This is a genomic window from Klebsiella sp. CB_Kp196, from assembly GCF_040061575.1.
Classification (GTDB): domain Bacteria; phylum Pseudomonadota; class Gammaproteobacteria; order Enterobacterales; family Enterobacteriaceae; genus Klebsiella; species Klebsiella michiganensis.
Window position 1 is genome coordinate 1 of sequence record NZ_JBEAFH010000044.1, and the last position, 57,671, is coordinate 57,671.

The 57,671-nt window shown below is 57.2% G+C and carries 53 protein-coding genes (1 of these 53 running past the window's edge); 18 read left to right on the top strand and 35 right to left on the bottom strand.

Features of this window, described 5'->3' with window-relative positions; genetic code table 11:
* Positions 1 to 217: 217 nt before the first annotated feature.
* The 11 genes from cpoB to cydA all read right to left on the bottom strand — a co-directional run bounded on the left by cpoB (position 218) and on the right by cydA (position 9,247).
* Positions 218 to 1,009, bottom strand: a complete 792-nt coding sequence (gene cpoB, locus ABLU87_RS13120; protein ID WP_004848965.1) for a cell division protein CpoB — start codon at positions 1,007 to 1,009, stop codon at positions 218 to 220.
* A gap of 9 nt (positions 1,010 to 1,018) precedes the next feature.
* The gene (pal, locus tag ABLU87_RS13125; RefSeq protein ID WP_004100337.1) at positions 1,019 to 1,543 is read right to left on the bottom strand and encodes a peptidoglycan-associated lipoprotein Pal; all 525 of its coding nucleotides are present in this window, start codon (positions 1,541 to 1,543) and stop codon (positions 1,019 to 1,021) included.
* 34 nt (positions 1,544 to 1,577) lie between these two features.
* Positions 1,578 to 2,870 carry a Tol-Pal system beta propeller repeat protein TolB gene (gene tolB, locus ABLU87_RS13130; protein ID WP_004133400.1) on the bottom strand — a complete coding sequence of 431 codons (1,293 nt, stop codon included), beginning with the start codon at positions 2,868 to 2,870 and terminating at the stop codon, positions 1,578 to 1,580.
* A 128-nt stretch (positions 2,871 to 2,998) separates the two neighbouring features.
* The gene (gene tolA / locus ABLU87_RS13135; RefSeq protein WP_038424229.1) at positions 2,999 to 4,324 is read right to left on the bottom strand and encodes a cell envelope integrity protein TolA; all 1,326 of its coding nucleotides are present in this window, start codon (positions 4,322 to 4,324) and stop codon (positions 2,999 to 3,001) included.
* A gap of 105 nt (positions 4,325 to 4,429) precedes the next feature.
* Positions 4,430 to 4,858: a colicin uptake protein TolR gene (gene tolR, locus ABLU87_RS13140; protein WP_004130580.1), complete on the bottom strand. Its 429-nt coding sequence runs from the start codon at positions 4,856 to 4,858 to the stop codon at positions 4,430 to 4,432.
* 3 nt (positions 4,859 to 4,861) lie between these two features.
* A complete protein-coding gene (gene tolQ, locus ABLU87_RS13145) occupies positions 4,862 to 5,554 on the bottom strand; it encodes a Tol-Pal system protein TolQ (RefSeq protein ID WP_014228456.1) in 693 nt (230 codons plus the stop codon).
* Positions 5,551 to 5,955, bottom strand: coding sequence for a tol-pal system-associated acyl-CoA thioesterase (gene ybgC / locus ABLU87_RS13150; RefSeq protein ID WP_004100330.1), 405 nt, complete (start codon positions 5,953 to 5,955; stop codon positions 5,551 to 5,553). Before ybgC ends, tolQ begins: the two co-directional genes overlap by 4 nt.
* Before the next feature lie 149 nt (positions 5,956 to 6,104).
* On the bottom strand, positions 6,105 to 6,395 hold the full coding sequence (ybgE, locus tag ABLU87_RS13155; RefSeq protein ID WP_004100327.1) for a cyd operon protein YbgE: 291 nt from the start codon (positions 6,393 to 6,395) through the stop codon (positions 6,105 to 6,107).
* Positions 6,395 to 6,508 carry a cytochrome bd-I oxidase subunit CydX gene (gene cydX, locus ABLU87_RS13160; protein WP_004100325.1) on the bottom strand — a complete coding sequence of 38 codons (114 nt, stop codon included), beginning with the start codon at positions 6,506 to 6,508 and terminating at the stop codon, positions 6,395 to 6,397. Before cydX ends, ybgE begins: the two co-directional genes overlap by 1 nt.
* Before the next feature lie 15 nt (positions 6,509 to 6,523).
* Complete coding sequence (gene cydB, locus ABLU87_RS13165; RefSeq protein ID WP_004848954.1) at positions 6,524 to 7,663, bottom strand: cytochrome d ubiquinol oxidase subunit II; 1,140 nt, start codon at positions 7,661 to 7,663, stop codon at positions 6,524 to 6,526.
* Between the two features lie 15 nt (positions 7,664 to 7,678).
* On the bottom strand, positions 7,679 to 9,247 hold the full coding sequence (cydA, locus tag ABLU87_RS13170) for a cytochrome ubiquinol oxidase subunit I (RefSeq protein ID WP_004130574.1): 1,569 nt from the start codon (positions 9,245 to 9,247) through the stop codon (positions 7,679 to 7,681).
* Positions 9,248 to 10,472: 1,225 nt separating this feature from the next.
* Here cydA and glmS point away from each other — a divergent pair.
* From glmS to cobO, 10 genes are all read left to right on the top strand, one after another.
* Positions 10,473 to 10,922: a methylaspartate mutase subunit S gene (gene glmS / locus ABLU87_RS13175; protein ID WP_004848951.1), complete on the top strand. Its 450-nt coding sequence runs from the start codon at positions 10,473 to 10,475 to the stop codon at positions 10,920 to 10,922.
* A complete protein-coding gene (gene glmL, locus ABLU87_RS13180) occupies positions 10,922 to 12,310 on the top strand; it encodes a methylaspartate mutase accessory protein GlmL (RefSeq protein ID WP_025108134.1) in 1,389 nt (462 codons plus the stop codon). The genes glmS and glmL overlap by 1 nt, the downstream gene beginning before the upstream one ends.
* Before the next feature lie 16 nt (positions 12,311 to 12,326).
* A complete protein-coding gene (locus tag ABLU87_RS13185) occupies positions 12,327 to 13,772 on the top strand; it encodes a methylaspartate mutase subunit E (protein ID WP_004848945.1) in 1,446 nt (481 codons plus the stop codon).
* Positions 13,772 to 15,013 carry a methylaspartate ammonia-lyase gene (locus tag ABLU87_RS13190; RefSeq protein WP_025108135.1) on the top strand — a complete coding sequence of 414 codons (1,242 nt, stop codon included), beginning with the start codon at positions 13,772 to 13,774 and terminating at the stop codon, positions 15,011 to 15,013. The genes ABLU87_RS13185 and ABLU87_RS13190 overlap by 1 nt, the downstream gene beginning before the upstream one ends.
* A 3-nt stretch (positions 15,014 to 15,016) precedes the next feature.
* Entirely contained in the window at positions 15,017 to 16,387 is a 1,371-nt protein-coding gene (locus tag ABLU87_RS13195) for an acyclic terpene utilization AtuA family protein (RefSeq protein ID WP_122117567.1), read from the top strand.
* Positions 16,384 to 16,701 (top strand): DUF4387 domain-containing protein, encoded by a 318-nt coding sequence (locus ABLU87_RS13200; protein WP_004848939.1) that lies wholly within the window; start codon positions 16,384 to 16,386, stop codon positions 16,699 to 16,701. Before ABLU87_RS13195 ends, ABLU87_RS13200 begins: the two co-directional genes overlap by 4 nt.
* 361 nt (positions 16,702 to 17,062) lie before the next feature.
* On the top strand, positions 17,063 to 18,370 hold the full coding sequence (locus ABLU87_RS13205) for a dicarboxylate/amino acid:cation symporter (RefSeq protein WP_014228451.1): 1,308 nt from the start codon (positions 17,063 to 17,065) through the stop codon (positions 18,368 to 18,370).
* Between the two features lie 74 nt (positions 18,371 to 18,444).
* Entirely contained in the window at positions 18,445 to 19,446 is a 1,002-nt protein-coding gene (gene glsA, locus ABLU87_RS13210) for a glutaminase A (protein WP_014228450.1), read from the top strand.
* An 11-nt stretch (positions 19,447 to 19,457) separates the two neighbouring features.
* On the top strand, positions 19,458 to 21,110 hold the full coding sequence (locus tag ABLU87_RS13215; protein WP_057173521.1) for a class I fumarate hydratase: 1,653 nt from the start codon (positions 19,458 to 19,460) through the stop codon (positions 21,108 to 21,110).
* Positions 21,111 to 21,119: 9 nt separating this feature from the next.
* Positions 21,120 to 21,722 (top strand): cob(I)yrinic acid a,c-diamide adenosyltransferase, encoded by a 603-nt coding sequence (cobO, locus tag ABLU87_RS13220; RefSeq protein ID WP_014228448.1) that lies wholly within the window; start codon positions 21,120 to 21,122, stop codon positions 21,720 to 21,722.
* 386 nt (positions 21,723 to 22,108) lie between these two features.
* Here cobO and ABLU87_RS13225 read toward each other — a convergent pair whose 3' ends face one another.
* From ABLU87_RS13225 to sdhC, 10 genes are all read right to left on the bottom strand, one after another.
* The gene (locus ABLU87_RS13225; protein ID WP_004848928.1) at positions 22,109 to 23,011 is read right to left on the bottom strand and encodes a LysR family transcriptional regulator; all 903 of its coding nucleotides are present in this window, start codon (positions 23,009 to 23,011) and stop codon (positions 22,109 to 22,111) included.
* A gap of 395 nt (positions 23,012 to 23,406) precedes the next feature.
* Positions 23,407 to 24,177 (bottom strand): AraC family transcriptional regulator, encoded by a 771-nt coding sequence (locus ABLU87_RS13230; protein WP_064379176.1) that lies wholly within the window; start codon positions 24,175 to 24,177, stop codon positions 23,407 to 23,409.
* A 164-nt stretch (positions 24,178 to 24,341) separates the two neighbouring features.
* Complete coding sequence (gene sucD, locus ABLU87_RS13235) at positions 24,342 to 25,211, bottom strand: succinate--CoA ligase subunit alpha (RefSeq protein ID WP_004100288.1); 870 nt, start codon at positions 25,209 to 25,211, stop codon at positions 24,342 to 24,344.
* Positions 25,211 to 26,377 carry an ADP-forming succinate--CoA ligase subunit beta gene (gene sucC, locus ABLU87_RS13240; RefSeq protein ID WP_004848923.1) on the bottom strand — a complete coding sequence of 389 codons (1,167 nt, stop codon included), beginning with the start codon at positions 26,375 to 26,377 and terminating at the stop codon, positions 25,211 to 25,213. The genes sucD and sucC overlap by 1 nt, the downstream gene beginning before the upstream one ends.
* A 99-nt stretch (positions 26,378 to 26,476) precedes the next feature.
* Complete coding sequence (gene odhB, locus ABLU87_RS13245; RefSeq protein ID WP_004848921.1) at positions 26,477 to 27,700, bottom strand: 2-oxoglutarate dehydrogenase complex dihydrolipoyllysine-residue succinyltransferase; 1,224 nt, start codon at positions 27,698 to 27,700, stop codon at positions 26,477 to 26,479.
* Positions 27,701 to 27,714: 14 nt separating this feature from the next.
* Entirely contained in the window at positions 27,715 to 30,522 is a 2,808-nt protein-coding gene (gene sucA / locus ABLU87_RS13250) for a 2-oxoglutarate dehydrogenase E1 component (protein ID WP_004130528.1), read from the bottom strand.
* 504 nt (positions 30,523 to 31,026) lie between these two features.
* Entirely contained in the window at positions 31,027 to 31,743 is a 717-nt protein-coding gene (sdhB, locus tag ABLU87_RS13255) for a succinate dehydrogenase iron-sulfur subunit SdhB (protein ID WP_004130526.1), read from the bottom strand.
* A 15-nt stretch (positions 31,744 to 31,758) separates the two neighbouring features.
* Complete coding sequence (sdhA, locus tag ABLU87_RS13260) at positions 31,759 to 33,525, bottom strand: succinate dehydrogenase flavoprotein subunit (RefSeq protein ID WP_025106368.1); 1,767 nt, start codon at positions 33,523 to 33,525, stop codon at positions 31,759 to 31,761.
* A complete protein-coding gene (gene sdhD, locus ABLU87_RS13265; protein WP_004100278.1) occupies positions 33,525 to 33,872 on the bottom strand; it encodes a succinate dehydrogenase membrane anchor subunit in 348 nt (115 codons plus the stop codon). The genes sdhA and sdhD overlap by 1 nt, the downstream gene beginning before the upstream one ends.
* Positions 33,866 to 34,270, bottom strand: coding sequence for a succinate dehydrogenase cytochrome b556 subunit (gene sdhC / locus ABLU87_RS13270; RefSeq protein ID WP_014837839.1), 405 nt, complete (start codon positions 34,268 to 34,270; stop codon positions 33,866 to 33,868). Before sdhC ends, sdhD begins: the two co-directional genes overlap by 7 nt.
* A 639-nt stretch (positions 34,271 to 34,909) precedes the next feature.
* On the opposite strand from sdhC, the gene gltA reads away from it, so the two are divergent.
* Complete coding sequence (gene gltA, locus ABLU87_RS13275) at positions 34,910 to 36,193, top strand: citrate synthase (RefSeq protein ID WP_004100276.1); 1,284 nt, start codon at positions 34,910 to 34,912, stop codon at positions 36,191 to 36,193.
* A 45-nt stretch (positions 36,194 to 36,238) separates the two neighbouring features.
* Here the strand turns inward: gltA and nei are convergent, their stop codons facing one another.
* From nei to ABLU87_RS13315, 8 genes are all read right to left on the bottom strand, one after another.
* Positions 36,239 to 37,030 carry an endonuclease VIII gene (gene nei, locus ABLU87_RS13280; protein ID WP_025106369.1) on the bottom strand — a complete coding sequence of 264 codons (792 nt, stop codon included), beginning with the start codon at positions 37,028 to 37,030 and terminating at the stop codon, positions 36,239 to 36,241.
* 15 nt (positions 37,031 to 37,045) lie between these two features.
* On the bottom strand, positions 37,046 to 37,690 hold the full coding sequence (pcp, locus tag ABLU87_RS13285) for a pyroglutamyl-peptidase I (RefSeq protein ID WP_014228439.1): 645 nt from the start codon (positions 37,688 to 37,690) through the stop codon (positions 37,046 to 37,048).
* Positions 37,691 to 37,699: 9 nt separating this feature from the next.
* A complete protein-coding gene (locus ABLU87_RS13290; protein WP_025106370.1) occupies positions 37,700 to 38,695 on the bottom strand; it encodes a DUF979 domain-containing protein in 996 nt (331 codons plus the stop codon).
* On the bottom strand, positions 38,692 to 39,417 hold the full coding sequence (locus tag ABLU87_RS13295; protein WP_004130515.1) for a DUF969 domain-containing protein: 726 nt from the start codon (positions 39,415 to 39,417) through the stop codon (positions 38,692 to 38,694). Before ABLU87_RS13295 ends, ABLU87_RS13290 begins: the two co-directional genes overlap by 4 nt.
* 62 nt (positions 39,418 to 39,479) lie before the next feature.
* A complete protein-coding gene (pxpA, locus tag ABLU87_RS13300) occupies positions 39,480 to 40,226 on the bottom strand; it encodes a 5-oxoprolinase subunit PxpA (RefSeq protein ID WP_004848906.1) in 747 nt (248 codons plus the stop codon).
* Positions 40,216 to 41,148: a 5-oxoprolinase subunit PxpC gene (gene pxpC, locus ABLU87_RS13305; RefSeq protein ID WP_122117763.1), complete on the bottom strand. Its 933-nt coding sequence runs from the start codon at positions 41,146 to 41,148 to the stop codon at positions 40,216 to 40,218. Before pxpC ends, pxpA begins: the two co-directional genes overlap by 11 nt.
* Positions 41,142 to 41,798, bottom strand: a complete 657-nt coding sequence (gene pxpB, locus ABLU87_RS13310; RefSeq protein WP_048261204.1) for a 5-oxoprolinase subunit PxpB — start codon at positions 41,796 to 41,798, stop codon at positions 41,142 to 41,144. The genes pxpC and pxpB overlap by 7 nt, the downstream gene beginning before the upstream one ends.
* Positions 41,799 to 41,813: 15 nt before the next feature.
* Positions 41,814 to 42,557: a type 2 GTP cyclohydrolase I gene (locus ABLU87_RS13315; RefSeq protein WP_014228436.1), complete on the bottom strand. Its 744-nt coding sequence runs from the start codon at positions 42,555 to 42,557 to the stop codon at positions 41,814 to 41,816.
* 270 nt (positions 42,558 to 42,827) lie between these two features.
* On the opposite strand from ABLU87_RS13315, the gene dtpD reads away from it, so the two are divergent.
* Complete coding sequence (gene dtpD / locus ABLU87_RS13320; RefSeq protein WP_348865955.1) at positions 42,828 to 44,309, top strand: dipeptide permease DtpD; 1,482 nt, start codon at positions 42,828 to 42,830, stop codon at positions 44,307 to 44,309.
* Here the strand turns inward: dtpD and phrB are convergent.
* Together phrB and ABLU87_RS13330 are read right to left on the bottom strand one after the other, a co-directional pair.
* Positions 44,272 to 45,720 (bottom strand): deoxyribodipyrimidine photo-lyase, encoded by a 1,449-nt coding sequence (phrB, locus tag ABLU87_RS13325; protein ID WP_122117764.1) that lies wholly within the window; start codon positions 45,718 to 45,720, stop codon positions 44,272 to 44,274. The two genes, dtpD and phrB, sit on opposite strands and share 38 nt — an antisense overlap.
* 244 nt (positions 45,721 to 45,964) lie before the next feature.
* Positions 45,965 to 46,171 carry a DUF2517 family protein gene (locus ABLU87_RS13330; RefSeq protein WP_004848892.1) on the bottom strand — a complete coding sequence of 69 codons (207 nt, stop codon included), beginning with the start codon at positions 46,169 to 46,171 and terminating at the stop codon, positions 45,965 to 45,967.
* 309 nt (positions 46,172 to 46,480) lie between these two features.
* On the opposite strand from ABLU87_RS13330, the gene kdpF reads away from it, so the two are divergent.
* The 6 genes from kdpF to kdpE are packed head-to-tail and all read left to right on the top strand — an operon-like array spanning position 46,481 to position 54,269.
* Positions 46,481 to 46,570: a K(+)-transporting ATPase subunit F gene (kdpF, locus tag ABLU87_RS13335; RefSeq protein WP_009651669.1), complete on the top strand. Its 90-nt coding sequence runs from the start codon at positions 46,481 to 46,483 to the stop codon at positions 46,568 to 46,570.
* Complete coding sequence (gene kdpA / locus ABLU87_RS13340) at positions 46,570 to 48,249, top strand: potassium-transporting ATPase subunit KdpA (protein ID WP_122117048.1); 1,680 nt, start codon at positions 46,570 to 46,572, stop codon at positions 48,247 to 48,249. The genes kdpF and kdpA overlap by 1 nt, the downstream gene beginning before the upstream one ends.
* Positions 48,250 to 48,270: 21 nt before the next feature.
* Complete coding sequence (kdpB, locus tag ABLU87_RS13345) at positions 48,271 to 50,319, top strand: potassium-transporting ATPase subunit KdpB (RefSeq protein WP_088168823.1); 2,049 nt, start codon at positions 48,271 to 48,273, stop codon at positions 50,317 to 50,319.
* A 10-nt stretch (positions 50,320 to 50,329) separates the two neighbouring features.
* Positions 50,330 to 50,905 (top strand): potassium-transporting ATPase subunit KdpC, encoded by a 576-nt coding sequence (gene kdpC, locus ABLU87_RS13350; RefSeq protein WP_004848885.1) that lies wholly within the window; start codon positions 50,330 to 50,332, stop codon positions 50,903 to 50,905.
* A 2-nt stretch (positions 50,906 to 50,907) separates the two neighbouring features.
* A complete protein-coding gene (gene kdpD, locus ABLU87_RS13355) occupies positions 50,908 to 53,595 on the top strand; it encodes a two-component system sensor histidine kinase KdpD (RefSeq protein WP_042944637.1) in 2,688 nt (895 codons plus the stop codon).
* Entirely contained in the window at positions 53,592 to 54,269 is a 678-nt protein-coding gene (kdpE, locus tag ABLU87_RS13360; protein ID WP_014837830.1) for a two-component system response regulator KdpE, read from the top strand. The genes kdpD and kdpE overlap by 4 nt, the downstream gene beginning before the upstream one ends.
* Before the next feature lie 233 nt (positions 54,270 to 54,502).
* Here the strand turns inward: kdpE and araD are convergent, their stop codons facing one another.
* The 4 genes in view from araD to ABLU87_RS13380 are tightly spaced (at most 27 nt apart) and all read right to left on the bottom strand, a layout consistent with a single transcriptional unit that may run on beyond the window.
* Positions 54,503 to 55,198 carry an L-ribulose-5-phosphate 4-epimerase gene (gene araD, locus ABLU87_RS13365; RefSeq protein ID WP_014228429.1) on the bottom strand — a complete coding sequence of 232 codons (696 nt, stop codon included), beginning with the start codon at positions 55,196 to 55,198 and terminating at the stop codon, positions 54,503 to 54,505.
* Positions 55,188 to 56,087, bottom strand: coding sequence for an L-ribulose-5-phosphate 3-epimerase (locus ABLU87_RS13370; protein WP_032694312.1), 900 nt, complete (start codon positions 56,085 to 56,087; stop codon positions 55,188 to 55,190). The genes araD and ABLU87_RS13370 overlap by 11 nt, the downstream gene beginning before the upstream one ends.
* Positions 56,084 to 57,562 (bottom strand): FGGY-family carbohydrate kinase, encoded by a 1,479-nt coding sequence (locus ABLU87_RS13375; RefSeq protein WP_088168821.1) that lies wholly within the window; start codon positions 57,560 to 57,562, stop codon positions 56,084 to 56,086. Before ABLU87_RS13375 ends, ABLU87_RS13370 begins: the two co-directional genes overlap by 4 nt.
* A 27-nt stretch (positions 57,563 to 57,589) precedes the next feature.
* Positions 57,590 to 57,671 carry the 3' portion of an ABC transporter permease gene (locus ABLU87_RS13380; RefSeq protein WP_046878552.1) on the bottom strand. It continues 848 nt past the right edge of the window, so the window shows 82 of its 930 coding nt (coding positions 849-930); its start codon lies off the right edge, out of view — the gene reads right to left on this strand; its stop codon occupies positions 57,590 to 57,592.

The following is a 57,671-nucleotide window of genomic DNA, read 5'->3' on the forward strand; positions in this document are numbered from 1 at the left end:
AACCTGCGACCAATTGATTAAAAGTCAACTGCTCTACCAACTGAGCTAACGACCCACTATTTTCGCCGCTTTGGGCTTGTTCGATATCCCTTGGCAACGGCGGCATATATTACTGATTTCAGAATTCAGCGCAACAACAATTTAGATAAAGATTGCTTAACTGCTTAGGATTCATGCGACAAGACCAGAAATGATGCGATTTCTGGTCATGCCATAATCATCCGAGTGCGTTAAGGCGTTTTTGCGCTTGTTTGGCCCCGTCGGTGCCAGGAAATTTACTGACCACCTGCTGGTAAACCGCCTTCGCTTTTGCGGTATCGCCTTTGTCCTGCATGATCACGCCGACTTTAAACATTGCGTCGGGCGCCTTCGGGGATTTAGGGTAGTTTTTCACCACGGAAGCGAAATAGTACGCCGCATCGTCCTTTTTACCCTTGTTGTAATTCAGCTGACCGAGCCAGTAGTTGGCGTTCGGCTGATACGTTGAATCGGGGTACTTTTTGACGAAGTTCTGGAAAGCCGCCATCGCATCGTCCTGGCGAGAGGGATCCTTCACCAGCGCGATAGCCGCGTTGTAATCGGTATTGGCATCACCGGTCTGCGCTGGGGCGCCTGACGAGGCCGCTGGCGCCGTCCCGCTAGCCGCAGCGCCCTGATCGCCCGCTGACGTCTGGGTTTGCGCTCCCGCTGCGCCGCCACCGCTGCTCAGACCGTCGATCTGCAGCAGGATCTGCTTCTGGCGCTCAACAACCTGATTCAGCTGATACTGGCTTTCCTGAATTTGACCGCGCAGGGAATCAATATCGGACTGATTATCGGAGAGTTGTTGCTGGAGTTGGGTTAAAAGCTGGCTGTGCGCATTGGAAATACGCTCGAGTTGAGTGACGCGGTCTTCGACCGAGCCTGAGCCGACACTACTGATTGGCGCCTGAGCAAAAGCGGCCCAGGGGGCCGCTATGCCAACCAGTAACGACAGACTCAATAGATGATGTCTGAAGTTACTGCTCATGCAATTCTCTTAGTAAACCAGTACGGCGCGACGGTTTTTGGCGTAAGCCGCTTCGTCGTGGCCCAGTACTGCAGGTTTTTCTTTACCGTAAGAAACGATGGAGATCTGGTCAGCAGAAACACCTTTGCCCTGCAGATACATCTTAACGGCGTTAGCACGACGCTCACCCAGAGCGATGTTGTATTCCGGCGTACCACGCTCATCCGCATGACCTTCTACGGTCACTTTGTAGGACGGGTTGCTGCGCAGGAAGTTTGCGTGCGCGTCCAGCATTGCAGCGAAGTCAGAACGGATATCGTATTTGTCCAGATCGAAGTAAACGATATTGTTCTGCTGCAGCTGTTGCATCTGCAGACGAGCCTGCTCTTCGGAAGACATGTTGCCGCCGTTAGCGTTACCGTCCATACCAGTGCCGGCACCCAGCATGCCTTCACCGCTCTGGTCGTTGCTGGCGTTCTTGTTAGAAGAACACGCCGCGATTGCCATAACCGGCAGAGCGATCAACAGCCCTTTCAGCACTTTGTTCAGTTGCATTTCTTTGATTCCTTTAATAATCAATTATTTATTATCACAGATACGGCGACCAGGCAGGTGATTTTACCTGTCCATCAGTTGCCGGAAGACGCGCTTTGAAACGCCCATCTGTAGAAACCAGATTCAGCACGGATCCCATCCCCTGAGAAGAGCTGTAGATTACCATAGTGCCGTTAGGTGCCAGACTTGGCGTTTCATCTAAAAACGTTGATGACAGAACCTGCACACCACCCGCTTCCAGATCTTGTTTGGCAATGTGCTGCTGACCACCGGCCGAGCTTACCATTACCATAGTTTTACCATCAGCGCTCACGTCAGCGTCCTGGTTTTGTGAACCTTCCCAGGTAATACGCTGCGGCGTGCCGCCATTAATATTGACTTTATACACCTGCGGACGACCGGCCTGGTCGGAAGTAAAGGCCAGGTTCTGGCTATCCGGGAACCAGCTTGGTTCGGTGTTATTGCTGCGACCGTTGGTCACCTGACGAATCTGGCCAGATCCCAGGTCCATCACGTACAGGTTCAGGCTACCGGTTTTCGACAGAGCGAAAGCCAGTTTGCTGCCGTCCGGCGAGAACGCCGGCGCGCCGTTATGCTGCGGGAACGAAGCAATCTGACGAACGGAGCCGTTAGCCAGCGTCTGCACAACCAGCGCAGAGCGTCCGCTTTCAAAGGTCACGTAGGCCAGCTTCGCGCCGTCCGGAGACCATGCCGGAGACATCAGCGGCTGAGTTGAACGGTGAACGAGGAACTGATTGTAGCCATCGTAGTCGGAAACGCGCAGCTCGTACGGGAACTGGCCGCCGTTGGTCTGTACCACGTAGGCGATACGGGTACGGAAGGCGCCCTTAATACCGGTCAGCTTCTCAAATACGGCGTCGCTGGCAGCATGCGCGGCATAGCGCAGATACTGTTTCGTGACTTTAAAGGAGTTCTGCGCAAGCACGGTACCCGGCGCGCCGCCGGTATCAACCAGCTGATACGCCACGTTGTAGGAACCGTCAGGGTTTTGCGTCACCTGACCAACCACGACGGCGTCAACGCCCAGCGCAGACCATGCCGCCGGCTGCACTTCCTGAGCGCTACCCGGCTGCTGAGGCAGACGCGAGCGATCGAGCGGATTAAACTTGCCGCTGTTGCGCAGGTCAGCCGCCACGATACCGCCCACATCTTCCGGCGCAGCACCCTGCCCCGCCCACTGGAACGGCACAACGCCGATTGGGCGTGCCGAGTCGACCCCTTGGGTAATCTCGATGCGTACTTCTGCGTGCAGCACTGCCGCCCACAGCATTAAAAAACCAAATGCTACTCGTAATGCCTGCTTCATCATATCTCCCTTATCCAGGCGAAAAGCCCACGATAATTTAGCAGAATGTTAACAAACTCAAATACACAAAACTACCAAAACCCTGGGCCTACCGACGTTTGTTTTCCCCGCATAAACGGGGAAAACTATCACTGAGGTTTGAAGTCCAGTGGCGCATTTTTGAATGTTTCATAAACAGCCTGCGACGGCGGTTTAGGGAACTTCGTCATCCGGCTCGTTGCCGCCAGCATTTGCTGACAGAACGCCGGATCGCCGCCTTCCGATTTCACACTTAACAGCGTTCCATCCTGAGCCAGATTCACACGTAAAGTACAGGTTTTCCCCTTGTAGGTATCCCAATCATAGAGATGACCTTTAATCGCAGCCTGCACCTGTGAAATATAGCTGTTAATCTCAGCCTGGGATGCCCCACCCTGCCCCTGCTTACTTCCTTTAGCAGGAGATGAACCCCCAGCGCTACCGCTGGTATTACCTTTCGGCGCATTCTTACCGGAGCTCAGGTCGCCGAGCAGATCGTCAACGCCGTTGGCCTCTTTGGCCGCAGCGGCTTTCTTGGCGGCTGCTGCCTTAGCGGCGGCGGCTTTCGCCGCTTTGTCTGCGGCGGCCTTCTCTGCTGCTGCAGCTTTGGCTGCCGCGGCTTTCTCGGCGGCGGCTTTTTCCGCTGCGGCGGCTTTCTCGGCTGCCGCTTTCTCAGCAGCGGCTTTCTGCGCGGCGGCTTTTTCTGCCGCTTTTTCGGCGGCAGCTTTTTCAGCAGCGGCCTGTTTCGCCGCTTCCTGCTGCGCTTTTTTCTCTGCCTGCTGCTGCGCTTTCTTCTCAGCTTCCTGCTGAGCTTTCTTCGCCGCATCGGCTTCGGCTTTTTTCTGCGCGTCCGCGGCCGCTTTCGCGGCTTCTGCTTCCGCCTGTTTCTTCGCATCCGCCGCCGCTTTCGCCGCAGCGGCTTCGGCTGCTTTCGCCTGCGCATCGGCCTTCGCTTTCGCGTCAGCGGCGGCTTTGGCGGCAGCTTCCTGCGCCTCTTTCGCCTGTGCGTCCGCTTTGGCTTTGGCCGCTGCGGCGGCTTTCGCCGCGGCTTCTTCCGCCTGTTTCTGCTGTTCTTTCGCCTCTTTAGCCGCTTCCTGCGCCTGTAGACGATCCTGTTCCAGCTGTTTCAGCCGTTCCTGCTCGGCGGCCTGTTTTTCACGTAGCTCTTCCGCCTGCTGCTGAGCCTGCTTTTCACGCTGCTCGGCGGCGCGGCGGGCGCTGGCCTGCTGCTGCTGTTGGCGGTCATAATTCTTCACAACCGCCCCCGGATCGACCATTACCGCATCGATAGAGGAACCTCCGCCACCCCCGGCAGAAGCATCCAGATGCTCGTCAAACGAACTCCAGATCAGCAGCGCTATCAATACGATGTGCAGCGCGACTGATACTATGATCGCTCGTTTAAGCTTGTCGTTTTGTTCGGTTGCCTTTGACACTATCGGTTCCCAAAAACTGTTCGCCTGTTCCCGTTATATGACGTCGGCCACGAGACGCTGTTGTCCCAAAGCCGACGTGCTGGCGGGCGTGCATATTGCGAGCGATTAGATCGGCTTGGTCATCAAGCCAACCGATTTAACCCCTGCGCTGTGCAACAGGTTAAGCGCTTTAATAATCTCATCGTATGGCACCTCTTTAGCACCGCCGATCAGGAACACCGTTTTCTCATTCGCCTCAAGTCGACGCCTGGCTTCCGCAATAACCTGTTCCGGCGGCAGCTGCGATAACGTTTCCGGGCCAACTTTCACGCTGTACTGCCCGACGCCGGAGACTTCAACGATCACCGGCGGCTCATCGTTGCTTTTCACCGCCTGCGACTCCGTTGCGTCCGGTAGGTCGACCTCTACGCTCTGCGTAATGATCGGCGCTGTCGCCATAAAGATCAGCAACAGCACCAACAGGACATCCAGCAGCGGAACGATGTTGATCTCGGACTTCAGTTCGCGACGTCCGCGTCCACGTGCTCTGGCCATGGCTTACCCCTTATTGCTTTCGCTGCTGGTAAACGCCTGACGATGCAGAATGGCGGTGAACTCTTCCATAAAGTTGTCGTAGTTCAGCTCAAGTTTGTTCACGCGCTGGTTCAGACGGTTATAGGCCATAACCGCCGGGATAGCGGCAAAGAGACCAATTGCCGTCGCAATGAGCGCTTCTGCGATACCCGGCGCGACCATTTGCAGCGTCGCCTGTTTTACCGCGCCCAGCGCGATAAAGGCATGCATGATCCCCCATACGGTACCAAACAGACCGATATATGGGCTGATAGAACCCACCGTACCGAGGAACGGGATGTGGGTTTCCAGGGTTTCCAGCTCGCGGTTCATCGAAATACGCATGGCGCGCGACGCCCCTTCGACAATTGCTTCCGGCGCATGGCTGTTCGCACGATGCAGACGCGCAAACTCTTTGAAGCCGCTGTAGAAGATTTGTTCCGAACCGGTCAGATTATCGCGACGACCCTGGCTTTCCTGGTACAAACGAGAAAGCTCGATACCGGACCAGAACTTATCTTCAAACGCTTCGGCCTCACGTGACGCCGAATTGAGGATACGCGTTCTCTGAATAATGATGGCCCAGGAGGCGATGGAAAAACAAACTAAAATCAACATGATAAGTTTAACCAGAAGGCTCGCCTTCAGGAACAAATCAAGGATATTCATCTCAGTCACTGCTTAAACTCCGCGACAATAGACTTGGGAAGCGCACGAGGCTTCATTAAGAGTGGATCAACGCACACGATAAGAACCTCAGCTTCATTCAAAACGACGTTCTCGGCGTTGACGATTCGCTGCGTGAAAACCAGGGTAGCTCCTCGCATTGAGGTTATCTCCGTCTGGATTTCGAGCATGTCGTCGAGTCTGGCGGGCGCAAAATACTCCAGCGTCATTTTGCGAACCACAAAGGCAACTCGTTCAGCCAGCAAAACCTGTTGGCTGAAGTGATGATGGCGCAGCATCTCTGTGCGTGCTCTTTCATAGAAAGCGACGTAGCTGGCGTGGTAAACCACACCACCGGCGTCGGTGTCTTCGTAATAGACCCGAACCGGCCATCGAAACAGCGTTGTATTCACTTTACATCCCGGTAATGCAACAAAAGGTTAGTGCTTTCAAACTTCGCTACTATACGCGCGGGAATCGTGGTTTGGAATGGGGGAAAGTAAACGAGGAGTAAATTTTTATGGGCTTATGCAAGCCCATATGGTTAACAGAGATTTCTTATTCAAAAGAAGAAAAAGAACAGGCCCAAAACGAGCACAATATCAGCGATAAGCGGACAAAAAATTCCCTGCCAGTGAATGGCGCGCGGGCGGAAGCCCACGCCGTGGATAACGCCGGTACAAACCGCCCACATCAGCAGGAAGCCGTGCCAGATTTCCAGCTCGCTGGTTTTGGCCGCAAAGCGCGACGGATCCCAGAAGATGCAGCCCGCTAGCGCCAGCGCCATCAATAAGGAAAGCGCCCTTAACGGGCGCTTGTCCATTATCGCGTAAAGAGTCGCGATAATACTCATCAGTGTTCTTCTTTACCTGCTTTGGTGGCTTCCACGTGCTCAAGCGCCAGCGCGGTAATCACCCCAAAAGCACAGGCAAGAAGCGTTCCCAAAATCCATGCGAAATACCACATATATAGCTCCTTACCTTAGTACAGCGAGTGGGTGTTCTTTTCGATGTCTTCGCGAGTGATGCGACCGAACATTTTCCAGTAACACCAGGCGGTGTAGGCCAGAATAATCGGTACGAAGACAATCGCCACGTAAGTCATCAGGTTCAGCGTCAGCTGGCTGGAGGTCGCATCCCACATGGTCAGGCTCGCGTTCATCGCCGTGCTTGATGGCATAATGAACGGGAACATGGCGATACCGGCAGTCAGAATGATGCACGCCAGCGTCAGCGAGGAGAACAGAAACGCCCATGCGCCTTTATCCGCTTTTGTCGAGATGACGGTCAGCAGCGGCAGCGCCACGCCCAGAGCAGGAATCGCCCACAGCGCCGGCATGTTATTAAAGTTCACCATCCACGCGCCGGCTTCACGCGCGACTTCTTTGGTCAGCGGGTTAGACGGGCCGGTATGATCCATCACCGATTTCACCACATAACCGTCGATACCGTAGTAGACCCAAACGCCCGCCAGCGCGAAGCAGACCAGCGTCACCAGCGCCGCCACCGTAGACACGGAGCGGGTGCGCAGGTGCAGTTCACCCACGGTACGCATCTGCAGATAGGTCGCGCCCTGCGTCAGGATCATCGCCACGCTAACAATACCGGCCAGCAGGCCAAACGGATTCAGCAGCTGGAAGAAGTTACCGGTGTAGTACAGGCGCAGATATTCATCAACGTGGAACGGAACGCCCTGCAGCAGGTTGCCGAACGCCACGCCAATCACCAGCGGCGGCACGAAGCTGCCGACGAAGATGCCCCAGTCCCACATGTTACGCCAGCGGTTATCCTCAATCTTCGAGCGGTAGTCGAAACCCACCGGACGGAAGAATAAAGACGCCAGCACCAGGATCATGGCCACATAGAAGCCGGAAAACGCGGCGGCGTAGACCATCGGCCAGGCGGCAAACAGCGCGCCGCCGGCGGTGATCAGCCACACCTGGTTTCCGTCCCAGTGCGGGGCAATGGCGTTAATCATAATTCGACGCTCGGTGTCGTTACGACCGAGGAAACGGGTGAGCATCCCCACCCCCATGTCGAAGCCATCGGCGACGGCAAAACCAATAAGCAAAATGCCGATCAGCAGCCACCAGATAAAACGCAATACTTCATAATCGATCATTTGACGACTCCTGTCTTAGCGTGCCGACTGAATAGCCGCAGAGGACTGTTCAAAGTGATAGCGACCGGTTTTCAGGCTGCTTGGTCCTTTACGGGCAAACTTGAACATGAGGAACAGTTCAGCCACCAGGAACAGCGTGTACAGGCCACAAATCAGCACCATAGAGAAGATCAGGTCGCCCGCGGTCAGCGACGAGTTCGCGACGGCCGTCGGCAGCACCTCACCAATAGCCCACGGCTGACGGCCATATTCGGCGACAAACCAGCCCGATTCAACGGCAATCCACGGCAGCGGCAGGCCATAGAACGCGGCGCGCAGCAGCCATTTTTTCTCACCGATGCGGTTGCGAATCACGCTCCAGAAGGAGGCGCCGATAATCAACAGCATCAGCACGCCGCACGCTACCATGATACGGAAGGCGAAGTAGAGCGGCGCCACGGCAGGAATAGAGTCCTTGGTCGCCAGAGCAATCTGCTCTTCCGTCGCGTCAGAGACGTTGTCGGTATAGCGTTTCAGCAGCAGACCGTAGCCCAGATCTTTCTTCACGTCGTTAAAGCGATCGCGCACGGCCTGGTCGGTTGAACCGGCACGCAGCTGTTCCAGCAGCGCGTAAGCTTTCATCCCGTTACGGATACGCTCTTCGTGCTGAACCATGAGGTCTTTCAGGCCGGTAACCTGTTTATCCACGGATCGAGTCGCAATGATGCCCAGCGCGTAAGGAATTTGAATCGCGAAGCGGTTCTCCTGCGCCTTCTGATCGGGAATACCAAACAGGGTAAAGGCCGCCGGAGCAGGCTGAGTTTCCCATTCAGCTTCGATAGCCGCCAGTTTGGTTTTCTGCACGTCGCCCATTTCGTAGCCGGATTCATCACCGAGAACGATAACGGAGAGAATCGCCGCCATACCAAAGCTGGCTGCGATAGCGAAGGAGCGCTTGGCAAAAGCGAAGTCGCGGCCTTTGAGCATATACCAGGAGCTGATGGCAAGAATGAACATCGCGCCGGTCACGTAGCCTGACGCCACGGTATGAACGAACTTAACCTGAGCAACCGGGTTCAGGACCAGCTCAGAGAAGCTGACCATCTCCATACGCATGGTTTCAAAGTTGAAGTCCGACGCAATCGGGTTCTGCATCCAGCCGTTAGCGACGAGGATCCACAGCGCCGACAGGTTGGAGCCCAGCGCCACCAGCCAGGTCACGGCCATGTGCTGAACTTTGCCCAGACGATCCCAACCGAAGAAGAACAGACCGACAAAGGTAGATTCGAGGAAGAAGGCCATCAAACCTTCAATGGCCAGCGGCGCACCGAAGATATCGCCCACATAGTGAGAGTAGTAAGACCAGTTAGTCCCGAACTGGAACTCCATGGTCAGACCGGTTGCCACACCCAGCGCGAAGTTGATACCAAACAACTTGCCCCAGAACTTGGTCATATCTTTATAAATCTGTTTGCCGGAAAGGACGTAGACCGTTTCCATGATGGCCAGCAGGAACGCCATACCTAGCGTCAGCGGCACAAACAGGAAGTGGTACATCGCGGTCAAGGCAAACTGTAAGCGCGACAGTTCGACTATATCTAACATCATGACTCCTTGCTCATCGCATGAAGACTCCGAGAGTGAACCCCGTTAGAAAGGGTCACACGCATGCCCCAATACAAATTTATTTGCTTCTTCTCGTCACGCCCGTTTTCTCATGCAAGAAAACGATAGTAATGAGAAGTTACAAACATGTTAACAAAACACCCAAATTGATCCCGTGATTATATTACGCTGCAAAACCCTTACAATAAATAGGTTTTTATTGTGATAAATTTGCAGTTTTCGACAGCGATCAATTTATAGCGAAAATACCAGATTTCGGTCAATTTGATCCGCGACAATTTAACTCCATTTCGCGACCTTTTCCAAGTTTTAAACATTGATTTAAATCAATTTTCATTTTAAATGTTAATTATGTATACCGTGTACCGTACAGGTAAACACTAGGTTAACAATATGTTTTTCAAGAGTATCAACGGTTACTGAAAATGATAGTCCATTTATTTCGCCGCGGAGGGGAATTTAATGGGATGAGCGCTGGGCGCATTAATCCGGGCATCAGCTGACAATGTCGTGTAGCTCACAGATTTTTTTATCAAGTTAATGCCCTAAATTTTTTTGCTTATTACATTTATCATTGCGTTTACTTTCAATTAACACAGATGCGTAACTATCTCATTATCAAGTAAATGCGGCGTACATTCTCTTTCTCGTCGTTTTGTGACGCAACGCACCCTGCTCTTTATGCAGCAGACTTTCCCCCTGCGCTTTTATCCCCCCCGGACAGCAGCTCTCCTGCCCCACTCCGCCATTCAACAAAAATGAAATATTAAATAAACAAATCACCATTTTATATCTTTAATCTAACAAATTCGCCGTGACGCATATAAAAAACAGCACATAAATTCCGTTACTATGCTCACAGAAAAATTTAAAGAATTGTATTTACCGCTTATTATCAAGGCAAAATAAACGCAAAATATAAAATAAGACCTTGCTCACAAACATCGCAATCTATTTATTAAAAAGATCTGAACAGAAATAACCCCAGACAATAAAAAAACTAACAACATCATGATACAAAAGGATTTTTTAAAGAAAAATCAAAAACAAGACTTTTTTGAAAGATATTCTGAAAATAGATCAATTGCTTCCCCCCTTCGAACCACAGACACTCCAGCCCTATTAACAGGCGGCCATCATCAACGCTGCAAATATTAGAAAGTCGTTTTTATTTTTATACCATCAGCCTTACAGAGGATTACCCATGAAGAAATCAACACTTGTTATTGGCGTCATTGGTGCTGACTGCCATGCAGTAGGCAACAAAGTCCTGGACCGCGTTTTTACTGCCCATGATTTTCGCGTAATCAATCTGGGGGTGATGGTCAGTCAGGATGAATATATCGATGCCGCTATCGAAACCGGCGCGGACGCCATCGTTGTCTCGTCTATTTACGGCCACGGCGATATCGACTGCCTGGGACTGCGCGAACGCTGCATCGAACGGGGTATCGGCGATATTCTTCTTTACGTTGGCGGCAACCTGGTGGTCGGTAAGCATGATTTTGCCGACGTCGAGGCCAAATTCAAAGAGATGGGCTTCAATCGCGTCTTTGCCCCAAGCCACGATCTGGAAGACGTCTGCAGGCTGATGGCGAACGATATCAACCAGCGCCACGGCGTTGAACAGCAGTGTCTGGAAGAGGCTATCTGATGCAAACCGTCTCTGTCGATATCGGCTCGACGTGGACCAAAGCGGCCCTCTTCGCACAGGAGGGGGATGAGCTGACGCTGGTAAACCACGTTCTGACCCCGACCACTACCCATCACCTGGCGGAAGGCTTTTTTGCCAGCCTGAACCGGGTGCTTAACGTTGCCGATGCGCGCCCGTTGCTGCACCGCGGTGACGTCACGCTGAAATACTCTTCATCGGCAAAAGGCGGTCTTGCCGTTGCCGCGATGGGTCTGGTGCCGTCCATCACCCTGGAATCAGCAAAAGTCACCGCCCACTCGGCGGGGGCCAAAATCGCCCAATACTACGCCTACAAACTCAACCGCCACGATATCCAGGCGCTGGAAGCCACGCCGCCGGATATCCTGCTGTTTACCGGCGGAACCGACGGCGGCGAGGAGAGCTACGGCCTGGCCAACGCCCATGCGCTGGCGGAGTCAACGCTCGACTGCGCCATTATCTATGCCGGAAACCGGGATATTCAGGACGAGGTTCAGGCCATCCTTGGCCACAAAGATTTGACCACGGTAGACAACATTCTGCCCGATCTCGATCACCCTAATCCCTACGCTGCCCGCAAGGCGATTTGCGATGTCTTCTTATCCCGAATCGTCAAAGGTAAAGGACTGGACGTTATCGTCGCAGAAACCGGCGAAGAGCCGATGCCAACGCCGTGGACCGTCTACGAGCTGGTGAAAACCATCAGTCATTACGACAGCGCGTGGAAAGAGTTCATGCTGATCGATATGGGCGGCGCCACCACCGACGTCTACTCCGCCAGCGCCAACACGCTCTCGCCGGATACCGTTCTGCACGGCGTTCCGGAGCCATATGTAAAACGCACGGTGGAAGGCGATCTCGGCATGCGCGTTTCAGCTGTCGTGGTCGGTGAAAGTACTCAGGAGCTGGTGAACGTGGTGTTTGCCCACCAGCCGCAGCGTCAGGAGGCCTTTTACCGCTACCTGCGCCATCTGGTCGCTCAGCCGGATTATCTGCCGCTCAACGCGGAAGAAAAATATTTCGACACCGTGCTGGCCGGGCTGTGCGTCGGCTACGCCAGCGAACGCCACGCGGGCACCAAAAAGCAGGTCTGCACCTGCGTGGGCAACGTCGATTTACAGATGGGCCGCGATCTGACCCCCGTGCGTAAAGTCGTCGGTTCCGGTGGATGGCTCTCCCGCGCCAGCGGCTTCGACATCCACCGCTGGCTGAAATACCGCGAACTGGATGACGACGGCAGACGCATTCTTCTGCCAACCCGGTTTGATTATTACCGCGATGCAAAAGGCCTGCTTCCGCTGCTGGCAAACGTTGCCAGGCTCTACCCCGAGCTCGCCGCTCGCACCAGCATTCACTGTTTAACCCTATAAATGAAGGCAGCTACGAATGGAACTTCGAAATAAAAAATTAACCCACGACGAATTCATGACCGAGCGGCATCAGGTATTGCAGACCTGGCATACCGGCAAGGACGTTGAGCACTTCGAAGATGGCGTGAAGTACCAGCAAACCATTCCTGAGAAAAAACGCTTTTCTCACGCTCTGCTTAAGGCCGACCAGGAGGGTAAAACCCTGAGCCAGCCGCGCGCGGGCGTGGCGCTGATGGATGAACATATTGCGCTGCTCAAAACCCTGCAGGAAGAGTGCGATCTGCTGCCCAGCACCATCGATGCCTATACCCGCCTCAACCGTTACGAAGAAGCGGCGGTCGGCATACAGAAATCCATCGAGGCGGGAACCTCCAAACTGAATGGTTTGCCGGTGGTTAACCACGGCGTCGCCGCCTGCCGCCGGATGACCGAAGCGCTGGAAAAACCGGTCCAGGTACGTCACGGTACGCCAGACGCGCGCCTGCTGGCGGAAATCTCCATGGCCAGCGGCTTTACCAGCTACGAAGGCGGCGGTATCTCCTACAACATTCCCTACGCCAAGCGCGTCACCCTGGAGAAGTCGATTCGCGACTGGCAATACTGCGACCGCCTGATGGGCCTGTATGAAGAACACGGCATTCGTATTAACCGCGAACCGTTCGGCCCTCTGACCGGCACCCTGATCCCACCGTTTATGTCCCACGCGGTGGCCATTATCGAAGGTCTGCTGGCGCTGGAACAGGGCGTCAAGTCAATCACCGTCGGCTACGGCCAGGTCGGCAGCCTCACCCAGGACATCGCGGCGATTAAATCTCTTCGCGAACTCTCCCACGAATACTTTGGCAATTACGGATTCGACGATTATGAGCTGAGTACCGTCTTCCACCAGTGGATGGGCGGCTTTCCGGAAGATGAATCAAAAGCCTTTGCCATTATCTCCTGGGGCGCGGCGGTAGCCGGGATGTCCGGCGCCACCAAAGTGATCACCAAGAGCCCGCATGAAGCGTTCGGTATTCCCACCGCGGCGGCCAACGCGCAGGGGCTGAGGGCATCCCGCCAGATGCTCAATATGGTCAGCGATCAGAAGTTCCCGCCCTGCGCCGCGGTTGAGCAGGAAGTGGAGCTGATAAAAAGCGAGGTTCGCGCAGTGCTGAAGAAAGTGTTCGAGCTGGGCAACGGCGACATCGCCCGCGGTACGGTGCTGGCCTTTGAAGCGGGCGTCCTGGACGTGCCTTTTGCCCCCGCATCCTGCAACGCGGGCAAAATTTTGCCGGTCCGCGACAATGCCGGCGCCATTCGCGTGCTTGAAGCCGGCGCGGTTCCGCTGCCGAAGGACATCCTCGCCCTGCACCACGATTACGTCGCTGAACGTGCGCATTTTGAAGGACGCAAACCCTCATTCCAGATGGTTGTTGATGACATCAACGCGGTATCCCACAGTAAATTAATAGGAAGACCATAATGAAAATTAAACAGGCCCTTTTCACCGCTGGCTACTCTTCATTCTATTTTGACGATCAGCAGGCGATTAAAAACGGCGCGGGTCATGATGGGTTCATTTATACCGGTGCTCCGGTAACGCCAGGCTTCACCTCGGTACGCCAGGCGGGTGAATGCGTATCCGTCCAGCTGATTCTGGAAAACGGCGCGGTGGCGGTCGGTGACTGTGCCGCCGTACAGTACTCCGGCGCGGGCGGCCGCGACCCGCTGTTCCTGGCGGAGAACTTTATCCCGTTCCTCAACGATCATATCAAACCGCTGCTGGAGGGCCGCGATGTCGATACCTTCCTGCCGAACGCCCGCTTCTTCGACAAGCTGCGCATCGACGGTCATCTGCTGCATACCGCCGTCCGCTACGGTCTTTCCCAGGCGCTGCTCGACGCCACCGCGCTGGCCAGCGGCCGCCTGAAGGCGGAGGTAGTTTGCGACGAATGGCAGTTGCCCTGCATACCGGAAGCGATTCCGTTATTTGGTCAGAGCGGCGACGACCGCTACATCGCCGTGGACAAAATGATCCTCAAAGGCGTTGACGTCCTGCCGCATGCGCTCATTAACAACGTCGAAGAGAAGCTGGGTCTGAAAGGGGAAAAACTGCGTGAGTATGTCCGCTGGCTGTCCGACCGCATCTTAAGCCTGCGCACCAGCCCCCGCTATCGCCCCACGCTGCATATCGACGTGTACGGCACCATCGGCCTGATTTTCGATATGGATCCGGTTCGCTGCGCCGACTATATCGCCAGCCTGGAGCAAGAGGCGCAGGGCCTGCCGCTCTACATAGAAGGCCCGGTGGATGCGGGTAATAAACCGGACCAGATCCGTATGCTCACGGCCATTACCAAAGAGCTGACCCGCCTCGGTTCCGGCGTAAAAATTGTCGCTGACGAGTGGTGTAACACCTACCAGGACATCGTTGACTTTACCGATGCCGGCAGCTGCCACATGGTGCAGATCAAAACCCCGGATCTCGGCGGCATTCATAACATCGTGGACGCAGTGCTGTACTGCAACAAACACGCGATGGAAGCCTATCAGGGCGGTACCTGTAACGAAACCGAGATCAGCGCCCGCACCTGCGTTCACGTCGCGCTGGCCGCGCGTCCGATGCGCATGTTGATCAAGCCGGGCATGGGCTTCGACGAAGGTCTTAACATCGTGTTTAACGAAATGAACCGCACCATCGCGCTGTTGCAGACTAAGGATTAAGAGATGGCTCGTACCTTTAAGATCTTATCGCCGACGGCAATCCTCGGCTATGGCTTCCCGGAAGAGAGCTTTCTTAAAGCCATGTCGGAGTCCCCGGATCTGATTGCCGTTGACGCCGGTTCATCCGATCCCGGCCCCCACTATCTGGGGGCAGGCAAACCTTTTACCGACCGGGCCGGGGTGAAACGCGATCTGCGCTATATGATCGTCGCCGGCGTGAAGAACAACATACCGGTGGTGATCGGCACCGCTGGAGGATCCGGCGCCGCGCCGCATCTGGAGTGGTGTCGGCAGATTATCCATGAGATTGCGCAGGAAGAAAAACTGTCGTTCTCCATGGCGCTGATCCCGTCTGATGTTGATAAAGCCATCATTCATCAGGCGCTGGATAACGGCAAAATCACCGCCCTGGACTTTGTGCCTGAACTGACCCACGAGGCCATTGAAGAGAGTACCTATATCGTCGCCCAGATGGGGATCGAACCCTTTCAGCGGGCGCTCGCCGCCGGCGCCCAGGTGGTGCTTGGCGGCCGGGCGTACGATCCGGCCTGCTTCGCGGCGCTGCCGATTATGCAGGGCTTTGATGAGGGGCTCGCCCTGCACTGCGGCAAGATCCTCGAATGCGCGGCCATTGCCGCCACGCCGGGCTCCGGTTCCGACTGCGCCATGGGGATTATCGACGACAGCGGCTTTACGCTGAAAGCGTTTAATCCAAAGCGTAAGTTTACCGAAACCTCTGCGGCGGCGCATACGCTGTACGAGAAGTCCGATCCGTATTTCCTGCCCGGTCCGGGCGGCGTGCTTAACCTGAAAGGATGCACCTTCAAAGCCGTCAACGAAGGCGAGGTTTACGTCAGCGGTTCTCGTCATGAAGCGACGCCGTACGCGCTGAAGCTGGAAGGCGCGCGGCGGGTCGGCTTCCGCTGCCTGACCATTGCCGGAACGCGCGATCCGATCATGATTGCCGGAATCGATAATATTCTTGAAGAGGTACAGACCAGCGTCGCACGCAACCTCTCCCTGAACGATGACAGCATCCGCATGACCTTCCATCTGTATGGAAAGAACGGCGTGATGGGCAATCACGAACCGATGAAAATCGCCGGGCACGAACTGGGCATCCTGCTTGATGTCGTTGCGCCAACCCAGGATATCGCCAACAGCGTCTGTTCGCTGGTGCGCTCTACCCTGCTGCACTACGGCTATGAAAACCGCATTGCCACCGCGGGCAACCTCGCCTTCCCGTTTTCGCCTTCCGATATTCAGAGCGGCCCGGTGTATGAGTTCTCAATCTATCACCTGATCGAAGCCAGCGACGCGCTGCGCTTTGACTTCCATATCGAACAGGTGACGCCAGAAGGAGTTCAGGCATGAAACAATCCCTATGCTCACTGGCGCAGGTGATCCGCTCCAAAAACGCCGGACCGTATGAACTGGTTTTAGATATTTTATTTAAAACCCGGGAAGATTATCAGCGGGTCAAACGTTCTGAGCAATTAACCCCGCAGCTTATTGCCGGCTTATATAACGTAAAGCCTGATTTTATTCATCGCATTATCTGGTTCGATCCGGCCAACGCGGTAAAAATCGTCATGCCGCGGGATATTATTTCCGGCAACGTCGGGGACAATGATGTTTATGGCGCTCAGCAGCATGCGCCGTTATTAAGTATTGAGTTCGATTTCTAATTCTATATCCAATGGATTTCGAGTTGCATTGAGGCGGCAACTGAGAGACAAATTCGTCAGGAACGAATTTGAACAGCCGGAGGCTGCCTTCGGTGAGGGACATGGATGTCCCTCATTCATCCCCAGGAGCGTACATCCGTACGTGACTGGTGAGCAAAGGCAGCCAACAAAAATGCAGCTTGAAAGGCGACGGATATAAAAATACAACAACATCCATTGGTATACAGGATTTCGCTGTATCACTGTATTCCAGACAATTTATGCGGTTGGTCACCACAGGCGTACGTCTGCGCTTCTGCCTGGCGCAGGCGTACGCCGCCCTACACCACTTCACGACTAACCCTGTTCCGATGGAGTAAATATGAAAAAAATAAGTTTAACCAAAATGATCATATTAGGCCTGATACTCGGCATGATTGCCGGGGTGATCATTAATAATATGGCATCAGCAGATACAGCAAAATCCTATGCGCAGGATATCTCCATTTTTACCACTATATTTTTACGCCTGGTAAAAATGATTATCGCCCCGCTGGTAATATCAACGCTGGTGGTCGGCATTGCCAAAATGGGCGATGCGAAAACGCTCGGGCGTATATTCTCTAAAACCTTTTTCCTGTTTATTTGCGCCTCGCTGCTGTCGATTGCGCTGGGTCTGGTGATCGTCAATCTGTTCCAGCCAGGCGCGGGCATCAACTTTGTCCCCCACGATGCCGGAGCCGTGGCCGCCGTTCAGTCCGAGCCCTTCACCCTGAAAGTGTTTATCTCGCACGCGGTACCCACCAGCATCGTTGATGCGATGGCGCGCAACGAAATTCTGCAGATCGTGGTGTTCTCTATTTTCCTCGGCTGCAGCCTGGCGGCGATCGGCGAAAAAGCCGAGCCCATTGTGAAGGTACTCGATTCGCTGGTGCACGTGATGCTGAAGCTCACAGGGTACGTCATGCTGTTCGCGCCGCTGACCGTTTTCGCCGCCATCTCCGGGCTGATTGCCGAGCGCGGTCTGGGCGTGATGGTCAGCGCCGGGATCTTTATGGGTGAGTTCTACCTGACGCTGGGCATGCTGTGGGCAATCCTGATTGGCCTGTCGACGGTGATTGTCGGCCCATGTATCAGCCGCCTGACCAAAGCGATCTTCGAGCCCGCGCTGCTGGCCTTCACCACATCCAGCTCAGAAGCCGCCTTCCCAGGAACCCTCGATAAGCTGGAAAAATTCGGCGTCTCTTCCAAAATCGCCAGCTTCGTCCTGCCCATCGGTTACTCCTTTAACCTGGTCGGCTCCATGGCCTACTGCTCGTTCGCCACGGTGTTTATCGCCCAGGCCTGTAACGTCCACCTCAGCATGGGCGAGCAGATCACCATGCTGCTGATCCTGATGCTGACCTCCAAAGGGATGGCGGGCGTGCCGCGCGCCTCAATGGTGGTTATCGCCGCGACGCTGAACCAGTTCAACATTCCGGAAGCGGGCCTGATCCTGCTGATGGGCGTCGACCCGTTCCTCGATATGGGTCGCTCCGCCACCAACGTGATGAGTAACGCCATGGGCGCCGCCATCGTTGGCCGTTGGGAAGGCGAGCATTACGGAGAAGGCTGCCGCGGCACCGCCCCGGTCAAAAAACCGGAGCAGGAACGCCCTGCCAGCGAAACGTCCGAAGTGGCGATGTCCTGACAGCAAAATGGCTATGAGCCCCAGGCCGGATACGTCCGGCCCGGTTCCCTCCAATCATCCCAACAGGACACCCCATGAACGTGAAATTTCTTGGCACCTGCATCTTAACCGCCAGCTTACTGTTTAGCGCCGCCGCGCAGGCGCAAAGCGCGCCGGACTACGCCAGCATCATCGAGCAGGCGCATCAGAAATATAAGAGTAATCACGACGGTAAAGTCGCTGACTATATCCCTGCCCTGGCGAGCTATAGCCCGAATAATTTCGCCATTACGCTCGCGACGGTCGAAGGCAAAATTTACCAGACCGGCGACGTGACAAAAGCCTTTCCGATGGAATCCTTAAGTAAAGTTTTCACCCTAGCGCTGGCGATGGAGCAGCGCGGGCCGCAGGAGGTGCTGGATAAACTCGGCGCGAACGCGACCGGCCTGCCCTTCAATTCCGGCTTAGCCGTGGAGCTTACGCAAGGCGCGCCGGAGAATCCGTTAGTCAACGCCGGCGCCATGAGCACCGTGAGCCTGATTGCGGCGAAAGACAAAACCGACCGCTGGAACAACATTCTCAACAACCTCAACGCCTGGGCCGACAGCTCCCTGAGCGTTAACGAGCCGGTATTTCAATCCGAAATGGAGACCAATCAGCATAACCAGGCGCTGGCGATGCTGATGAACTCATACCGCAGCTTCTATGGCGACCCTCAGGAAGCCGTCGAAATCTACACCCGTCAGTGTTCGGTGGATATCACCGTTGAACAGCTCGCCAAAATGGGGGCCGTACTCGCCAACAATGGCAAATCACCGTTCAACGGCAAGCAGCTGCTCACCGCCAGCTACGTCCCGCAGGTGCTGGCGGAAATGGCGATCGCCGGGCTGTACGACGGCAGCGGCAAATGGCTGTACACCGTCGGTATCCCGGCAAAATCCGGCGTTGGCGGCGGAATGGTCGCCGTCGTACCCGGGCAATACGCTATCGCCGTCTACTCCCCTCCGCTGGATGCAGCCGGTAACAGCGTCCGCGCCCAGCAGACCATCGAGTACGTCGCGAATGCGACGCGGGCCAATCTCTTTTTAGCGAAATAGTGAGAAGTAAAATGTCGAAACCCTTTGTCTGGCAGGAACTTTTTGTTCAGAGCAACGATAATACCGAATATGAACTGCTAACGAATCAACATGTTAAGGTGACAGAGTTAGATGGAGAAGAGGTCATCAAGGTTGCACCGGAAGCGTTAACATTGCTGGCTCAGCAGGCATTTTATGAGGCGTCGTTTTTCCTGCGCGCCGGGCACTTAAAGCAGATCGCCAGCATCCTGCACGACCCGCAGGCCAGCGGCAACGATAAATACGTGGCGCTACAGCTGCTGCGCAACGCCGAAGTCTCGGCAAAAGGCGTGCTGCCAAACTGCCAGGATACCGGGACCGCCACCATCGTCGCGAGCAAAGGCCAGAACGTCTGGACCGGCGGTAACGACGCGGAAGCTCTGAGTCAGGGCATCTACACCACCTTTCAGGACAACAATTTACGCTATTCGCAAAATGCTCCCCTTGATATGTATACCGAGGTCAACACCGAGACCAACCTGCCCGCGCAGATTGATATCAGCGCGGTGCCGGGCAGCGAGTACCGCTTCCTCTTCGTCAATAAAGGCGGCGGTTCGGCGAACAAAGCCGCGCTATTTCAGGAAACAAAATCTATTCTGCAGCCGGAAAAACTCACCGCCTTCCTGATTGAAAAAATGAAGGCGCTGGGCACCGCCGCCTGCCCGCCGTACCACATCGCCTTTGTCGTGGGGGGCCTGTCGGCGGACCAGGCGTTGAAGGTGGCGAAGCTGGCTTCGACAAAATATTACGACAATCTGCCCACCAGCGGAAACGAACTGGGCCAGGCGTTTCGCGATACGTCGCTGGAAGCGGCGCTGCTCAAAGCCAGCCGCGAGTTCGGCATCGGCGCACAGTTTGGCGGCAAATACTTCGCCCACGACATTCGCGTGATTCGCCTGCCGCGGCACGGCGGCTCCTGCCCTATCGCAATGGCGCTTTCCTGCTCCGCCGACCGAAACATCAAAGCCAAAATCAACAAACACGGCATCTGGCTGGAGAAGCTGGAACATAACCCGGGCAAGTTTATCCCTGATTCTCAGCGCATAGAAAACGGGGCGCAGACCGTCCAGCTCGATCTGAACCGGCCGCTGCGCGACATCCTCCACGACCTGTCAGCCCTGCCCGTGGGCACCCGACTGTCGCTGAGCGGTCCGATTGTCGTCGCCCGCGACATCGCCCATGCCCAAATCAAAGCGCGTCTGGATAACGGCGAACCGATGCCGGAGTATATGCGCAAGCATATTGTCTACTACGCCGGCCCGGCGAAAACGCCGAATAATCTGGCCTGCGGCTCGCTGGGCCCCACCACCGGCGGACGCATGGATGGGTATGTTGACGCTTTCCAGGCGGCGGGCGGCAGTTTGATCATGCTTTCCAAAGGCAACCGCAGCCAGCAGGTGACCGAGGCCTGCCATAAACACGGCGGCTTTAATCTCGGCAGCATCGGCGGCGCGGCGGCCCTGCTGGCGCAGCAGTATGTGAAAAGTTTGCGCTGCCTGGAGTATCCGGAGCTGGGCATGGAAGCGGTATGGATGATGGAAGTCGAAAATCTGCCCGCGTTTGTGCTGGTTGACGACAAAGGCAACAACTTCTTTAGCCAGTTCGAGCAGCAGCACCGCTGCGCCACCTGTCCGGCAGGACACTAAGGAGCATTTATGCACGCGCGAGGCAATCCCGACCGCCATCGTCAGCGCCAGCAGAAGCTGAAAACGCAGGTTGCTACCCGCGTGGCGGCGGCAACGGAGCAAAAAGGCATTCTGATCGTCTTCACCGGCAACGGCAAAGGTAAATCCACCGCCGCCTTCGGTACGGCAACGCGCGCCGTCGGCCACGGTAAGCGCGTCGGTGTTGCCCAGTTCATTAAAGGTCAGTGGGATAATGGAGAGTACAACACGCTGCATCCGCTGGGCGTTGAGTTTCACATTATGGGCACCGGCTTTACCTGGGAAACGCAAAACCGGGAGGCAGATATCGAGGCGGCGTCGGCCGTATGGCAGGAGAGCAAGCGCATGCTGGCCGACCCGAGCTACGATCTGGTGGTGCTGGATGAACTTACCTATATGCTGGCGTATCACTATCTGGATACTCAGGAAGTGATCGCGGCGATAGAGAATCGTCCGCCGCGGCAGAACGTGATTGTCACCGGCCGCGGCTGCCACGCCCGGCTGCTGGAGCTTGCCGATACGGTTAGTGAGCTGCGTCCGGTGAAGCACGCCTTTGACAGCGGTATTCAGGCGCAGGTGGGAATCGACTGGTAGTTTTACCCGGCTCGCGCTGCGCTTAGCCGGGCTACGGGTTCACAGCGTTCTGCGGGCCAGTAGCCGGACAGATGCGCAGCATCGCCTCCGGGAAACTCAGCCACTCTGCGCTATGCTCCCGGGGGCGGCGCTCGACGCGCCTTGCCCGGGCTACAGGTTCACTGCCGTCTGCGGGCCGGTAGCCCGGACAGATGCGCAGCATCGCCTCCGGGAAACTCAGCCACTCTGCGCTATGCTCCCGGGGGCGGCGCTCGACGCGCCTTGCCCGGGCTACAGGTTCACTGCCGTCTGCGGGCCGGTAGCCCGGACAGATGCGCAGCATCGCCTCCGGGAAATGATGCCGCTCTGCGCCCGGCACCGCCGTCTGCGGTCCGGATAACGCGCCGTCAGGCTGCCGAGACCACCGATTTTTGCAGCAGCCACTCGCGGAATACCTGTAAATGCCGGGATTCCGCTTTATCCTCCTGCCACGTCATAATGAAGCGGTTGCCGGTGCGAATCGGCACATCGCAGGGGATCACCATCTCACCGCTATCCAGGTCATGCTGAATGGCAAAACGCGGCAGCAGCGCCACCCCCAGGTTCGAACGCACCGCCGCAATCAGCATTGAGAGCAGGTCAAAACGCGGACCGATGTTGATCTGCGGGCTGGTGATATTCGACAGCGCAAACCACTCCTGCCAGCCGTGAATTCGCGTGCTTTGATGCAGCAGCGGAAACTCGCCCAGCAGCTCCTCGACCGCCAGCTTCTGCCCGGGTTCGGACAGCAGCCCGCAGCCGCACACCGGCAGAATTTCCTCTTCGAACAGATACTCAACCTCCGCCCACGGCGAGCAAAAATCCTCGCGCATAATGGCGGCATCGTACTCGCGGCTAAGAAAATCGCCAATATTAGCCAGCGAATGAATATTAACGATAATGCCCGGATGTAATTTATTAAACTCGCGCAGGTTGGGGATCAGCCAGTGGGTGCTAAAGGTAGGATTGACGGCCAGCTCAAGCACCTGCACCGTCGGTTGCCATGTCATAATGGAGTTGGTATCACGTTCCAGTTTGTTAAGCGTTTCCTTAACGATAGTCAAATAATGCTTGCCAGCCGCATTTAAAAAAATCCTTTTTTTAGCATGATTAAATAATGACGTATGGAGGAAATCCTCCAGCGCCGTGACCTGTCGGAACACGGCGCTTTGTGTTAAAGCCAACTCTTCCGCTGCTCGAGTATAACTTTCGTGGCGAGCCACAACCTCAAAGGTCACCAGTAATTCAGTTTTGGGGATTTTTCCTCTCATAACGTCTTCCATTTACGGCGTGCAAAAAATTGTTTAATAGATAAAAAAAGCGCGCAAGGACATCAGATTAGCCCCGGGTGTTATATTTTATTTTACCTTCAGATGTCATTGATCTATTCCATGATTAATGCACACTGTTATTGATCAAATAATAACCAATAATACCCAGGCACTACAATAAACACAATTTAAACAATGTGATTGCCATGCAAATAACAACAATAAGTTGTCAATATTTTTTCACATTAACTTGTTTATTTGCGAAGTCAGTCGATGAGACGGTGAAATTTAATTGCCCGCTGGTGAGCATAAATGAAAATTTTTCCGCGATCGGCCACACATTATGAGCGCTCCAGGAAAAATCTGTATTAACGATAAAACGGCGGCTAATCGACTTACCGTGAAGCGGCTGCCAGACGCCGATCGCGGAACGACTGCGGGCTGGTGCGATGAGCGGCGCGAAACACCCGACAAAAGTAGCTGGTTTGCGCAAACTGAAGCTTACGCGCTACGCTGTCTACCGAATATGACGGATCGCCAAGCAGTTCTCCGGCACGCTGCATTTTGCGCTGATTAACCCAGACTTTAAAATTCACCCCCTGGCGTTTTTTAAAAAAACGACTAAAATAATTTGCGCTTAAACAAACGTGAGCGGCGACGGTCTCTAAAGACAGCTCACCATATAAATTTTCATCAATATAGCGTAATGCCGACAGCAGTTTTATTTCATGCGACGATTTTTGTGAATAATAAAACTCTCTCTTATGCCGCAACGGTTTCTCGTCCACTTGCCTGTTTTCTGCAATCGCAGACATATTATTAACGATAAAATGCAGTAATCTTATCGCCGCCGCCCGATGCTGGTTGTCGGTAGCGTTATGATGGTCGCAAATAATATAACCGGATAATGTATTGTCCTGAATCAGCGGTAAGGCAAAGAAATTTAACCCACCATAGCCAGCAGGTAATCGATTGTCATTCGCCTCAATCACCGTGGTCTCCAGCCCGGTAGCCCGCGAAAAAAGCGCTGCCAGCGAGCTAAAGCCCTCCCATTGTTCATGCCTTTTCTTTCGCACCACATTATTCCCCACCGCCTTTTGCAAGCACTTAATATGCAAAATAGCGCGGATAAAAAGGATGATGCCGGACGCAAAAAATAATCTCATTTGCGCAGATGAATATGATTAAACGGCATGAAATCGCGGGCGAAAACGGCGTAACGCCTGATGGCGCAGTGGCAGGCAAAAAAAGGCCATCATCAGATGGCCAACCATGTCGAAATTGGACCAGCCCTTAACCATGCAGAACGTCAGGGCTGTTTTTTTACTTATTACTTAATTACGGTTTTCAGCGCTTCGCCGATATCGGCCAGGCTGCGAACGGTCTTCACGCCAGCGGCTTCCAGCGCGGCGAATTTCTCATCCGCCGTCCCTTTACCACCGGCAATGATGGCGCCCGCGTGACCCATACGTTTGCCTTTCGGCGCGGTCACGCCGGCGATGTAGCCGACAACCGGTTTGGTTACGTGATCTTTGATGTAAGCGGCCGCTTCTTCTTCCGCGCTACCGCCGATCTCACCGATCATGACGATCGCTTCGGTCTGCGGATCTTCCTGGAACAGCTTCAGGATATCGATGAAGTTAGAGCCCGGGATCGGGTCGCCGCCGATGCCCACGCAGGTGGACTGGCCGAAGCCGTAATCAGTGGTCTGCTTAACCGCTTCATAGGTCAGGGTACCGGAACGGGAAACGATGCCCACTTTACCCGGCTGGTGAATGTGGCCCGGCATGATGCCGATTTTGCATTCGCCTGGGGTGATCACGCCCGGGCAGTTTGGCCCGATCATGCGCACGCCCGCTTCATCCAGCTTCACCTTCACGGTCAGCATATCCAGCGTCGGGATGCCTTCGGTGATGGTGATAATCAGCTTAATGCCTGCATCGATAGCTTCCAGGATGGAGTCTTTGCAGAACGGCGCCGGAACGTAGATAACGGATGCGGTTGCGCCGGTCGCTTCTACCGCTTCGCGCACGGTGTTGAACACCGGCAGGCCCAGATGGGTGGTGCCGCCTTTGCCCGGCGTTACGCCGCCAACCATTTGCGTACCGTAAGCGATGGCTTGTTCAGAGTGGAATGTACCCTGGCTACCGGTGAAGCCCTGGCAGATAACCTTGGTATCTTTATTAATTAAAACGGACATTATTTCCCCTCCACTGCGGCAACAACCTGCTGAGCTGCATCCGTCAGACTTTTCGCTGCAATAATATTCAGGCCGCTGTCAGCCAGTTTCTTCGCGCCCAGTTCGGCGTTGTTACCTTCCAGACGAACCACTACCGGGACGTTAACGCCCACTTCGGCTACCGCGCCGATGATGCCGTCGGCAATCAGGTCGCAGCGTACGATACCGCCGAAGATGTTAACCAGAACCGCTTTTACGTTGTCGTCAGAGAGGATGATTTTAAACGCTTCGGTGACGCGCTCTTTGGTTGCGCCGCCGCCAACGTCGAGGAAGTTAGCCGGTTCGCCGCCGTGCAGCTTAACGATGTCCATGGTACCCATGGCCAGGCCCGCGCCGTTCACCATGCAGCCGATGTTGCCGTCCAGCGCGACGTAGTTCAGTTCCCACTGCGCCGCCTGAGCTTCGCGCGGATCTTCCTGCGACTGGTCGCGCATTTCGCGCAGATCCGGCTGGCGGAACAGCGCGTTGCCGTCAGCGCCCAGTTTACCGTCGAGACAGATCAGGTCGCCCTGCTTAGTGATCACCAGCGGGTTGATTTCGATCAGCGCCAGGTCGCGCTCAAGGAAAATCGTCGCCAGGCCCATAAAGATTTTGGTGAACTGCTGAACCTGTTTACCTTCCAGACCCAGTTTGAACGCCAGTTCGCGGCCCTGGTAAGGCATCGGACCCGCCAGCGGATCGATGGCGATTTTGTGGATCAGGTGCGGAGTCTCTTCCGCCACTTTTTCGATTTCCACGCCGCCTTCGGTAGAGGCCATAAAGACCACGCGACGGGAGCTACGGTCAACAACCGCGCCCAGGTACAGCTCTTTATCAATATCGGTCGCCGCTTCAACCAGAATCTGGTTAACCGGCTGGCCGTTCGCATCTGTTTGATAGGTGACGAGGCGTTTGCCCAGCCAGTGTTCAGCAAATGCGCGAATGTCTTCTTTGCTCTTCACTACTTTCACACCGCCCGCTTTGCCGCGGCCACCAGCGTGAACCTGACATTTCACTACCCACGGACCCGCGCCGATTTTTGAAGCGGCTTCTTCTGCTTCACGCGGAGTAGTACAGGCATAACCCACCGGCGCCGGTAAGCCATAGCGGGCAAAGAGTTGTTTTGCCTGATATTCATGTAAGTTCATGTGTTCAGTCCATCCTTCAGGGAATAATTATAAACCTGTAGGCCTGATAACGGCGCTCGCGCGCTTTACCCGGCCTACGGTAGGTCATACTCTTGCTGACTACACGTCCAGCAGCAGACGAGTCGGGTCTTCCAGCAGCTCTTTAATCGCAACCAGGTAGCCAACCGACTCACGTCCGTCGATCAGACGATGGTCATAGGAGAGCGCCAGGTACATCATCGGCAGAATTTCCACCTTACCATTCACCGCCATCGGACGATCTTTAATGGCATGCATGCCCAGAATCGCGCTCTGCGGCGGGTTGATGATCGGCGTGGACATCAGAGAACCGAATACGCCGCCGTTGGTAATGGTGAAGTTACCGCCGGTCAGGTCGTCTACGGTCAGCTTGCCGTCGCGGCCTTTTACTGCCAGCTCTTTAATTTTCTTCTCGATATCCGCCATGCCCAGCAGATCGACGTCGCGCAGAACCGGGGTGACCAGGCCGCGAGGCGTGGAGACCGCCATGCTGACGTCGAAATAGTTGTGGTACACCACGTCGTCGCCATCGATAGAGGCGTTCACTTCCGGATAACGTTTCAGCGCTTCCACGACCGCCTTCACGTAGAAGGACATGAAGCCCAGGCGGATACCGTGACGTTTTTCAAACGCGTCACCGTACTGCTTACGCAGATCCATAATCGGCTTCATGTTGACTTCGTTGAAGGTCGTCAGCATGGCGGTGGAGTTTTTCGCTTCCAGCAGACGCTCGGCAACGCGTTTGCGCAGACGGGTCATCGGCACGCGTTTTTCCGAGCGGTTGCCCAGCTGCGCCGCCGGAGCAGCAGCAGCGGGAGCAGCCGCCGGCGCTTCAGCTTTAGCCGGAGCGCTCGCCAGATGCTTCTCCACGTCTTCACGGGTCAGGCGGCCGCCAACGCCGGTGCCTTTAATGGCCGCCGCGTCGAGGCTGTGTTCCGCCAGAAGACGGCGAATCGCCGGGCTCAGCGCATCGTTGTTTTGTTCTTCCAGAGAAGCCTGCTGGCGCTGGGCCGGCGTCGACTCTTTGGCATCGGCTTTCGCACCGGACTCTTTGCCCGCGCTGTTGCCTTCACGCAGGCGGCCCAGGATCTGACGAGAGAGCACGGTAGCGCCTTCGTCTTCAATCACCGCGTCCAGAATGCCATCCGCTGAAGCCGGTACTTCCAGTACCACTTTGTCAGTTTCGATTTCTACCAGCACTTCGTCACGAACAACCGCATCGCCCGGTTTTTTATGCCAGGTGGCAACCGTTGCGTCAGCTACGGACTCAGGCAGGTCGGGAACCAGAATATCTACGCTACTCATTATGTATCCTTTAATTAATCGACGTTCAGCGCGTCATTGACCAGATCTTGTTGCTGTTTCTGGTGAACGGACAGGTATCCTACCGCCGGAGAGGCGGAGGCCGGGCGGCCTGCATAACGCAGAGAGGCCCCAAACGGAATCACTTCACGGAAGTGATGCTGGCTGCAGTACCACGCGCCCTGGTTGAGCGGTTCTTCCTGACACCAGACAAAATCATGCACGTGCGCATACGGTTTCAGCGCTTCCTGTACCGCCTGGTGCGGGAACGGGTAGAGCTGCTCTATGCGAACGATAGCGACATCTTTTTGCTCTTTCTTGCGGCGCTGTTCCAGCAGGTCGTAATAAACCTTACCAGAGCACAGCACAACACGCTTCACGGCTTTCGGGTCGAGATCGTCGATTTCACCAATTGCCGGCTGGAAGGTGCCGTTAGCCAGTTCGTCCATGCTCGATACCGCCAGCGGGTGACGCAGCAGCGATTTCGGCGACATCACAATTAGCGGGCGACGCATACCGCGCAGCGCCTGACGACGCAGCATATGGTAAACCTGCGCCGGCGTGGACGGTACGCAAACCTGCATGTTCTGCTCGGCGCAGAGCTGCAGATAGCGTTCCAGACGCGCGGAGGAGTGCTCCGGCCCCTGGCCTTCGTAGCCGTGCGGCAGCAGCATCACCAGACCGCACATACGGCCCCACTTCTGCTCGCCGGAGCTGATGAACTGGTCGATAACCACCTGCGCGCCGTTGGCGAAGTCGCCGAACTGCGCTTCCCAGATGGTCAGAGTACGCGGCTCTGCGGTGGCATAGCCGTATTCAAACGCCAGGACCGCTTCTTCCGACAGCACGGAGTCCCAGACTTTAAAATGGCCCTGACCGTTGTGGACGTGCTGCAGCGGCGTATAGGTTGAACCATTTTTCTGGTTATGGATCACCGCGTGGCGGTGGAAGAAGGTCCCGCGCCCGGAGTCTTCGCCGGACAGACGCACCGAAATACCTTCATCGACCAGCGTGGCGTAGGCGAGGTTTTCCGCGCCGCCCCAGTCGAACAGCTTCTCGCCGGCGGCCATTGCCTGACGATCGCCATAGATTTTCGCGACGCGCGACTGCATCTCAACGGCTTCCGGCACCGTACTGATGCGTTTCGCCAGCTCCTGCAGACGCTTAGGTTCAACTTTGTCCGGATAGCTCTCATCCCACTCGTGGTTGAGGTATGGGGACCAGGTAAAGGAGTGCATGTTCATCGGACGCCACTCCTGCACCACGCATTCGCCGGCATCCAGCGCGTCGCGGTAGAGGTTAACCTGCTCGGTAGCGTCTTCCAGCGTCGCGACCTTATCGGCTTCCAGCTTGTCAGCGTAGATTTTGCGCGGGGTCGGATGCTTTTTGATTTTCTGATACATCAGCGGCTGGGTTGCGCTCGGCTCGTCGGCTTCGTTGTGGCCGTGACGGCGGTAGCAAACCAGGTCGATGAAGACATCGCGTTTGAAGGTATTACGGAAATCCAGCGCCAGGCGGGTCACGAAAGCGACCGCTTCCGGGTCATCGGCGTTGACGTGGAAAATCGGCGACTGCACCATCTTACCGATGTCGGTGCAGTACGGGGTAGAACGCGCATCCAGCGGGTTAGACGTGGTGAATCCCACCTGGTTGTTAATCACGATGCGTACGGTACCGCCCACTTCGTAACCGCGCGCTTTGGACATGTTCAGGGTTTCCTGAACCACGCCCTGGCCGGTGACCGCGGCGTCGCCGTGAATGGTGATCGGCAGAACTTTGTTGCTGCTCGGTTCGTCGAGACGATCGAGGCGAGCGCGTACGGAGCCGATAACCACCGGGCTGACGATTTCCAGGTGCGACGGGTTAAACGCCAGCGCCAGGTGCACCAGGCCGCCTTCGGTTTCCATGTCGGACGAGAAGCCCATGTGGTACTTCACGTCACCGGTACCGAGGTGTTCTTTATGTTTACCGGCAAATTCGTCGAACAGGTCCTGCGGTTTTTTACCCAGCACGTTGACCAGTACGTTCAGACGACCGCGGTGCGCCATGCCCAGCACCACTTCGCGGGTGCCGCTCTTACCCGCGTGGCGGATAATCTCTTTGAGCATCGGGATCAGCGCATCGCCGCCTTCCAGCGAGAAGCGTTTTGCGCCCGGGAATTTCGCCCCGAGGTAGCGTTCGAGGCCTTCCGCCGCGGTCAGCTCGCTCAGGAAGCGTTTTTTCTCTTCGGCGCTAAAGCTCGCTTTGCCTGCTACCGACTCGATACGCTGCTGGATCCAGCGTTTTTCTTCGGTAGAAGTAATGTGCATATATTCCGCGCCGATGGAGCCGCAATAGGTTTGCTTCAGGGCAGAGATCAGATCGCCCAGCTTCATCGTGTCTTTACCGATGGCAAAAGAACCTACGTTATAGATCTCCTGGAAATCGGCCTCGGTCAGATCGTGGTATGCCGGATCGAGATCCGCCACTCTCTCTTGCTGCCACAGTCCCAGCGGATCGAGATTCGCATGCTGGTGACCGCGGAAGCGGTATGCGTTGATGAGCTGCAGGACTTTAACCTGCTTCACATTGGTGTCAGGGTCGGAAATCGAAGAAGTGTAACGCGAGGCATCCTTCGCCAGGCGGCGGAAATAATCACGCGTTTTGGAATGAAATTGATCCGGTTTGACTCCGGTGCCAGGTAACTGCTGGAACATAGAACGCCAGTTGGCGTCAACAGAGTCAGGATCGGTTAAGAAGTCTTCATAGAGCTGTTCTATCCAGCTCTGGTTCGAACCAGAGAGGTAAGAAGAGTCCAGCCAGGCTTTCATTGCGCCGTTCTGCATCGTGATCCCTTAAGCATTTATATGCTTATTTCGCCGTAGAAACTACCACGCACAGAAGTTGTACGTGCCGGGGTTCACTTGTTGCGGATGAGTTGTGGTTTCGTCCGCTAAGGAACCTTTAAAAACTGCCATTAATCTTCGGCGTTCAGGCTGCGGTTGCGTTAGCTGCCTTCACTTACCCCGGTCACATAGTTCACTATGCTCCCGGAGATGCGTTCAGTTGCCGCCTTACCTCGCTCTGAACGCCTTGATTACTGGTACATATTTGGCGGTTTTTAAAGATTTCCTGCTATCCCCTTCATACTTCAAGTTACATGTGCGTTGGCTTTCCTCACTCACCCCAGTCACTTACTTGAGTAAGCTCCTGAGGATTCGCTGCGTCGCCGCCGTCCTGTAACTCGAATTATTTAGGGTATTCATTTCCCGGCGGCACGAACGCTGCCGGGGCTACTGCTTTTGGTAGCCCGGATAAGCGCTAGCGCCATCCGGGGCAGACCGGGTTACTTACGCACTGCGCTGCAGCAGCATCGACTTAATATGGCCGATGGCGCGCGTCGGGTTCAGCCCCTTAGGACACACACTGACGCAGTTCATAATGCTGTGACAGCGGAATACGCTGAAAGCATCGCTCAGCCCTTCGAGGCGCTCGCTGGTTTCGGTATCGCGACTGTCGATCAGGAAGCGATACGCGGCCAGCAGGCCGGCCGGGCCGATAAACTTGTCCGGGTTCCACCAGAACGACGGGCAAGACGTTGAACAACATGCGCAGAGAATACACTCGTACAAACCATCGAGTTTCTCACGCTGCTCTGGCGACTGCAGATGCTCGCGAGCCGGAGGATTTTGCCCATTATTCAACAAGTAAGGCTTAATCTTCTCATATTGTGCATAGAATTGCCCCATGTCTACCACCAAATCACGGATAACCGGTAATCCTGGCAGCGGACGGATAACAATTTTCTTACCCGGCTGATTCAGCGCGGAGATCGGCGTGATGCACGCCAGACCATTTTTCCCGTTCATGTTCAGACCGTCGGAGCCACAAACCCCTTCACGGCAGGAGCGGCGGAACGACAGCGACGGGTCTTTCTCTTTCAGCTGGATTAACGCGTCCAGCAGCATCATGTCGCGACCCTCTTCCGCTTCCAGGGTGTAATCCTGCATGCGCGGAGCATCGTCTACGTCCGGGTTATAACGATAAACTGAAAACTCGAGTTTCATATTCCTGTCTCCGCATTAATAAGTACGAATCTTCGGCGGGAATGCCGGACGCAGCTTCGGTTCCATATTGACGCTACGACGCGTCATGGATTCCGACTCTGGCAGATACAGGGAATGGCACAGCCAGTTTTCATCATCACGATCCGGGAAGTCGAAGCGGCTATGCGCGCCGCGGCTTTCGGTACGGTAGTTCGCAGACATCGCGGTGGCGTAAGCGGTTTCCATCAGGTTATCCAGCTCCAGGCACTCAACGCGCTGGGTGTTGAACTCGCTGGAAGTATCATCCAGGCGGGCGTTTTTCAGACGCTCGCGGATGGCTTTCAGCTGCTCAAGGCCCTTCGCCATTGCATCCCCTTCGCGGAAGACCGAGAAGTTATGCTGCATACACTCTTGCAGCGCTTTGCGGATTTCGACCGGGTCTTCACCATTCCGGTTGCCGTTCCAGCGGTTCAAACGTTCCAGAGAAGCGTCGATCTCTTCATCCGTCGCGTCGCGCAGTACGCCCTGCTCGGCGATAGACTCTTGCAGGTGCAGACCCACCGCGCGGCCAAAGACCACCAGGTCAAGCAGCGAGTTGCCGCCCAGACGGTTCGCGCCGTGTACCGATACGCAGGCGATTTCGCCTACCGCGAACAGTCCCGGAATAACCACATCTTCACCCTGCTCGTTGACGGTCAGCGCCTGTCCGCTCACTTTGGTCGGAATACCGCCCATCATATAGTGGCAGGTTGGGATAACCGGAATCGGCTCTTTTACCGGGTCGACGTGGGCAAAGGTGCGGGAGAGCTCCAGGATACCCGGCAGGCGGGATTCCAGCACTTCTTTACCGAGGTGATCGAGCTTCAGCTTGGCGTGCGGGCCCCACGGACCATCGCAGCCGCGACCTTCACGGATTTCGATCATGATGGAACGCGCCACCACGTCGCGACCCGCCAGGTCTTTCGCATTCGGGGCATAACGTTCCATGAAACGTTCGCCGTGTTTGTTCAGCAGGTAGCCGCCTTCACCGCGGCAGCCTTCTGTCACCAGAACGCCCGCCCCGGCGATACCGGTCGGGTGGAACTGCCACATTTCCATATCCTGCACCGGCACGCCGGCGCGGATCGCCATACCAACGCCGTCGCCGGTATTGATATGGGCATTGGTGGTGGACTGGTAGATACGACCGGCGCCGCCGGTAGCCAGCACGGTGGCGCGAGCCTTGAAGTAAACCACTTCACCGGTTTCGATACACAGGGCGGTACAACCGACCACCGCGCCATCGGCGTTTTTCACCAGATCCAGCGCGTACCACTCGGAGAAAATAGTGGTGTGATTTTTCAGGTTCTGTTGATAGAGAGTGTGCAGCAGCGCGTGACCGGTACGGTCAGCCGCCGCAGCGGTACGTGCCGCCTGCTCGCCGCCGAAGTTTTTCGACTGGCCGCCGAACGGACGCTGATAAATCGTGCCATTTTCGAGACGCGAGAACGGCAGACCCATATGATCCAGCTCCAGAATCGCTTCCGGGCCGGTTTTACACATGTATTCGATGGCGTCCTGATCGCCAATGTAGTCCGACCCCTTAACGGTGTCGTACATATGCCATTCCCAGTTATCTTCATGAGTATTACCGAGCGCGACGGTGATACCACCCTGCGCAGAAACGGTATGGGAACGGGTCGGAAAAACTTTAGAGAGCAGCGCACAGGTCTGGCCGCTCTGGGAAATCTGCAGCGCCGCGCGCATACCTGCGCCGCCGGCACCAATGACAACAGCATCAAATTCTCTGACAGGCAATTTCATTACACACCCCACACCACAACAAATCCATAAAGAACGTAAGCCACCAGCGCAACAACGATCAGCAGTTGCAGAATTAAGCGCACGGCCAGTGGTTTAACGTAGTCCGTTAATACCTGCCACATCCCGATCCAGGCGTGGATCAGAATGGAAACGAGAGCCAGCAGGGTGAAGACTTTAGTGAACGCGGAGGAGAAAAAGCCCGTCCAGACTTCCCATGAAATTTCACCGGTGGTGGCAAAGAAGCCAACCATATAGATGATGTAGAGGGTCAGAACGATAGCGGTAGCACGGACCAGAATAAAGTCATGTACGCCGTTGCGTCCTAGTGCTGAGGCGTTGCTTACCATACGAGGACTCCTGCGAGAAGTGAAAGCACGACAGTAATAACAAAAGAAATTTTGGCGGAGCGTGTCCCTACTTCGAGGGTTTCTTCAAGGTAGCCAAAATCCATCAGCAGGTGGCGAATACCGACCACCGCGTGATACGCCAGCGCGGTCAGGATGCCCCACATGATGAACTTCACAAAGAAGCTATCCATAATGGATGCCGCAGTGAGAAAACCTTCGGGAGAGGAAAGGCTGGTGCCCAGCAGCCAAAGCAGAATCCCGATCGCCACGAAGGTGATCACTCCGGATACGCGATGGAGAATGGACGCTATCGCCGTGATTGGGAACCGGATCGTTTGCAGATCCAGATTGACAGGTCTTTGTTTTTTCACATTTCTTACCATGAATAACGCCCACATGCTGTTCTTATTGTTTCCTTCCTCCGGTCTGCTTGCGGGTCAGACAGCGTCCTTATCTATAACTAAAAGTCATGTTAAAACGCCTTTCCAGGAGTTAAAGCGTGACAAAATAACGCTGGGTGGCTCGGGATTGCAGGGTGTTCCGGAGACCTGGCGGCAGTATAGGCCGTTCACAAAATCATTACAATTAACCTACATATAGTTTGTCGGGTTTTCTCCCGAACAGTGATCCATGTCACGATAACAACATATTTTTAATTTTTAATCATCTTATTTGACAAATATTAAACATTATTGTTACAACCATTACCAGATAAATGCAATAATACGCAAAAGTTATGGGGTCACTCTTTTACCTGAGAATAAGTTATGCAACAGTGAGAGAGTATTGACCGATGTAATCAGGACAGTTATTAGTGGTATATAGTTTTATAATATTCGGGCTGCTAAAACGCTGATTTGCTGTTGTTTCGTCGTAGGCTGAAGACGTACCATCAAGCGCCCTTGCTCTGTACCCTGCCCTTTTCGCGACGCAGAGCGATGTGCAACATAACAAACTGGTAATGTCATCTGCTACGGGCTGAATGCAAATCCACCACCCGGCAGCCTTAAGCAATAAAGGCGCTAAGGAGACCATAAATGTCTGATGCTAAAGCAAAAATCACCCTGGGTGGTGATACTGCTATCGAACTGGATGTGCTAAAGGGCACGCTCGGTCAGGATGTTATTGATATTCGTAGTCTTGGTTCAAAAGGCGTGTTTACTTTTGACCCTGGTTTTACCTCCACCGCATCCTGCGAATCTAAAATCACCTTTATCGACGGTGATGAAGGTATCCTGCTGCACCGCGGTTTCCCGATCGATCAGTTAGCAACCGACTCCAACTATCTGGAAGTATGCTACATCCTGCTGAACGGTGAGAAGCCGACCCAGGCCCAGTACGACGAATTCAAAACCATCGTTACCCGCCACACCATGATTCACGAACAGATTACCCGTCTGTTCCACGCGTTCCGCCGCGATTCTCACCCGATGGCCGTCATGTGCGGTATCACCGGTGCGCTGGCCGCGTTCTATCACGATTCGCTGGATGTGAATAACCCACGCCACCGCGATATCGCCGCATTCCGCCTGCTCTCCAAAATGCCGACGATGGCGGCAATGTGTTACAAGTACTCTATCGGCCAGCCTTTCGTTTATCCGCGCAACGACCTCTCCTACGCGGGTAACTTCCTGAATATGATGTTCTCCACGCCGTGTGAAAAATATGAAGTGAATCCGATTCTGGAACGCGCCATGGACCGTATCCTGATCCTGCACGCCGACCACGAACAGAACGCTTCAACGTCCACCGTACGTACCGCCGGCTCTTCCGGCGCGAACCCGTTTGCCTGCATCGCTGCGGGTATTGCCTCCCTGTGGGGACCGGCACACGGCGGCGCCAACGAAGCGGCGCTGAAGATGCTCGAAGAGATCAGCTCCGTTGAACACATTCCGGAATTCGTCCGTCGCGCGAAAGACAAAAACGACTCTTTCCGCCTGATGGGCTTTGGCCACCGCGTGTACAAAAATTACGACCCGCGCGCCACCGTTATGCGTGAGACCTGCCACGAAGTGCTGAAAGAGCTCGGTACCAAAGACGATCTGCTGGAAGTGGCCATGGAGCTTGAGCACATCGCGCTCAACGACCCGTACTTCATCGAGAAGAAACTCTACCCGAACGTCGATTTCTACTCCGGTATCATCCTCAAAGCGATGGGCATTCCGTCTTCTATGTTTACCGTTATCTTCGCGATGGCGCGTACCGTGGGCTGGATTGCGCACTGGAACGAAATGCACAGCGACGGCATGAAAATCGCCCGTCCGCGCCAGCTGTATACCGGCTACGAAAAGCGCGATTTCAAAAACGATATCGCCCGTTAAGAAGGCTATCGCAGCGACAAAAAACGCGCCTGAAGGCGCGTTTTTTTATTGCTGACATCCCGGGCACCAGTAAAACGGCCGCGACGATAGCATCGTTCTCTCGATTATTCCGCCGCAGCGCTCGCAGGCCTCCCCTTCGCGATGAAAAACCTTAAAGCGAAACAGCGCGCCGTGGTGCTTATTCTCGTCCACCAGACCGCGGGTGTTGTAGGACAAGCGCGGGATCTCCAGCAGCGCATGCGCCAGCGCATCAAGCTGTTTTTCATCCAGTTCAGAGGCTTTATGCCGCCCGGTCAGCCCCACCTGCCAGAGGATCTCCACGCGCAGATAGTTGCCTAATCCGGCAAGAAACGCCTGATCCAGCAGCAGACCGGAGAACTGGCGGTTGCGGAATTTCGCCGACAGCAGCCGCGCTTTGACCTGTTCAACGCTAAGGCGCATATCGAGCACATCCGGCCCGACCCGCAGCAAAAACGGATGGCGGGCGAGCTGCTCGGGCGTCAGCATCTCAATATCAGAGGCGCTGTAGAGCAAAATCGCCCTGCGCGCGGTCTGCAGCCGAACGCGCAGAACGCGCGTCGTTTCAGGCTGCTCCCCCGCGTCCACCACTCGCCAGACGCCGTACAGCTGATTGTGGCTATACAGCGTTAGCCCGCCGGAGAAGTGGGTCAGCAGCGCCTTACCGCGAGTTTCAATGTGCGTCACTCGCTGGCCGACCAGCTGAGATTGGTAATGTTGTAACTGCGGGAAGGCGAACCACGCCCCGGTCAGGGGTTCGCCTTTAATCGCCGCTTCCAGGCTATCCGCCGCGCGGCGAATTTCCGGACCTTCCGGCATAATCTTGTCCTTGTGTTAATGCGTTGCCCCACCGCCGACTTTCACATCGCCATCCTGCTGCAGGGCAACGGCGATGGCCGTCTCCAGCGCGGCCTGCACCGTCTCTACCGCCATACTGGCTTCGCCGGGGTGAGCCGCGGCCTGCTCCGGCAAATACGGAATATGGATAAACCCGCCCTTCGCGCCGCTGCGATGACGCAGGCTGTGCAGCAGGCCGTACATCACGTGATTACAGACAAACGTCCCCGCCGTCTGCGACACCGACGCCGGGATCCCCCGGCTGCGCAGGGCGGTTACGATCGCTTTGATCGGCAGCGTGCTGAAGTACGCCGCCGGCCCGCCGGCAGCGATCGGTACGTCGATCGGCTGCAGGCCTTTATTATCAGGGATCCGCGCATCATCGACGTTGATCGCCACCCGTTCAACGGTGATGTCGACGCGACCGCCCGCCTGGCCAATCGCCAGGGTCAGGACGGGATCCAGCTCATCCAGCGCGGCGTTCAGCGCCGTCAGGGCGTCGCCAAAGACGCACGGCAGCTGCCGCGCCGCCACCGGCTGTCCGCCGATAATAGCGCCATCCAGCCGCTTTACCACTTCCCACGAAGGGTTAACCGCTTCGCCGCCGAACGGCTCAAAACCGGTAATTAACACGCCAGCCATGATCCCTCCTTACAGGAACATCAGGAAATAGAGCAAAAATACGTTCACGATAAGCAGCATAACGCCGGTCGGCACCTGGGCTTTTATGACCGCGTTTTTATCCGGCAGCTCCAGCAGCGCGGCAGGCACGATATTGAAGTTCGCCGCCATGGGCGTCATCAGGGTACCGCAGTAGCCGGAGAACATGCCAATGGCCGCCATCACCGCCGGGTTCCCCCCGTGCTGCAGCACCAGAATCGGGATCCCGACTCCCGCCGTCACGATAGGAAACGCGGCGAAAGCGTTGCCCATCACCATCGTCAGCAGCGCCATTCCCAGGGTATAGACGGCAACGGCGATAAACCGGCTGTCTACCGCCAGGTAGTGCTGCGTCAGCAGGGAGATGCTGTTGCCAACGCCGGCGGCGGTAAACAGCAGCCCGAGCACCGCGAGGATCTGCGGCAAAATAAACGCCCAGCCCACCGAATCCAGCAGGCGGCGGGCTTCCTGTAACGGCTGCGCCGCCGTTTCATGGGTCATGCGGATAGCCATCACCAGACCGAGCAGCGTGCCCGCGGTCATCGAAAACAGCGTGATCAGCGTGGCGTGATTGCCCGGGCCAAAGATAGCGACCTGCAGCGAGGGGAGATTATTAAACAGCAGCACGCCGATCACCGTCACCACCGGGATCGCCAGCGCCGGGAAAAACAGCCGGTTGCCAAGACGCGCGGCGCTGGCGGTACGTTCTTCCTGCGAGCGCTGATGATAGCGACCGAGGCGCACGCCGCCAAAACCGGCGATCAGCGCCAGCACCACCACCACCACGCCAACGCCGATATTAACGGCCCGCTTGTCGCCGACCAGCTCATAGGTCCAGTCGCCAAACAGAAACACCAGGCCATAGAGCCCCCAGAACAGGCCGGTTGTCAGCCTGCGCGGGTTGGCCTTATCGCGCCATGACATCACCGCCACCACCAGCAGAACCGCGCCCGCCAGCCAGTACAGCCAGGTTTGCTGAAAATTCATGCGGCACCGCCTTTCGCCTGCCCGGCGTTAACCTTGTCCAGCTCGCGCTGGAGATGGCGGTCGAGGCGCCACAGGCGGGCGGAGTGGATCAGGAAGGCGCAGACCGCCGTTGGGATCCCCCACAGGGCGATATGCAGCGGCTCGGTCTGAATGCCGCCCGACTCCAGCATAAAGTTATGCATAAAGATAATCGCCCCGAAGGCGACGAAAATATCTTCCCCGAAGAACAGGCCCACGTTGTCGGTCGCCGCCGACATCGCGCGCAGACGATAGCGCACCTCGCCGGGCAAGGCGCCGAAGTTTTTCTCCGCCGCCCCTTCCGCCATCGGCGCCAGCAGCGGGCGCACCATCTGCGGATGACCACCCAGGCTAGTGAGGCCCATCGCCGCGGTCACTTCACGAACGAACAGATAGACGATAAGCAGACGACCGGCGGTGGCGCTGCGGATCTTCGCGATCCACGTCTGCGCGCGCTCTTTCAGACCGTGCCGCTCCAGCAGGCCAATCACCGCCAGCGGCAGCAGCAGAATAAACGGCAGGTTGCGGGTATTAAGAAATCCTTCTCCAAGCTTTTCCAGAATGGTCGCGATCGGCATATGCGCCGTCAGACCCGTGATGATCCCGGACACAATAACCACCAGTACCGGGTTAAAACGCAGAACAAATCCGACCACGATCGCAGCAATGCCGATCAGTGGCCAGAGAGATAATGACTCTCCCATAGTTACATCCTGTATGTTGTTGTGAATTGTTGTCTAATGTTAATTGCTTGATAATATTGTTTTTATTCTTCTACTTCCGCACTGACCTGTATATTGCGCCCGGCAAACGCCGCGCGCAAGCGGCGCGCAAAATCCAGCGCGTGCTCGCCGTCGCCGTGCAGGCAGACGGTTTCCGCCACCACGTGCGCCCATTCGCCGGTGATGCTGCGTACCCGGCTGTGCTGCACCATTTCCAGGGTTTGCGCCAGCGACTGCTCTTCGCTCTCGATCAGCGCGCCGGGCTGGGTGCGCGGCACCAGGCTGCCGTCCGCCAGATAGCCGCGGTCGGCGAAGACCTCCTGGCGGGTGGTCAGCTGATAACGCTGCCCGGCGCGAATCAGCTCGCTGCCCGCCAGGCCTACCAGCACCAGACCCGCGTCAACGTCATATACCGCTTTGGCGATAGCGTCAGCAAGCTGCGGATCTTTTGCCGCCTGGTTATAAAGCATGCCGTGCGGCTTGACGTGCTGCAGCTCGCCGCCCTGCGCGCGCACCAGCGCCGCCAGCGCGCCGACCTGATACAGCGTTTGCGCATAAACCGTTTCCGGCGGCAGCTGCATCGCCGTACGGCCAAAATTTTCCCGGTCAGGGAAGCTGGGATGCGCGCCCACCGCGACGCCATATTTTAGCGCTTCGCGGACGCACTGCAGCATCATCACCGCATCGCCCGCATGGAAACCGCAGGCGATATTGGCAGAAGAGACCAGCTGCAGCAGCGCGCTATCGTTGGCGCAGCCTTCGCCCAGGTCGGCGTTTAAATCAATCTTCATCGTTCAGTCTCCATGCCAGCTGTTCAAAATAACGTTGTCTGTCGGCGCGCGCCTTCAGCGCCTCCTCCAGGGAGCAGGGAACAAAGTGGATCGGCTGTCCCAGCGGGATCTGCGCCAGCTGGTACATATCAGCCTCGATAATGGTCGCAATCCGCGGATAGCCGCCGGTGGTCTGCGCGTCGTTCATCAGTACGATGGGCTGGCCATTATGCGGAACCTGTACCACGCCGGGCAGCAGGCCGTGCGAAAGCATCTCGCGGTCGGTCGTCCGCTTCAGCGGTTGCCCCTGCAGACGATAGCCCATACGATTGCTCTGCGGGCTAAGCTGCCACGGCGAGCGCCAGAACGTGTCCTGCGACACGCTATCAAACTCCTGGTACTCGGGCCCGGGCAGCGCGCGGATGCGGTTGCCGATGGGGAGCTGCTTCACGCCGCGTGGCCCGCGGAACTGCTTATCCGATTTCCCCAGCTTCAGCCGGTCTCCGTCCCGCAAACGTCGACCTTCCAGACCGCCAATCCCCACTTTCAGATCGGTGCTGCGCGAACCCAGCACCTTCGGCACCGCAATCCCCCCCGCCACCGCCAGGTAGCTGCGCACGCCGTGCTGCGGGTTCTTGAGCACCAGATGCTGCCCGGCCTTGACCGCCGTTCGCCAGCCCACCCATACCGGCTCGCCATCGAGCTTCGCCTCGCAGGCGGCGCCGGTCAGCGCAAACCAGCCGCTGCGTTCAAACTGAATATCTACCTGGCCCAGCGTTATCTCCAGCGCCGCGGCGTTAGCGCCGTTACCCACCAGCAGATTAGCGGTGACCAGCGCCGGCTTATCCATAGCGCCACAGCGGCTGATGCCCAGCTGACGCAGCCCTTCACGCCCGCCGTCCTGCACCGAGGTATACATTCCGGCGCGGATAATTTTTAACATACGCCCTCCTTTTGCGGCACGAAACGCACTCTGTCGCCGGAACGCAGCAGCACCGGCTCCTTGCGCTTCGGATCAAACAGCGCCAGCGGCGTACGCCCCAGCAGCTGCCATCCCCCCGGCGTCGCCAGCGGATAGATCCCGGTTTGCGCCCCGCCAATACCGACGGACCCGGCGGGAACCAGCAGGCGCGGCTCCGCCCGTCGCGGCATCGCCAGCTGATCCGGCAGGCCGCCGAAGTACGGGAACCCCGGCTGGAAGCCGAGGAACCACACCACGTACTCCACCGACGAATGCAGCTCAACCACCTGCTTTTCGCTCAGGCCGCTGTGGCGGGCAATTTCTCCCAGATCCGGTCCGTATTCGCCGCCATAAACTACCGGGACCGAGACCTCCCGCGATTCCGGTTCGAGCGTATCGCACTCCTCCCACCAGAGCTGCAGGCGCTCAATCGCGTCCCACGCCGTCTGCTGCGGGTTGCGCAATATCACGGTAATGTTGTTCATGCCCGGGATGGCTTCCACCACCTCGGTATGGCCTACCAGCCGCTGGGTTAACCGCCAGATCCGCTTCTGGCTTTCCAGCGTCACCGGAGGCTCAAGCTCCAGTACGACTGCCGTTTCACCTAATAAATAACAACGCGCTCGCTGCACTTTTGCCTCCGTTCATCAGGCCGGGTTCGGGATATCAATAAACGTGACGTCCAGTTCGGTATTTTCCGTCAGCCATTCGCTTAACGCGCGAATGCCGCCGCGCTCGGTGGCATGGTGCCCGGCGGCGTAGAAATGCAGCCCCTGCTCGCGCGCCGAGTGTATGGTTTGCTCTGAAACTTCACCGGTAATAAACGCATCGACGCCAAAGCGGGCCGCGCTGTCGATAAAGCTTTGCCCACCGCCGGTGCACCAGGCCACGCGGGCGACTTTATCCGGCCCGGTGTCGCCGCACCACAGCGGTTTGCGACCCAGCCGCGCTTCAATCCATGAAGCCAGCTCCAGGCCCGATACCGCCATCGACAGTTCGCCCCACGGTACCAGCGGTTCAATTTCCCCCATCACATTGATGCCGAGCAGCGACGCCAGCTGAGCGTTATTGCCCAGTTCCGGGTGAGCGTCGAGCGGCAGGTGCCAGCCATAGAGGTTAATGTCGTTAGCCAGCAGCGTTTTGAGGCGATTGCGCTTCATGCCGCGGATGACCGGCGATTCGCCTTTCCAGAAGTAGCCGTGATGGACGATCACCGCATCGGCCTCCAGGCGGACGGCTTCATCCAGCAGCGCCTGGCTGGCGGTCACGCCGGTGACGACTTTTTGTATCGTTTCGCGCCCTTCCACCTGGAGTCCGTTGGGGGCGTAATCACTGATGGCCGCGCTATTGAGTTTTTCATTAATCAGTTGTTCCAGTTCACTATTTTTCATTGCCGTTCCACCAGGTCATCGTTCTATGCAGAGGAATAACATAACGGTATCCGTCCGGTCAGTCGATAGTTCTGCCGCTTCGCCGTCCATTTTGACTTTTCACGAAATCCCGCAATTTGTCTACTCCCTCGTTCGCGCATTCGTGTATATTTATGCACTATTACAGCATATTAAATAACCAGAAAGCCCATAAGGCCATGAATATCGCTAGTTAATGGCTATTCATGCAGAAAGATCGACTTTCTTTTTTACGGCAGGACAAGGCATTACATGAACACACAATCCTCACAGCCGCGGGCGATTTATTACGTCGTCGCGCTGCAAATCTGCGAATATTTCAGTTTTTACGGCATGCGCGCGCTGCTGATTCTTTATCTCACCAACCAGCTCAAGTATGACGATAATCATGCTTATGCGCTGTTCAGCGCCTACTGTTCTTTAGTCTACGTCACGCCGATTCTCGGCGGCTTCCTGGCCGATAAGCTGCTGGGCAACCGCATGGCGGTGATGCTCGGCGCGCTGCTGATGGCCATCGGCCATCTGGTGCTCGGCGCCAGCGAAATCGCCCCCACCTTCCTCTATCTGTCGCTGGCGATTATTGTCTGCGGCTACGGGCTGTTTAAATCCAACGTCAGCTGCCTGCTCGGCGAGCTGTATGAACCCACCGACCCGCGCCGCGACGGCGGTTTTTCGCTGATGTACGCGGCGGGTAACGTCGGGTCTATCGTTGCGCCAATCGCCTGCGGCTACGTGCAGGAAGAGTACAGCTGGGCGATGGGCTTCGCGCTGGCGGCCGTCGGCATGATCGCCGGGCTGGTGATTTTCCTCAGCGGCAATCACCATTTCCGCCACACCCGGGGCGTCAATCGCGAAGCGCTGCGGGCGCGGACTTTCGTCTTACCAAACTGGGGCTGGCTGCTGGTGCTGCTGATCGCCGCGCCGCTGCTGATCACCGTGCTGTTCTGGCAGGAGTGGTCGGTTTACGCGCTGATTGTGGCGACGGTTATCGGCCTGGCGGTACTGACGCGGATCTACCTGCGGGCGGAGACCGCCAGGCAGCGTAAAGAGCTGCGGCTGATTATGGTGCTCACCTGCTTCAGCCTGCTGTTCTGGGCCTTTGCGCAGCAGGGCGGCAGCTCCATCAGCCTCTATATCGACCGTTTTGTTAATCGCCATTTTATGGGCTATGAGATACCGACCGCGATGTTCCAGTCGGTGAACGCCTTTGCGGTGATGCTCTGTGGGGTGGTGCTGGCGTGGCTGGTGAAGGAGAATATTAACGGCAACCGTACCGTGCGCATCTGGGGCAAATTCGCGCTGGGCCTCGGCCTGATGAGCGCCGGTTTCTGTATCCTGACCCTCAGCGCACGCTGGTCGGCGGCTTACGGACAATCTTCAATGCCGCTGATGGTGCTGGGCCTGGCGGTGATGGGCTTCGCCGAGCTGTTTATCGACCCGGTGGCGATGTCGCAGATTACCCGTATTGAGATCCCCGGCGTGACCGGGGTGCTGACTGGTATTTATATGCTGCTCTCCGGCGCTATCGCTAACTATCTGGCAGGCGTGATTGCCGATCAAACCTCGCAGGGGTCGTTCGACGCCGCCGGGGCCGTCAACTACTCGATCAACGCCTACATTGAGGTGTTCAGCCAGATAACCTGGGGCGCGCTGGCCTGCGTCGGCCTGGTGCTGGCTATCTGGCTGTATCACGCCGTTAAGATCCGGACTCGTCGCCTGGCGATGGAGTCTTAAGCTCTCTGGCGGCTTCCCAGGCCGCCAGCGTCGCCAGCCGCGCCTGCTTGTGGTCAACAATCGGGCGCGGATAATCCAGCGTTACGCCCTGTTTCTCCGCCCACAGCCACGGTTGATGCACCGCTTTTTCAGGTACCCCGGCCAGCTCCGGCAGCCATTGACGAATAAACTGCCCCGCTTTGTCGAAGCGCTCTCCCTGGGTCGTCGGGTTAAAAATACGAAAATAGGGCGCGGCATCGGTACCCGTGGATGCCGCCCACTGCCAGCCGCCGTTATTCGCCGCCAGATCGCCATCAATAAGCTGTTCGATAAAGTAGCGCTCGCCCAGCCGCCAGTCGATGCGCAGGTCTTTCACCAGGAAACTGGCGACAATCATCCGCAGGCGGTTATGCATCCAGCCGGTCGCATTAAGCTGACGCATCGCGGCGTCGACAATCGGGAAGCCGGTTTGCCCGCGCTGCCAGGCCTGAAGCGCGGATTTATCGTCCAGCCACGCCACGTTATCGGTCCAGTCGATAAAAGGCCGCCCCTTACACAAGTTTGGGTAGTAAACCATCAGGTGACGATAAAACTCGCGCCAGATAAGCTCGTTGAGCCATACCGATCCGGCTTCGCCATCCAGCGCCCGCGGCTGCTCAACCCGCAAACGGTGCAGGCACTGGCGCGGTGAGAGCGCGCCCACCGCCAGGCACGGCGACAGTCGGCTGGTCCCCTCGATGGCGGGAAGATCGCGCTGCTGCTCATAGTCGGCGGCCTTTTGCTGGCAGAAGCCGCGAAGCCGGGCGATGGCGCTTTTTTCATCCGCGGCGAACAGCTCGCTATCAAATGGCGTCTGCGGATAATCTATTTTCACTTCAGTCGCCGCAGCGATGGGCCCGCCCGCGCGGACTTGCGGCGCGGCGACGCACTCCGGCAGCGCTTCCTGCAAACGGCGAATAAAGGCATTTTTAAACGGCGTGAAGACCTTATACATTTCACGACTGCCGGTCAGTACGCTGCCCGGCGGCAGCAGAACGCTGTCATCAAAGCCCTGACAGGTCACCTCCGCTAAGGTTTTCTCCACCGCCGCATCGCGCTGGCGTTCATTGATTTCGTACTGGTAGTTATAAAACAGATGGGTCACCTGCCGCTGCCGGCAAATGCTGGCGAGCAGCGCCACGCTGGCGGTGAAATCTGCGGCATGTTCAATCTGCAGCGGGATCCCCTTTTCGGCCAGCGCCGCTTGCAGGCTATGAAGGTGGCTGACCATAAACGCCGCCTGGCGCGGCGCCATACCGTGCTGGCGCCATTGCCCAGGCGTGGCGATAAATAATCCCAGCACCTCGGCATGGGGATCGCGGCAGGCGGCGGCGAGCGCCAGGTTATCGTGGATGCGCAAATCCGCGCGAAACCAGACCAGATGGGTGGCCATAGCATTCCTTTCATCATGAAAATTGATAAGTTCGACTTATATTTAACCCTCCCGCAGGCTTAACCTTCGGGGAGTGAATAAGTGTAAGCCACTCATGGCAAAAAAAAACCGCCGGGTAAACCGGCGGCATGATGATAAGGCAATCTGTTGGCACGCTGTGCCGGGGAAAACAGGGTAAATAAGCCAGGATATCAATCCATTAGCCCGTTTCCGCAGCGCGCGCCCGCTGAGCCATAAACCGTTATTAATAAAAATCTGCGGAGACTTTTTCAGCCTGCGCCAGCCATACCGGCTGTTCGCTGGTTTTCGCCCACACGCGGTGCAGCCAGCTGTAAAAACGGGCGCGATCTTTCCAGAACAGCATTACCGGCAGCGCCAGCACGCCAGCCGCCACGGCGAAAGCGCGACGCGCAAAGATGATATGAGCAGGATAAGTTTTGTACAACGCCATAATTTCTCTCCCCTTTGTCAGGCCGGCAAGCAAAGCCGGTAAAGTTAATCTGTTTCTCTGCTTAAAATAGTACCGCTTTGGCTGTAATTTTACTACTCATCCGACCACTAAAAAGCACGTATTTAGCCTTTATTTACATTCACCCGGTAACTTAGTTACAAAAAAGTTAAATTAATACTAACCATTAGTTAAATTGTGGTCTTGGCGATTTTTATATTTTTTTTACACCCCCGCCGCTGATTTTTGCGAAATCTTTGCGCCCGACTGCCTATTCTCCTCGTAAATCAAAAAGACACCCGGAGGTGGATTGTGAGTGCAGGCGTAATCGCTGGCGTAGCGCTGGTGTTCCTGTTGCTGGTTTATCTGGTTTATGCCCTGATACACGCGGAGGCATTCTGATGGCCGCTCAAGGATTTTTACTCATCGCGAGCTTTATTCTGCTGCTGATGATCCTGGCTCGTCCGCTGGGCACGGCGCTGGCGACGATGATCAATGATGCCCCGCTACCGGGCCTGGCCGGCATCGAACGCGGTTTATGGCGGGCGGCGGGCATTCGTTCGCAGGAGATGAACTGGTATCAATATTTATTCGCTATTCTGCTGTTTAACGCGCTGGGTCTGCTGGTCCTGTTCACGCTGCTGATGTTCCAGGGCTCGCTGCCGCTCAATCCGCAGCACCTGCCCGGCCTGTCGTGGGATCTGGCGCTGAATACGGCGGTGAGCTTTGTCAGCAACACCAACTGGCAGGCCTATGCCGGTGAAACCACCATGAGTAGCCTTAGCCAGATGGCCGGGCTGGCGGTGCAAAACTTCCTCTCCGCCGCCACCGGCATCGCGGTGATCTTTGCCCTTACCCGCGCCTATGCCCGGCAGAAAGTCAGCACCCTTGGCAACGCCTGGGTCGATCTGACCCGCATCACCCTCTGGCTGCTGCTGCCCATTTCGCTGCTCATCGCGCTGTTCTTTATTCAGCAGGGCGTGCCGCAGAGTTTTTCCCCGAATCAGGGCGTTACCTCGCTTGAAGGGGTGCGCCAGATGCTGCCGATGGGGCCGGTGGCTTCACAGGAAGCGATCAAAATGCTGGGTACTAACGGCGGCGGCTTCTTTAACGCCAACTCAGCGCATCCGTTTGAAAACCCAACCGCGCTGACCAACCTGGTGCAGATGCTGGCGATCTTTCTCATCCCGGCGGCGCTGTGCTTCGCTTTCGGCGAGGTGGTGGGCGATCGCCGTCAGGGACGGGCCATTCTATGGGCGATGACGCTCATCTTCATCGTCTGCGTGGCGGTAGTGATGTGGGCGGAAACCCGCGGTAACCCGCATCTGCTGAGCCTTGGCGCCGACAGCAGTATCAATATGGAAGGCAAAGAGAGCCGGTTCGGTATTCTCGCCAGCAGCCTGTTTGCCGTGGTCACCACCGCCGCGTCCTGCGGGGCGGTCAACGCCATGCACGACTCCTTTACCGCGCTGGGCGGAATGGTTCCCATGTGGCTGATGCAGATAGGCGAAGTGGTCTTCGGCGGCGTCGGCTCGGGTCTGTACGGCATGCTGCTGTTCGTGATGCTGGCGGTATTTATCGCCGGGCTGATGATTGGCCGCACCCCGGAGTACCTCGGGAAGAAAATTGACGTCCGCGAAATGAAAATGATTGCGCTGGCGATCCTCGTGACCCCGACGCTGGTGCTCCTCGGCACGGCGCTGGCGATGATGACCGAAGCCGGTCGCGCGGGCATGTTCAACCCCGGGCCGCACGGCTTCAGCGAAGTGCTGTACGCCGTCACCTCGGCGGCCAACAACAACGGCAGCGCCTTTGGCGGCCTCAGCGCGGCGACGCCGTTCTGGAACCTGCTGCTGGCGTTCTGCATGCTGGTTGGCCGCTTCGCGGTCATTATCCCGGTGATGGCGATTGCCGGTTCGCTGGTAACGAAGAAAATTCAGCCCGCCGGCAGCGGCACGCTCGCCACCCATGACGCGCTGTTTATCGGCCTGCTGATCGGCACCGTGCTGTTGGTTGGCGCCCTGACCTTTATTCCCGCGCTGGCGCTCGGCCCGCTGGCGGAACACTTTTCCTTACTTTAAGCGATTGCGGAGCAACCTGTTATGAGTCGCAAATCATTAGCCCTGCTGGAGCCGACGCTGGTGCGTCAGGCCCTGCTGGACGCCGTGAAAAAACTGAGCCCTGCCGTACAGTGGCGTAACCCGGTGATGTTTATCGTCTGGATTGGCAGTCTGCTCACCACCCTGCTGGCTCTTGCCATGGCAAGCGGGCAGATCGCCGGCAGCGCCGGATTTACCGCTGCCGTGAGTCTCTGGCTGTGGTTCACCGTCCTGTTCGCCAACTTCGCCGAAGCGATGGCGGAAGGCCGCAGTAAAGCGCAGGCTAACAGCCTCAAAGGGGTCAAAAAGACCGCCTTTGCCCGTAAGCTGCGCGCGCCGCAGCACGATGCGCAAATTGACCACGTCCCCGCCGAAGAGCTGCGTAAAGGCGACGTGGTGCTGGTCGAGGCGGGGGATATTATTCCCTGCGATGGCGAAGTTATCGAAGGCGGCGCGTCGGTGGATGAGAGCGCCATTACGGGTGAATCCGCGCCGGTTATCCGCGAGTCCGGCGGCGACTTCGCCTCGGTGACCGGCGGGACGCGTATTCTCTCCGACTGGCTGGTGATCCGCTGCAGCGTCAACCCCGGCGAAACCTTCCTTGACCGGATGATCGCCATGGTTGAAGGCGCCCAGCGCCGCAAGACGCCGAACGAAATCGCGCTGACTATCCTGCTTATCGCCCTGACCCTGGTATTCCTGCTGGCCACCGCCACCATCTGGCCCTTCTCCGCCTGGAGCGGTAACGCGGTCAGCGTCACGGTGCTGGTGGCGCTGCTGGTGTGCCTGATCCCCACCACTATCGGCGGCCTGCTGTCGGCCATCGGCGTCGCCGGGATGAGCCGCATGCTCGGCGCGAACGTGATCGCCACCAGCGGCCGCGCGGTTGAAGCGGCGGGCGACGTCGACGTCCTGCTGCTGGACAAAACCGGCACCATTACCCTTGGCAACCGCCAGGCTTCGGCATTCCTGCCTGCGCAGGGCGTGGAAGAGAAAACCCTTGCCGATGCCGCCCAGCTGTCGTCGCTGGCCGACGAAACGCCGGAAGGCCGCAGCATCGTGGTGCTGGCAAAACAGCGCTTTAATCTGCGCGAGCGCGATCTGCAATCGCTGCATGCCACCTTCGTGCCGTTTACCGCCCAGACCCGGATGAGCGGCATCAACATCGACCAGCGGATGATCCGCAAAGGTTCCGTGGATGCCATTCGCCGCCACGTTGAGGCCAACGGCGGCCACTTCCCGGCCGACATTGATAAACAGGTTGAAGACGTGGCGCGTCTTGGCGCCACGCCGCTGGTGGTCGCCGAAGGCGAACGCGTGTTGGGGATTATCTCGCTGAAAGATATCGTCAAAGGCGGCATCAAAGAGCGTTTTGCCCAGCTGCGTAAAATGGGGATTAAGACGGTGATGATCACCGGCGATAACCGCCTGACCGCCGCCGCTATCGCCGCGGAAGCGGGCGTGGACGACTTTCTCGCCGAAGCGACGCCGGAGGCCAAGCTGGCGTTGATCCGCCAGTATCAAGCGGAAGGACGGCTGGTGGCGATGACCGGCGACGGTACCAACGACGCCCCGGCGCTGGCGCAGGCCGACGTGGCGGTCGCGATGAACTCCGGTACCCAGGCGGCGAAAGAGGCGGGCAATATGGTGGATCTCGACTCTAACCCCACCAAACTGATCGAGGTCGTACATATCGGTAAACAGATGCTGATGACCCGCGGTTCGTTAACCACTTTCAGTATTGCCAACGACGTGGCGAAGTACTTTGCCATCATTCCGGCCGCCTTTGCCGCCGTCTATCCGCCGCTGGCGATGCTTAACGTGATGCATCTGCACTCGCCTTCTTCAGCGATCCTGAGCGCGGTGATTTTTAATGCGCTGATTATCATCTTCCTGATCCCGCTAGCGCTGAAGGGCGTGAGCTATAAGCCGCTGACGGCCTCGGCGATGCTGCGCCGCAACCTGTGGGTCTACGGCCTGGGCGGACTGCTGGTGCCCTTTATCGGTATCAAAGCGATCGACCTGTTATTGACCCTGACCGGGCTGCTGTGAGGAAAAAACCATGTCATTCATTCGTCCTGCTGTTGTGCTGTTTATTCTGTTAACGCTGCTCACCGGCGGCGTCTATCCGCTGTTAACCACCGCGCTGGGACAGTGGTGGTTCCCGCAGCAGGCCAACGGCTCGCTGGTGCGAATTGACGGGGAAGTGCGCGGTTCCCGCCTTATCGGGCAGAACTTTACCGCGCCGGGCTATTTCCAGGGCCGCCCTTCCGCGACGGCGGAGATGCCGGATAACCCGCTGGCGTCCGGCGGCAGCAACCTCGCCGCCAGCAATCCGGCGCTGGACAAAGCCATCAGCGAACGGGTGCAGGCCCTGCGCGCCGCCAATCCGGACGCCAGCGCAACGGTTCCGGTGGAGCTGGTGACCGCCTCGGCGAGCGGACTGGATTACAGTCTGACGCCTGCCGCCGCTCTGTGGCAGGCGCCGCGCGTCGCCAAAGCGCGCCAGCTTAGCGTGGAGCAGGTCACGCAGCTTGTGAACGAGGCAACGCAAAAACCGTTGCTCAGTTTTCTCGGCCAACCTGTGGTAAATATACTGCAGCTGAATATGTCGCTGGATGCCCTGAAGGATAAGTAAAAATGAGTGACGAGCCGCTGCGTCCGGACCCTGACCGCCTGCTGCAACACGCCGCCGCCCCGCATCGCGGTAGGCTAAAGATATTTTTTGGCGCCTGCGCCGGGGTCGGTAAAACCTGGGCGATGCTGGCGGAAGCGCAGCGGCTGCGCGCCCAGGGGCTGGATATTCTGATTGGCGTGGCGGAAACCCACGGACGCAAAGAGACGGCGGCAATGCTTGAGGGGCTCAGTACCCTGCCCCAGCGCCGCCTTTCCCACCGCGGGCGCTACGTAAAGGAGTTTGACCTTGACGGCGCGCTGGCCCGTCGCCCGGCGCTGATTCTGGTCGATGAGCTGGCGCACAGCAACGCGCCCGGCTCGCGTCATCCTAAACGCTGGCAGGACGTCGAAGAGCTGCTGGAAGCCGGCATTGACGTATTTACCACCGTTAACGTCCAGCACCTCGAGAGCCTGAACGATGTCGTCAGCGGCATCACCGGCGTGCAGGTTCGCGAAACCGTCCCGGATCCGTTTTTCGACGCCGCCGACGATGTGGTACTGGTGGACCTGCCCCCCGACGATCTGCGTCAGCGGCTCAATGAGGGAAAAGTCTATATCGGCGGCCAGGCCGAGCGGGCCATCGAGAACTTCTTTCGCAAGGGCAACCTCATCGCCCTGCGCGAGCTGGCGCTGCGCCGTACCGCCGATCGGGTCGATGAGCAGATGCGCGCCTGGCGCGACCGTCAGGGCCAGGAAAAAGTCTGGCATACCCGCGACGCCATTTTGCTGTGCATCGGCCATAACACCGGCAGCGAAAAGCTGGTCCGCGCCGCCGCCCGGCTGGCGGCCCGGCTGGGGAGCGTCTGGCATGCGGTGTATGTTGAAACCCCCTCTCTGCACCGCCTGCCGGAGGCGAAACGGCGGGCGATTCTCGCCGCGCTCAGGCTGGCGCAGGAGCTGGGCGCGGAAACCGCCACCCTCGCCGATCCTTCGGAAGAGAAGGCCGTCCTCCACTACGCCCGCGAACATAATCTCGGCAAGATAGTGATTGGCCGCCAGCAGAAAAGGCGCTGGTGGGATCGCAGCGGCTTCGCCGATCGCCTGGCCCGTCACGCGCCGGATCTCGACCTGGTGGTGATCGCGCTGGATGAAAAGGCCGCCTCCCTGCCGGCGCGCGCCAGCGATAGCCGGACGGCGATGGAAAAATGGCGTTTACAGCTCCAGGGGTGCGTCGTCGCCATCGCCCTGTGCGCGGTTATTACCGTCGTCGCCATGCAGTGGCTGATGGCCTTTGAGGCCGCCAACCTGGTGATGCTGTACCTGCTCGGCGTGGTGATTATCGCCCTTCTGTACGGCCGCTGGCCGTCGGTACTGGCGACGGTGATTAACGTGGTCAGCTTCGACCTGTTTTTTGTCGCGCCGCGCGGCACGCTGGCGGTTTCTGACGTGCAGTATCTGCTGACCTTTGGCGTGATGTTGACCGTCGGGCTGCTTATCGGCAACCTCACCGCCGGCGTACGCTACCAGGCGCGGGTGGCGCGCTATCGTGAACAGCGCACCCGGCATCTGTACGAAATGTCAAAAGCGCTGGCGGTGGGCCGCAGTCGTGAAGATATTGCCGCCACCAGCGAGCGGTTTATCGCCTCAACGTTTCAGGCGCGCAGCCAGCTGCTGCTGCCCGATGAAACATTAAGACTCACGCCGCTGACAAAGCCCGCGGCGGCAATCACCTGGGATGACGCGATTGCCCGCTGGAGCTTTGATAAAGGACAACCCGCCGGTGCGGGCACCGATACGCTTCCCGGAGTGCCCTACCAGATCCTGCCGCTGAAAAGCGCCGCCCGCACCTGGGGACTGCTGGTCGTGGAGCCGGCCAACCTGCGCCAGCTGATGATCCCTGAACAGCAGCGCCTGCTGGAAACCTTCACCCTGCTGGTCGCCAGCGCTCTGGAACGGCTGGCGCTCACCGCCAGCGAAGAGCAGGCCCGGCTGAACAGCGAACGGGAAAGCCTGCGCAACTCGCTGCTGGCGGCGCTGTCCCACGATCTACGGACTCCGCTTACGGTGCTATTTGGCCAGGCGGAGATCCTGACGCTCGATCTCGCCAGCGAAGGATCGAAGCACGCCCCGCAGGCCAACGAGATACGCCAGCACGTGCTCAATACCACCCGCCTGGTGAATAATCTGCTGGATATGGCGCGGATCCAGTCCGGCGGCTTTAATTTGCATAAAGAGTGGCTAACCCTGGAAGAGGTCGTCGGCAGCGCGCTGCGTATGCTGGAGCCGGGGCTCGGCGGGCGGCATATTCAGCTTGCGCTGCCGGACCCGCTACTGCTGGTTCACGTCGACGGTCCGCTTTTTGAGCGGGTACTGATTAATCTTCTGGAAAATGCGGTGAAATACGCGGGAGCACAGGCGCAAATCGGCATTACCGCGGACGTCGATCCGCACACTTTAGTGCTTGAGGTATGGGATAACGGACCGGGTATCCCCACCGGGCAAGAACAGGCTATCTTTGATAAATTCGCTCGCGGCAATAAAGAGTCGGCGATCCCCGGCGTCGGGCTGGGGCTGGCCATTTGCCAGGCGATCGTTGAGGTGCACGGCGGGACCATTAGCGCCGCGACGCGCCCGCAGGGCGGCGCCTGCTTCCGTGTTACACTGCCGAGGGAAACGCCCCCTGAACTGGAAGAGTTAGCCGAGGAAATGTGATTAACGTTCTGATCGTTGAAGACGAAAATGCTATCCGCCGCTTTCTGCGCACCGCGCTGGAAGCCGACGGCATGCGCGTATTTGAAGCGGAGACCCTGCAGCGCGGGCTGATCGAAGCCGCGACCCGCAAGCCGGATTTAACCATTCTCGATCTTGGACTACCCGATGGTGACGGCAACGCGTTTATTCGCGAGGTTCGCCAGTGGAGCCAGATGCCGATTATCGTGCTATCGGCACGCACCGAGGAGCAGGACAAAATCGCCGCGCTTGACGCCGGTGCCGATGACTATCTCAGTAAACCCTTTGGTATTGGCGAGCTGCAGGCGCGGCTGAGGGTGGCGATGCGCCGCCATGCCGGCGCCCAGGCCGACGAACCGCAGGTGCGTTTTGCCGATATTGACGTTGATATCCCCGCCCGCCGCATCGTACGCGGCGATCAGGAGATCCACCTGACGCCGATTGAATTTCGCCTGCTGGCGGTACTGCTCAATAATCCCGGCAAGGTGCTGACCCAGCGGCAACTGCTCAATCAGGTCTGGGGGCCGAATGCGGTGGAGCACAGCCACTATCTGCGCATTTATATGGGGCACCTGCGGCAAAAGCTGGAGGCCGATCCGGCGCGTCCGCAGCATTTGCTGACCGAAACGGGGATCGGCTATCGGTTTATGCCCTAGCCGTTGTCCCCGGCTCGCGCTTCGCTTAGCCGGGCTACGGGTCCGCCATCGTCTGCCAGGCGGTAGCCCGGACAGGCGCGTCCAGCGCCGCCTCCGGGAAATGTGCCAGGCCTCATAAATCAACGCTGTTTCATCCCGGTGGCGCTACGCTGACCGGGCTACGGGTTCACCGTCGACTGCGGGCCGGTAGCCCGGATAAGGCGTTTACGCCGCAATCCGGGGAAGGCAGGCGATTATTGTCCGTAGTAGGCCCCTGCCCCGTGTTTACGCAAATAGTGTTTATCCAGCAGCGTCGCAGAGACCGGCTGTTCGTCAATGCTCAGCTGACGGGTCCACATATTCATATAGGCAATCTCCTCCAGCACCACCGCATTATGCACCGCGTTCGCCGGATCTTTTCCCCATGCAAACGGGCCGTGGCCGTGGACCAGCGCGGCGGGCACGCTGAGCGGATCGGTATGCTGCGCGCCCAGCGTTTCAATAATCACGTGACCGGTATTGGTTTCATAATCACCGCGGATTTCATCATCGCTGAGCGGGCGGGTACAGGGGATCGGCCCATAAAAATAGTCGGCGTGGGTGGTGCCCATCGCCAGCAGCGGCCTGCCCGACTGCGCCCAAATCGTCGCGTGGCGCGAATGGGTATGCACAATTCCGCCCACGCCGCTAAACGCCTTATACAGCTCCAGATGGGTAGGCGTATCCGACGAGGGCTTATAGCGCCCCTCCACCACCCTGCCGGTCGCCAGCTCCACCACCACCATATCCTCGGCCGTCATCACGGCGTATTCCACGCCGGAGGGTTTGATCACCACCAGTCCGGCGTCGCGATCGATGCCGCTGACGTTGCCCCAGGTAAAGGTCACAAGATGAAATTTCGGCAGCGCCAGATTGGCGTCAAGAACCGCCTGCTTGAGGTTATCCAACATACTTCACTCCTGAATTCACAATGCCTTCATACTGAGGCGGGCGAAACGCCTGCTGGTATTTATCCGTTAGCCACGCTTTAGCGTCGGCGATTCTCTCGCTGTCCAGCCCGTCATTTTTGGCCCACATCTCAATCAGCCAGGCGCCGCGATAGTTCAGCGCCGAGAGCGTACGAAATATCTCGGTAAAATCGACGCAGCCGGTCCCGAATGGCACATCGCGGAACTGCCCCAGCGAAGCGTGGGAAACGGGCTGGGTATCCTTCAAATGAATGGCGGTGATTTTATGAATGCCCTTCCTCAACTCTTCGGGAACGTCGTTTTGCCAGGCGCTTAAGTTGCCAACGTCCGGGTAGACGCAAAACCACGGGCTGCAAACCTTCCGTTCGAGATCCAGCCAGCGGGAGATATTGCTCATAAAGGCGGTATCCATAATCTCCATCGACAGCATCACCTGCGCTTTCGCCGCTTCGGCCACCGCCCAGTTGATGCCCTCGATAAAGTATTCCCGGGTCTGCGCCGAAGAGGATTCGTAATAGACGTCATAGCCTGCCAGCTGGATGTTGCGAATGCCGACGTGGCTGGCAAAATCCAGCGCATCAAGCATCAGTTCCCGCGCCTTGAGCCGGGTATCGCGATTGACGCTACCAAAGGGATGGCTGCGGTGCGCGGAGAGGCACATGCTCGGCACATCAATGCCGCTGTTAATTTTGTCGGCCACGAACGCCAGCCGCTGCCCCCGGTTCCAGCGCAGCCTGGCCTGGCGCTCGGGGCTTTCGTCAACGGAGATTTCAATAAAATCAAACGCCAGGCCCGCCGCCATTTCAAAGCGTTTCGGCCAGTCCAGCGCCGCGGGGAGCGCTTTTTCGTAGATGCCAAGTCTGGGTTTCATTGCGCCGCTCCCATCGCCCTGGAGAGGCTTTGCGCGACCGCTAAGTAACGGGCGTAGCCTTCACGCAGCTGCTGATGCCGATTGCTGTCGGGTTGATAGCAGACCACCTCGGGCTGCGTGGCGGCAATCGCTTCGCTGAAGTTAGCGTAGGCGCCGCTGCCGGCCGCGGCGCACAGCGCGGCGGCTCGACAGCCGGCCTGTTCGATATCCACCACTTCCAGCGGAAGATTGGCCGCATCGGCGTACATCTGCGTCCAGCCTCTCGACTGGCTCGGCCCGCCGGTAAAGCGAATTTTTTGAATATCCCGATTGAGTTCAATAATGCGGTCCTGATGCACCAGGTGAGAAAAAACGATGCCGCGATAGATGGCCGCAATAATATCCTTTTTCGTATGATGCCCCGCGAGGCCCACCAGCGCGCCGGGCAGATCCATCGCCAGATTGGAACCGAACAAATAGGGTAAAAAAATGAGGTTGCTGTCGGTATCTTGCGCAATCCAGCTTTCGAAATGGTCGTAGCAGCGGTCATCGTCAGGGAAAAACTGCTTCACAAACCAGGAGAGATTGCTCGCCGAAGTGGGGCTGCCCTCGTGAACGAAGTATTTACCCGGAATGCAGTATTTCCCCCAGATGTAGGGAAAGTCGCTGGCAATAATGCTATCCGTCACCGAGGTGGCGATACTCCAGGTGCCGGCCACCGCGCTCAGGGTATCCGCCCGGTCAATCCCCGAGGAGACGGCGGAGGCCACCACGTCGAAAAAGCCGCCGAAAACCGGCGTCCCCGGGCACAAACCGCAATCCAGCGAGGCCTGCAGGGTAATGTGGCCCACGCAGTCCGTCGAGTTCACCACCGGCGCGGTTTTATCCGCCACTTCCTCAATGCCAAACAGCGCCATCATGTCGCGGTCATAGCGGGAGGTAAACTGGTTATAAAAATTGCTGCCGGAAATATTAGTGATCTCCGCCGTCGCCTCGCCGGTCAGGCGGAAACGTACGTAGTCGTGCACCATTAAAACGGCGTCGATCCTGTCGTAATTGGCCGGTTCATGCGCTTTCAGCCACGCCAGTAGCGACACCGGATGTCCGGTCCACAGCTGCTGCAATCCTTTTGGGTATGCCAGCTTGTCTATACCTTCGCGATACCATTTTTTGACAAACGCCAGCGCCCGGGTATCGGATGAGATAATCCCGTTGCGCACCGGCTCGCCTTTTTTGTCAATCGCGTAGAGCCCTTTGCCGTGCGAGGAGAAACCGATCCCGCCGATGCTTAACGGCGGCACCTGGCTTTCATACAGCGCTTTTTTTATGACGCTGCAAACGGTATCCCATAGCTCATGCATGTTCCGCTCGGTAAAGCCCGGCTGTTCGGATAATACCTGCGCATATTGCGACGCCACGTGAATCTCTTGCCCTAACTCATTATATATACCGGCTTTGGTGACCGTACCACCGATATCAACTCCGATAAAATTCATATCCCTTCGCCTCATATTTAAAATAAGTTAACGTCTGGCTGAGCTAATAAAGGTGGCGCCCCAAATAATAAGCCCTTTCACCACGTACTGAACGTAAGGAGAGATCCCC

Excerpts from the sequence above, each read along its gene's own strand:
- glsA (WP_014228450.1), top strand. The coding sequence starts at position 18,445 with ATGAACGTGAAATTTCTTGGCACCTGCATCTTAACCGCCAGCTTACTG.
- dtpD (WP_348865955.1), top strand. The coding sequence starts at position 42,828 with ATGAACACACAATCCTCACAGCCGCGGGCGATTTATTACGTCGTCGCG.
- ABLU87_RS13230 (WP_064379176.1), bottom strand. The coding sequence starts at position 24,177 with ATGAGATTATTTTTTGCGTCCGGCATCATCCTTTTTATCCGCGCTATT.
- sucA (WP_004130528.1), bottom strand. The coding sequence starts at position 30,522 with ATGCAGAACGGCGCAATGAAAGCCTGGCTGGACTCTTCTTACCTCTCT.
- ybgE (WP_004100327.1), bottom strand. The coding sequence starts at position 6,395 with ATGAGTATTATCGCGACTCTTTACGCGATAATGGACAAGCGCCCGTTA.
- ABLU87_RS13330 (WP_004848892.1), bottom strand. The coding sequence starts at position 46,171 with ATGGCGTTGTACAAAACTTATCCTGCTCATATCATCTTTGCGCGTCGC.
- pal (WP_004100337.1), bottom strand. The coding sequence starts at position 1,543 with ATGCAACTGAACAAAGTGCTGAAAGGGCTGTTGATCGCTCTGCCGGTT.
- ABLU87_RS13370 (WP_032694312.1), bottom strand. The coding sequence starts at position 56,087 with ATGAAACCCAGACTTGGCATCTACGAAAAAGCGCTCCCCGCGGCGCTG.
- phrB (WP_122117764.1), bottom strand. The coding sequence starts at position 45,720 with ATGGCCACCCATCTGGTCTGGTTTCGCGCGGATTTGCGCATCCACGAT.
- ABLU87_RS13200 (WP_004848939.1), top strand. The coding sequence starts at position 16,384 with ATGAAACAATCCCTATGCTCACTGGCGCAGGTGATCCGCTCCAAAAAC.
- kdpC (WP_004848885.1), top strand. The coding sequence starts at position 50,330 with ATGTCATTCATTCGTCCTGCTGTTGTGCTGTTTATTCTGTTAACGCTG.
- araD (WP_014228429.1), bottom strand. The coding sequence starts at position 55,198 with ATGTTGGATAACCTCAAGCAGGCGGTTCTTGACGCCAATCTGGCGCTG.
- cobO (WP_014228448.1), top strand. The coding sequence starts at position 21,120 with ATGCACGCGCGAGGCAATCCCGACCGCCATCGTCAGCGCCAGCAGAAG.
- nei (WP_025106369.1), bottom strand. The coding sequence starts at position 37,030 with ATGCCGGAAGGTCCGGAAATTCGCCGCGCGGCGGATAGCCTGGAAGCG.
- odhB (WP_004848921.1), bottom strand. The coding sequence starts at position 27,700 with ATGAGTAGCGTAGATATTCTGGTTCCCGACCTGCCTGAGTCCGTAGCT.
- cydX (WP_004100325.1), bottom strand. The coding sequence starts at position 6,508 with ATGTGGTATTTCGCATGGATTTTGGGAACGCTTCTTGCCTGTGCTTTT.
- kdpD (WP_042944637.1), top strand. The coding sequence starts at position 50,908 with ATGAGTGACGAGCCGCTGCGTCCGGACCCTGACCGCCTGCTGCAACAC.
- kdpA (WP_122117048.1), top strand. The coding sequence starts at position 46,570 with ATGGCCGCTCAAGGATTTTTACTCATCGCGAGCTTTATTCTGCTGCTG.
- ABLU87_RS13375 (WP_088168821.1), bottom strand. The coding sequence starts at position 57,562 with ATGAATTTTATCGGAGTTGATATCGGTGGTACGGTCACCAAAGCCGGT.
- pxpA (WP_004848906.1), bottom strand. The coding sequence starts at position 40,226 with ATGAAGATTGATTTAAACGCCGACCTGGGCGAAGGCTGCGCCAACGAT.
- cpoB (WP_004848965.1), bottom strand. The coding sequence starts at position 1,009 with ATGAGCAGTAACTTCAGACATCATCTATTGAGTCTGTCGTTACTGGTT.
- ABLU87_RS13205 (WP_014228451.1), top strand. The coding sequence starts at position 17,063 with ATGAAAAAAATAAGTTTAACCAAAATGATCATATTAGGCCTGATACTC.
- sucD (WP_004100288.1), bottom strand. The coding sequence starts at position 25,211 with ATGTCCGTTTTAATTAATAAAGATACCAAGGTTATCTGCCAGGGCTTC.
- sdhB (WP_004130526.1), bottom strand. The coding sequence starts at position 31,743 with ATGAAACTCGAGTTTTCAGTTTATCGTTATAACCCGGACGTAGACGAT.
- sdhC (WP_014837839.1), bottom strand. The coding sequence starts at position 34,270 with ATGTGGGCGTTATTCATGGTAAGAAATGTGAAAAAACAAAGACCTGTC.
- ABLU87_RS13190 (WP_025108135.1), top strand. The coding sequence starts at position 13,772 with ATGAAAATTAAACAGGCCCTTTTCACCGCTGGCTACTCTTCATTCTAT.
- tolB (WP_004133400.1), bottom strand. The coding sequence starts at position 2,870 with ATGAAGCAGGCATTACGAGTAGCATTTGGTTTTTTAATGCTGTGGGCG.
- ABLU87_RS13225 (WP_004848928.1), bottom strand. The coding sequence starts at position 23,011 with ATGAGAGGAAAAATCCCCAAAACTGAATTACTGGTGACCTTTGAGGTT.
- sdhA (WP_025106368.1), bottom strand. The coding sequence starts at position 33,525 with ATGAAATTGCCTGTCAGAGAATTTGATGCTGTTGTCATTGGTGCCGGC.
- glmS (WP_004848951.1), top strand. The coding sequence starts at position 10,473 with ATGAAGAAATCAACACTTGTTATTGGCGTCATTGGTGCTGACTGCCAT.
- sucC (WP_004848923.1), bottom strand. The coding sequence starts at position 26,377 with ATGAACTTACATGAATATCAGGCAAAACAACTCTTTGCCCGCTATGGC.
- ABLU87_RS13195 (WP_122117567.1), top strand. The coding sequence starts at position 15,017 with ATGGCTCGTACCTTTAAGATCTTATCGCCGACGGCAATCCTCGGCTAT.
- ABLU87_RS13185 (WP_004848945.1), top strand. The coding sequence starts at position 12,327 with ATGGAACTTCGAAATAAAAAATTAACCCACGACGAATTCATGACCGAG.
- pcp (WP_014228439.1), bottom strand. The coding sequence starts at position 37,690 with ATGGCTGGCGTGTTAATTACCGGTTTTGAGCCGTTCGGCGGCGAAGCG.
- kdpB (WP_088168823.1), top strand. The coding sequence starts at position 48,271 with ATGAGTCGCAAATCATTAGCCCTGCTGGAGCCGACGCTGGTGCGTCAG.
- cydA (WP_004130574.1), bottom strand. The coding sequence starts at position 9,247 with ATGTTAGATATAGTCGAACTGTCGCGCTTACAGTTTGCCTTGACCGCG.
- gltA (WP_004100276.1), top strand. The coding sequence starts at position 34,910 with ATGTCTGATGCTAAAGCAAAAATCACCCTGGGTGGTGATACTGCTATC.
- pxpC (WP_122117763.1), bottom strand. The coding sequence starts at position 41,148 with ATGTTAAAAATTATCCGCGCCGGAATGTATACCTCGGTGCAGGACGGC.
- ABLU87_RS13215 (WP_057173521.1), top strand. The coding sequence starts at position 19,458 with ATGTCGAAACCCTTTGTCTGGCAGGAACTTTTTGTTCAGAGCAACGAT.
- ABLU87_RS13295 (WP_004130515.1), bottom strand. The coding sequence starts at position 39,417 with ATGGGAGAGTCATTATCTCTCTGGCCACTGATCGGCATTGCTGCGATC.
- ABLU87_RS13290 (WP_025106370.1), bottom strand. The coding sequence starts at position 38,695 with ATGAATTTTCAGCAAACCTGGCTGTACTGGCTGGCGGGCGCGGTTCTG.
- sdhD (WP_004100278.1), bottom strand. The coding sequence starts at position 33,872 with ATGGTAAGCAACGCCTCAGCACTAGGACGCAACGGCGTACATGACTTT.
- ABLU87_RS13315 (WP_014228436.1), bottom strand. The coding sequence starts at position 42,557 with ATGAAAAATAGTGAACTGGAACAACTGATTAATGAAAAACTCAATAGC.
- tolR (WP_004130580.1), bottom strand. The coding sequence starts at position 4,858 with ATGGCCAGAGCACGTGGACGCGGACGTCGCGAACTGAAGTCCGAGATC.
- cydB (WP_004848954.1), bottom strand. The coding sequence starts at position 7,663 with ATGATCGATTATGAAGTATTGCGTTTTATCTGGTGGCTGCTGATCGGC.
- glmL (WP_025108134.1), top strand. The coding sequence starts at position 10,922 with ATGCAAACCGTCTCTGTCGATATCGGCTCGACGTGGACCAAAGCGGCC.